The following is a 57,671-nucleotide window of genomic DNA, read 5'->3' as shown; positions in this document are numbered from 1 at the left end:
GAGGCACGCCATGTCTGACCCATGCTGCGGGCCCGCGGCCAATGGAGTCGACACCGAGCCCGGATCGGGACCGGACAAGTGGTGGGGAGTCCGCGAACTGCAGCTGGCGGCCCTGGCGGCGGCGTTGCTCCTCGGCGGCTGGGCGTTGCACCGAAGCGGTCTTTCCTCCATCGGCATGGGGCTTGAGCTCGCGGCGGTTGCCGCCGGGGCCGCAACGTTCGCGCCGGGAGCCGTTCGCAGTCTTCGACACGGCCGCGTCGGCGTTGGCACGCTGATGACGATCGCCGCGGTCGGCGCCGTGGCGCTTGGACAGGTCGAAGAAGCCGCGCTGCTCGGAATCCTGTTCTCCATCGCCGAAGGACTCGAGCACTACGCCGTCACCCGAACCCGCCGAAGCCTGCGCGCCCTGCTGTCGCTCGTGCCGCCATCGGCGACCGTGATCCGCGACGGCCACGAAATCCCTGTGCGCCCGGACGATTTGCTCATCGACGACGTGATGGTGTTACGGCCAGGAGACCGTGCCGCCACCGACGGCGTCATCACCTCCGGTCGCACCAGCTTGGACGTGTCGGCGATTACCGGAGAATCGGTTCCAGTCGAGGCAGGACCCGGCGGTGAGGTGCATGCCGGTGCGATCAACGGCGGCGGGGCGGTCGAAGTCGCCGTCACCGCCGTCGCCGCCGACAGCTCGCTCGCCCGCATCGTTCACATCGTCGAACAGGCTCAGGAGCGCAAGGGTGCGGGTCAGCGGTTGGCGGACCGGATCGCCCGCCCTCTCGTCCCAGCGATCATGGTTCTGGCCGCCGCTGTTGCGGCGTTTGGCGCGCTGGTGGGCGAGCCGATGCTGTGGCTCGAACGCGCGCTCGTGGTCCTCGTCGCCGCCTCACCCTGCGCTCTGGCCATCGCTGTGCCACTCACCGTTGTGGCCGCCATCGGCGCTGCCAGTCGACAAGGCGCCCTCGTCAAGGGAGGCGCCGCCGTCGAGGAACTCGGACGCATCGCCGTGATTGCCCTTGACAAGACGGGCACGCTGACCCGAAACAGCCCCCAAGTGATAGAGACGGTGACCGCCAGCGGCGTCAGCGAGGCCGAAGCCCTGCGCCTCGCCTGCGCAGTCGAGTCCCGTAGTGGGCACCCCCTGGCCCGGGCAATTACCGACGCTGCAGGCCGCGACATCGTCGCGGCTGAAGACGTGACCGCCGTTGTCGGCCATGGCATCAGTGGCCGCGTCGACGGTCGCAGGATCCGTCTGGGGAAGCCGGGCTGGGTCGCGGCCGGAGAATTCGCCGCCGACGTCGTGCGCCTCCAATCGGCCGGGGCGACAGTGGTCCTGCTCGAATGCGACACCGTGGTGGTGGCGGCGATCGCGGTCCGCGACGAGCTGCGCCCCGAAGCGCCGGAAGTGATACGGCAACTACACGAGCTGGGCATCACCACCGCGATGCTGACCGGCGACAACTCCCGCACGGCAACGGCCGTGGCCGAAGCCGCCGGCATCACTGTCGTGCACGCCGACCTGCTTCCCGAAGACAAAGCACGCCTGCTGTCCGAACTCTCCGGCGGCCGGCCCATCGCCATGGTCGGCGACGGGGTCAACGACGCCCCCGCACTGGCCACCGCCGACATCGGCATTGCTATGGGCGCGATGGGCACCGACGTCGCCATCGAAACCGCCGATGTCGCGCTGATGGGCGAGGATCTGCGTCACCTCCCCCAAGTCCTCGCTCACGCCCGCCGAGCCCGCAAAATCATGCTGCAGAACATCGGACTGTCGCTGGCGATCATCACCATCCTCATTCCCCTCGCCGCCTTCGGGGTTCTCGGGCTGGCCACCGTGGTATTGATCCACGAGGCGGCAGAAGTACTCGTCATCCTCAACGCGATCCGCGCCGCACGCACCCATCCCCTACCCGGCGTCGAACCGCAGCGGATAGCTGCAGCGGCGGCGCACCACGTCACCCTCCCCACCTCCCCGACACCCGTCGATGCCTGCTGCGCCCCGACGCCGGCGCCCGCACCGGTGGTCCTTGATCGTCGGGAAACCTGCAGCGGCGGATGCACCTGCTGCGCTGCGGAACCCACGAATCCCCGTGACGAGTCGACCCGTCGAAGTGAACACCACTGGTGATGGTGCGACCGCGAAATGCCTTCGCCGCGGCGATCGACCTACTGCCGAACCGGAATTGGTGTTGAGCAGCACCGCGCACACTCGTCGTCTGTGCCGGTCGGGCGCAGCGCCGTCGCGCCGCCCCCGGGAGGCGTATCGGCGGGAGATGGCCGCTGCAAAGCGCACACCATCCGCCAGGCAGCGGTGGCGGCATTGGGAACGGGCACACATCGTGTCGCAACCCGACCCTTGGCTACACACCTGCAATCACGCGGCGATGCTGGCCTTGGCGCTGCGCCACCGAGACCGTCGCGAAGCTTTCGGCCAGGTTGTTCGCCTGATTGTCGCTGCGCCGGGATCGCTGACCGTGCGCTATCCCGGGGGCAACACCGATCGGGTCGACGCGGGCCTCATGACCCCGATGGCCGCGCCCGCCGATCTTGCCGCACTCGTGGGCGGGCGAAGGGACTGAAGGACAATGGCGGTCACGACGTCGAACCAGAACACGCGGCCGTGGCCGGCCGTCGCCGCCGCAGTCGCGCTAACGACCGCGGCGTTGAGCGTGGGCTATTGGGCGCTCGGGCTGGCAACCATGCTCATCTTTACCGCCGGGTTCGTCGGGGGCTTGCTTCTGTGGCTGGTGTGGCCGAGTGGCGGCGGCTGGGCCGACATTCGCGCACCGTATTGGATCGCCCTGTTGTTGTTCCTGGCCCACCGCGTCGAAGAGAAGCAGATGGGGTTCTTCGCATTCCTAGCGGCGGTCACGGGTGTGCCGACCCCTGCGGTGAACTCGGTGCCCGTTGTGCTGCTCGTCGCCGTCTCCGCGGGCGCCTGGCTGTTGGTTCCCGTCCTCATGCGGCGCGGCCGCCCGATCGGCCGATACCTGGCATGGACGTTCTTCGCCTCTTTGGGCCTCACGGAGTTGGCGCACTTTGCGGTGTTCCCGTGGCTCGATCCCGGCGGGGCCGGCTACGTGCCCGGAATGTGGACCGTCGTCGCTCTCGCACCGGTCGCCTGGTGGGGAATGTGGCGTCTCACTCGACGGCCGTCCATCGAATCCGCGCCCCAGCGTCCGATCTAGCGCCAGCCGAAGGCATGACCGATCTACGGTCTTCCTCCGTATATAGTCGGACACGCGATGCTCAACCGCGGGCGCGGTTCGGGTCGGTGCTGCGGTACGGGGCTGCGCCGGCGCATCACAGACGTTCGGTGAAACTGATGAAGGACGCATTCCAATGGCACCTCTCACACGCATTCTGCTGACCGTCTTCGCGGTCATCACCATGATCATCGGGGTTGGCGTGTATCTCTCGGCCCAGGACAAGGACGCCCCGACCTCCGCGCAAGGCCAGGGTGAAGACGTCGGTCAGCTGGTCCGGGACAACAGTCGCCGCCTCACCACCGTGCCGAACAGCGATGTCGCCTTCGTCGAGTTCCTCGACTTCGAATGCGAAGCGTGTCGCGCGGCCTTCCCGATGGTCGAACAGCTGCGCGCCGAGTACGGGGACCGCGTCAACTTCGTCATCCGCTACTTCCCCATTCAGTCTCACTTCAACGCAGAGCGGGCGGCGCGCGCGGTCGAGGCGGCCGCCCAACAGGACAAGTTCGAACCGATGTACAAGAAGATGTACGAGACGCAGAGCGAGTGGGGCGAACAACAAACTCCTGCGGACTCCCGATTCCGCGGATTCGCAGCCGAACTCGGGCTCGACATGGCGGCGTTCGATGCCGCCTACAACGACCCCGCCACACTCGATCGTGTCAATGTCGATGTCGCTGACGGCAAGGCCCTCGGGGTCAAGGGCACACCGACCTTCTTCATCGACGGAACCGAAGTGGAATTCAGGAGCTACGACGACTTGAAGGCCGCAGTCGAACAGGCATTGAACGGATAGCCGCGGTGACTGCCGAAAGCTCTCGGCGCACCGGTTCCATACCTCGGGACGTGTGCGGGCGCGAACATGAAAGCAGCACCCCGCGTCGACGGCGATCTGAGGGGTCGACATCGACCGCAGTACACCGATCTCGCGTTGGGTGACAGGGAGATGCCTTCTGCGCGAAGTCGGTCCGTCGCGGTGATATCTCGCTTCGACCTCAGTACGCGCCATCTCGAATCGCCTCTGCGTGGTGGGCGACCATCAGTCCGAGATGCAAGCGGTTGGCCAGCTGCACTGGTTCGGATGATGATGATGATGATGCGGCGGCCGGGCCCCGCACCCCACGCCCCGCGTCATCTGATCGGCCGACTGCCGGATCCTGACGAACACGGCTCGAGGGTGCTGTGGTCGGCGCCCGAGCTCTCACCGCAGACGGGACAATCCGGCGGCCTGGGCATGGCCCGAAAGGGAGAAGGGCGTCCCTGTGAACGGGCGAGAACATTGCGCGATACCGGGTCGGGGCCGCGCACGCGCCTAGCCCGAGACCAATGTGCTGCAGCCGCTATGCCAACAATGCGGTCCTCGTCGTCATGAGCCCAGGCTCGGCGCAGCCGTCCTCTGCTCGATCGCAGTCGAGCGGCGGCGCCGCGCGATCAGTACCGCGAGCACCGCCAGCATTGCCACAACCCCGCCGGCGGCAATCACTTGACCTCCCAGCCGCTGGTCGCCCAGCAAGTTCGCATGCCAGCTCAGTTTCAAGGAGCGGTAGAAGGCGCCACCGAGAACCTCACGCATGTTCATCACCACGACCCCGGCAATGATGAACTGCGACAGCGCGAGAAACAGCATCGCGATCCGGCCCCGCTTGGGCATCGGCCGTGGCACCAGCGGCTCGACGCCGCCGACGGCGGTGAAGAACAGTGCACCGCTGAGCAGGAAGTACCCGATCATCAGCATGTGCGTGGCATGTTCGCTTACGGCAGCATCGAGAACCACTTCGAGGCAGAGCCCGTACAGGCCCACCACGAGAAGCGTCAGCGCCGTCCACGGATGAGCGATAAAACGCAGCAGTGACGAATTCAGCGCGCTGACCAGCCATTCGCGTGGCCCCGGCACCGCATTGGGTTCGGCTGCCCGCAAGGCCCTCAGCGCGAGGGTCACCGGTGCGCCCTGCACGAGCAACACCGGCACCACAATTGTGAGCACCAATTGAGCGACGGCGTGCATGCTGAACATCGCCGCCATGTACATGCCGAGTCCTGACGACGTGGCGAACAGCAAAACGACGCAGCCGATCAGCCACGATACGGTGCGCCGCGTCGACCACGGGGCACCGCGGCGAGCCAGCCGATACACCGCAGCAAGGTAGATGCCGGCCATGACGACCGCCGCCGTGCCGAAGATCAGGTCGAACCGCCATTCGACGAACACCCGCGCGATCGTCGGCGCCTCGGTGAGGTCGAAGCCGAGCGCAGCCTCGGCCGGAACGGGTTCGCGCGTCACGGGCGGCGGTGGCGTGCGACCGAGCCCGACCGCCAGGCCGACTGCGACGCCAAACAGGGCGGCTTCTGTGAGTGCGAGCCGCAGCAGCGGTCGGCGCGACGTCGGATCACGCTGCAGCGCAACGATCGACGACCGCCGCTGTCGCCAGCCGATCACACCGAGGCCGGCCAGCGCTGTCACCTTGCCCACGACGAGGAGCCCGTAGGTGCTGTCGAAGATGGTCGACACGTCGATCCGGACCGCCGCGTTGACGAATCCGCTCACGGCCATCGACGCGAAGCACCACAGCGCCAGACCCGAGAAACGCCGGGCGGCGATGTCGGTGTGGCTGCCGCCGCGCAGCGCGTGCCCGAGCAGCGCCAGCAATCCGCCGGCCCACAATGTCCCGGCAACCAGGTGAATGATCAGGCTGTTGGTCGCGATGTCGTGTGAGCCGCCCGACGAGGAGTGCCCTGTCACGGCCAGCGGCATCAACGTCGCCAGGCCGCCCGCCAGGAGGGCAGGCGTCCACGACCACCGCAGCACCGGCAGGCTCGCTACCGCGACCACCGCTGCCAGAATCGAGGTGGTGCGCCACGCCGCGGTGGTTTCGACGAGGTCGGCCGCCGACCATATGTCCAGCGGTGTGAGCTCGGTCAACGGCACCCCCGACACGTCGGAGATCGTCAGCGCCACCAACAGCGCAGCGCACATCGCCCAGATCGCGCAAGCGGCAGCGCCGATCCGAAGCGCCCGGTACCCGTCGACGCCGAGCACTCCACTTGCCTGCGGCGGAACGAGGAACGCCGCGAACAGGAAGTGTCCGATCGCCACCATCGCAGCGATCTCTCCGGCGGCGCGCAGGAAGGACAGCCCGTAGGTGGTGATCGGCCCGGGATCGCTCAGCCCGGTCACCGCCAGCGCCTCGGGCAGTGCCTGGGCGCCGATCGCGGCAGCGGTAACGCCCGCTAGCAGTGCAGCCCCGAGCAACACAGCCCGCACGACCCAGCGTCGGGGGGCAGCAGACGTGGCCATCACCGTCCCCATTCCGATCCCGCGGTCGATTCGCCATGACCGCCTCGGCGCTTGACGATCAGCACAGGTGTCCTCGGAAAGAGCGACGGCGCGGAGGGCTCGAAAGCGACTGCGTCATATCGGAAGTGTGGTGTTGCTGACGAACGCATCGCGCACCCATGACACCACCTCGTTCCACAGCCCGGTCAGCAGGGCGATGCCGACCGCGACGAGGAGCACGCCGCCGAAGACCTGAATTCGCCGAGCGTTTCGTCGCAGCCAGCCCAGTGCCCTCATTGCCCGTCCGGATGCCAGCGCGAACAGCACGAACGGAGCGCCCAGACCCACACAGTAGGCGACGACGAGCACGATGCCGCGCATGACGTTGGGCCCTTCGGTGGCAGATGCCACAGCGATGACACCCGTCAGCGTCGGGCCCAAACACGGGGTCCAGCCCAGCCCGAACACCGCCCCCAGGAGCGGCGCACCCCACAGCGTGGACAACGACGTGGGCGTAAACCGCGCGTCGCGTTGCAGCGCAGGGATGAAACCCATGAACACCAGACCCATCACGATCGTGACGACTCCGCCGATGCGCTGCAACAGCACCCCATTGGCGATAATCGTCGTCGTCAGTCCCAGAATCGCGACGGTTCCCATGAGGAACACCGCCGTGAACCCGACAACGAACAACCCCGCGGCCCCTGCCACCCGCAGACGTGCCCTGCCCGGCGGCTGGGCACGCGCCTGGTCATCATCCACGCCAACCACCGCGGCCAGGTAGGACAGATACCCGGGTACGAGAGGTACGACGCAGGGCGACGCGAACGACACCAACCCAGCTAACGCCGACACGAACACCGCGAGGAGCACGTGACCAGACGTAGCGATCGCGGTGACACCATCCACGAAGTCCGACACCCTCCGCATCCACCGTTTCCGAATTCACGCATCGACGACGCAGTTCCGCAGCCACACTGCGGCGCCCGAGACGCCACATCATCTACTATTAAACTACGTAGCAACAAATCGTCGTCAGCCGCCGCGAGCATCGGTGGGCGACCAGTGGAACGGAGAGGCCCGTATGCGGTGCTCGGCAGCCAGGCAAATCTTGGCCATGATGACGACCGCTCTAGCGGCTGTGACCGTGCTGACGGCGCCGTCGGCCTCCGCCGAGCCACAGATACCCGTGCCCGCACCCGGCGACCCCCTCACGGTCCCCGACTCGGCAGCGCCGAATCCCTTCCTCCCACCGCTATCCGGCACTTTTCCCGGCCCATCGCCGACGGCTACCGAAGACACACCCGCCGGCCAGAACCCGGCGCCCTACCTCGGCCCACCGGTCTTTGCTCCCCCCACGTTCAACCCGACGAACGGCTCGACGGTCGGCGTCGCCAAACCCATCATCATCAATTTCCAACGGCCCATCGCCGACCGCACGCTGGCTGAACAAGCCGTCCACATCTCCTCCACCCCCGCGGTTCCCGGGAAGTTCTACTGGATGAGCGCGACTCAACTCAGATGGCGGCCCATCGACTTCTGGCCCGCCAACACCACGGTCAGCATCGATGCCAGCGGCACGAAATCGAGCTTCCGCACCGGCGACTCGTTGGTGGCGACTATTGACAACGCCACCCTCCAAATGGAGGTCATGCGCAACGGCACACTGGAGAAGACCATGCCGGTGTCCTTGGGAAAGCCGGGATACGAAACACCCAACGGCACCTATTACGTGCTCGAGAAGTTCGCGGACATGGTGATGGACTCCTCCACCTACGGTGTGCCGATCGACGCAGCCGAGGGGTACAAGCTCAAGGTCAAAGACGCGGTGCGCATCAACAACGCCGGCATCTTCGTTCACGGCGCGCCCTGGTCAGTCGCCGATCAGGGCAAGCGCAACGTCAGCCACGGGTGCCCCAATTTGAGTCCAGCCAATGCGCAATGGTTCTACGACAACTTCGGCAGCGGGGACCCGGTCGTCGTCAAGAACTCCGTCGGCATCTACGACGAAAATGACGGAGCCCAGGACTGGCAGATCTGACGTCCAAGCCAGAAACGCCCAGCGGTCACACGCCGCACCCCGCTCGGCACCTTCGCAAGACCGCGCGCGCAAGACCAAGAGCGCGATCGTCACCCACATCACCAAACGCGCTCCCCACCGATCGTAACCCGGTACCCATAGAGGTCCTCGGCAGCGCCATCCCGCACAGACGATGCTGACGGCCCTGTCCTCGTCCAGGGCCGTCGGTGGTTTCATCGAACGCGGCAGCGCCAGTATGACGCGCGCTCACGCCACGACACACGATCCATGTCGGCGACTTATCGAGGAAACCACCGTCCCTCGGCGATGGGTGTCGATGAGCAGCGGGTCCGTTTCCCGCCACCGGGTGACCGGTCAGGTCCTGAAGCGAATAACGTTGTCGGCGAACACTATTCGTGACACGACGTCATCTTCCGCCCTCTACGAGGAGGTTGACGGAGGTGAGGTCGACTCGGCATTCCGCCCGCGCGGTGAGGACGCCAGCGCGCCGAAGTGCGCCGCAATTTCACCGACGAACGACTGCGTGGTCGGCGTCGGGTCCTCATCGCCAGAGGGCGGGCGCACTTCACCGACGCGACGCGCGAATTGGCGTAAACAGGCCGTCGAACAGAAGTAGAACCGGTAAGTGTCTTCCTCGTGCGCGATCGTCAACGGTTGGGCGTCTGTCGTAACGTGCATCCGACATATCGGATCGACGTGCTCCTGGTGGCGGGTTCCGACGTCGAGGGCGAACGCTTCCACCAGGGCACCGACGTTCCGCAACCGAAGCGGGCCCAACGACGTCATCGCCAGGAGGTCGGTTCCCCGTAGCGCGGCCGCGGCCGCGGCGTTGCCGACAATCTGGCCTGGCCGGGCGACGGCGGCCAGTCTGGCTGCAGTGTTGACCGTCGACCCGAAGACGTCTCCGCGGCGCTTCACCACCGGCCCAACACAGAGGCCGGCGCGCAACAATGGAAAGCCGTCGATGCGACTGGTCTCGTCGTGGAGTCGCCGGAGGAAGGCCAGCGCCGCGGTGGGGTCCGAACTGGTGATCATCACGGCATCGCCGAGGGTCTTGACCATGTCGTCGCCGGGCCCGAGGACCCTGGCAGCTGTGGTGGCGAACCGATCTGCCAGTTCGGCAGCGCGATGATCACCGTGGGTTTCGGTGAACGCAGTGAACCCAGCGATGTCCACGAAAATGACCACCGTGTTCACGTCGGCATGCTCGAATTCATCTGCGGCACCGGACGGGTCGATCGTCATGGCGTCTCTTCTGCACGCTCAACGCGCGGCGCTGCTGGGGTGACCGACTGCATAGGCATCCCGAGGAGGCGCAACGCATTGGCGACGACGATGAGCGTCGAGCCTTCGTGGATGAGCACGGCGGGACCGATGCCCAGGCCGAAGACCGTCGCCGGGATGAGGACCGCGACGATTCCGAGACTTGCCCACAGGTTCTGCTTGATGACGCGCGAGGAGCGGCGGCTCAGGCTCACCGCAAACGGCAACGCGCGCAGGTCGTCGGCCATCAGCGCAACGTCAGCGGTCTCCAACGCCACGTCGGAGCCCGCCGCCCCCATCGCGATACCCACGCTCGCGCCGGCCATTGCGGGCGCGTCGTTGACGCCGTCGCCGACCATCCCGACGCGGCCGTGGCGTTCCCGCAGGGCGGCGATCTGGGCCACCTTGTCCTCGGGCATCAGATCGCCGCGGGCGTAGGCGACACCGACTTCGGCGGCGACGGCATCGGCCACCCGCTGGTTGTCCCCCGACAGCATCACGGTGTTCTTCACGCCGAGTGCGGCAAGACGCGCGATGACCGCCGACGCCTCCGGCCGAGGAAGGTCCATCAATCCGATCGCGCCCAACCAGCGGTCGCCCGCGCGGACGAGCATCGTCGTGCGGCCCGCCTGTTCGAGACGATTCACCTCGGCCGCCAGCTCAGCCGGCGGGGGCTGAGCGGCGTCGGTGAACAACTCGGTCTTGCCGATGCAGACCTCGACCCCCTCGACGGACGCGACGATGCCGCGGCCGATCACGGCACGGACGTCGGTCGCGCGGGGTGTTACCGCCCCGGCGAGACGCTCGCGGCCGTCGCGGACGATAGCTCGGGCGAGCGGATGGTCGCTTTGCTCCTCAACGGCAACGGCGATCCGCAGCAGTTCGGCGTCGTCGCTGTCTGCGGTGGCGCAGACATCGGCGATCCGGGGCCGCCCCTCGGTGAGGGTGCCGGTCTTGTCGAAGGCCAGCACGCTGACCCGGCCAAGTTCCTCCAACGCGGCACCGCCCTTCATCAGGATGCCGGCCCGCGCCGCTCGCGCTACCGCCGACAACACCGCGCTGGGCGTGGCGATCGCCAGCGCACACGGGCTGGCCGCCACCAGAACGGCAAGCGCCCGGTACACCGTGTCAGTGAACGGCTCGTCGACCACGAACCCGGCGAAGAGCAGCAGCACCACACCCACCAGGATCACGGGCACGAAGATGCGCTGGAACCGGTCGGTGAAGCGCTGCGTGGAAGTGGTCTTGGTTTGCGCCTCGGCCACCAGACGCACCACTCGGGCCAGGGTGGAGTCACCGGCGAGCCGAGTCACCTGAACCTCGATGGCGCCGGCGCCGTTGATGGTGCCGGCGAACACCCGTGATGCCGCGTCGATGAGCTCGGGTGACGCCGCGGCTGCCGCCACGTCCGAAACCGGGATCTTGTCAACGGGGACGCTTTCCCCGGTCACCGGGGCTTGATCGATGCTGCTGCTGCCTGCCACGACGAAGCCGTCTGCGGCCAGACGCATGTTGGGGCGCACAACGACGATGTCCCCAATGCGCAGGTCCGCGACGGACACTTCAACGGTGTCGCCCGTGCCGCCGCGCCGCACCAGCGCCGTCTTGGGGGCGAGTTCGGCGAGCGCTTCGATCGCCCGGCGAGCCCGGCCCATCGCATAGCCCTCGAGTGCGTGTCCGACGCTGAAGAGGAACAGCAGGAGCGCGCCTTCGGCGACTTCGCCGAGCGCCGCCGCACCCGCAGCGGAGACGAGCATGAGGAAGTCGATCTCGAACCGGCCCTGCCGCACACTGGCAAAGGCTTCCTGCACCGTGAAGAACGCACCGAAGAAAAACGCCAGGCCGTAGACCACCACCTCGGCCGAACGCGGCGTATCGGCGAAGGCGGCCAATAACCAGCCCGTGAGTAGCAGGGCGCCCGCCAGTCCCGCAAAGACCAGTTCGGTGCGCTCGCCGAAGATCCCGCCGTGACCGTGCTGATGGTCGGCGCCGTCTCCGTCGTGCGCGACGGCGGCGTCGACGTCCGCGGCGCTCCCCGACGGCGCACCCTGCGCGGCGATCACGTCTACGAGTTCCTGGGCGGTCACCGTCGTCCGCTCGAACTCCAGCTCGACTGAATCTGGTGTCGCCGCTGCGGCGACGACGCCAGGAATCGAAGACAGCGTGTCGACGAGCGCAGTTCGCAGCGCCTCATCGTCATGAGTGCCCGTGGTCAACCACCGCAGGTGCCCATACGTCGATCTGATCGTGTCGGCCGCCCGCAGAGCCCGCTGCTGCACTTCTGCTGCGGTGGCAGCCTCGGCGTCGTAGTGCACGCACAGGCGGGGTTCCGACGTGTCGCCATCGATGACGTGGACCCGTTCGATAACTCCATCGTCCCCCAGGCCGCGCGTCAGCCGGTCAGTGCAGCGCTCGTCGCTACCGGGAAGCAGCGCTGCGAGGTCGAGTGCCAGAGTCTCATTAGCGCGCATGCCGTCGGCGCCGCGCCGGCTCACCGTCCCACCGTCGCGATCTGTCATGCATGCAATAATACGCATGTATGCATATGACTCGTCAACCCTTGCCTGCGCGCAACACTCCGATGGCCGGGCCTAGTGGTGAAAATCGACAATTCGGACTTGCAGATTCGCTCGGCCGTCACCGACAGCGAGCAGCGCTGCCAGCGCCCGCACGCAGCGGGGTAGCGACGCTCTTGTCTGCGTCGCGAGGCGATGCCGGCACATCTACGAATGATCGGAGCCCAAACGTCTACCAACGGTGACCGGGGCTCGTGGAAATCTTCGACGGCCAGTAGGCGACGTATTCACCCTGGGGGTTCACCCTGGGGGTCGTAGAAGTGACAGCACCCATCGGGACTGGTCCGCGCCGTCCACCCGCGCGCCACGGCCCACTCAACGAGGGCACTGACCATCTCGCCGTCAGCGGCGGCCCGTCGTGTTGATTCCGCACCGCCCCGGATCAGCTGCATATGCCGTGCCCTGGGCCTGCCAACGGCGAGGCCTCTCCCCCCTGTCTAGTGTCGGCCGCCGCAACGGAATCATGAGAACTGTTTCCGCGGCCGCATCACCTACGTAGCTACATAGTACTTGTTGGTGGCGTCGCGATGGTTCGAGTGTGCGGGGTGGGAAGCGTGAACCGCTCGGAAAGAACGCCGGCAGCGAGGGAGCCCTGACGGCCTCACTTGAGAACGACCCGTGGTGCGCTCACCTCGATGCTTGGCGCACCCGTCGGCGTCTCCGAGGTCAGGCTGTCCCGTAGCTGGGAGGCGCCGAAGTGCGCGCGTCAGGACTCAGCTAGGGCCACCATCCGGTCACAGCACCGATCCTGCGCCCGAGTTCTGGCGCCAAGGAGCGTACGTACGTGGCCGACAGGTGATGAGAATCTCGGTAGATCAGAATGTTTCCTTCGGCGGCTCGGCAGTAATCGTATCGACACAGCGCGCCGCTCATGTCGATCATGTTCATCTGCGGGAAACGTTTCGGGAGATTCGCAGCGGGATTGACGTCGTCGAGGACGAGTGCTCGTGGCGTGCCGCACGTCGTCGCGTCGCCGCCGTTGGCAAGGCAGTCGCTCGGAACGAAGGGGTCGCCGTTGCGGACCAGCCAAGGTGTGTCGCGCATGCCAAGCACCTTGAGCCCGTTGTCGGCGAACGCCTGCCAGATCGGCAGGTATGCCTCTGGCATGACGTCACCGGGCCGGGTGTCCCGTGGTCGTGTCACGGTGGTGAACACGTAATCTGGCCGATCGGCGACGATCTCGCGCATGGCGGCTTGGACCCAGTCGAAGCACTGCGGGTACGGCTCTCCCGACCCCGGAATGCGGGGCGCCCGCTCTGCTGATAGGGGGCAGCCCATCTTGAGGTAGGTCACGACCTTGAAGCCGTGGCGTCGGCCGAGCAGGTCCAGTGCGGTAATCCAGTGCTCGGCATGCGAGCCGCCGGCCATCGCGATGGTGCGGGTCGCGATCTCGGAACCGTACGTGCACTCGCGCAGACTCGGGTCGGCGAAGTCGCTGATGCAGTTGTCGGTGGTGCTCTGCGGCAGGTCGTCCTTGGCCTCGAGGACCGTGGGCCGCATCGGCAGCTTGGGGACCTTGGCGTTGTTGATCAGCGCTCGCGCGCCGGGATAGTCGCGAGACGACAGGCCGGACAGTTCCTTGCCGTTGGCGCGCTGGATCGTCATGTGCTCGCGCCACGTGAACGACGTCGCGGTCAGGGCCACGCCCAGCAGGGTGACGATCGAGCCGAGCACAATGGTGGGCCTGCGCAGCCGGGTGCGCAGCGGCACGGCGGACTTGGCCTTCTGCGCACTCGTGGCGCGCAGCCGCAGCGGGTCCTCGACGAAGCGGGTGGTCAACCAGGCCAGCACACCGGAGACCAGCAGGACACCCGCGCCCTCGGCCAGGTTGGCCTGGGTGTGTCCGCTGTAGGCGAGCCAGAAGATCAGCAGTGGCCAGTGCCACAGGTACAGCGAGTAGGCCATCGCGCCTAGGGAGACGAACGGTGCGGTGGCCAGGAGGCGGTTGGGCAGCGGCAACCGGCCGTCGCCGCTGGCGAAACGCGGATCGGCGGCGCGGTTGGCGGCGCTGAGGATGAACAGGATGGTCGCCCCGACCGGCACCAGCGCCCACGGTCCGGGGAACTCCGCGACGCCGTCGATGAACGCGCCACACGACAGGATCACTGCCAGCGCGATCACCGAGACGGTGGTCCGCAGCCACATCGGCCACCGGACGTGGCGCACCAGCGCCCCCGCCAGCGCACCGAGGAGCAGCTCCCAGGCCCGGGCGAAGCTGTTGTAGTAGGCGGTGGCCTGGTCGGCCTGATGCTCGATGATCGCGTAGACGAACGAGGCGATGGTGAGCGCCGACAACAGACCGACGAGGCAGATCCGCAGGTGCCTGCCAAGGAGGCGGCGCAACGGGAAGCCTAGGCCGAACACCAGCAGCAGGAATGCGATGTAGAACTGGCCCTGCACGGACATCGACCAGATGTGCTGCAGCGGACTGACCGCCTCGCCGGCGCGCAGGTAGTCCGACGCGGTACTCGCCAGCTCCCAATTCTGGTAGTAGCCGAGGCTCGCCAAGCTTTGATCGGCGAACGTCTCCCACCGGGTCTCGGGCTGGACGAGGATCGTCAGCACCGCAGACGCGGCGAGCACTACCACCAGCGCGGGGAGCAGGCGCCGGACCAGGCGGCGCATCTCGGGTACGGGTGCCAGGGATGCGGTCGGGGTGAGGGCGGCGCGCAGCAGCCTGCCGCCGAAGAAGAATCCGGACAGCGCGAGAAAGACGTCGACGCCACCGGAGACCCGACCGAACCACACGTGGAACACCGCGACCAGGGCGATGGCGATGCCGCGCAGGCCGTCGAGGTCATGACGGTAGAATCCGGACGCCCTGGTGCCCATCGAGGTAGGCGCCGGGGGCCCCGAACCGGTACGCGTGACCGTCCGAGGTGGGGCGAAGGTCAACATAGTCGTTGACACGACACCGCGGGAGTCGTCAGTTCAGCCGCGGTCATGACGTCGGCGACATGAGATGGGTCTGTTGGGTACGTGCGCACGCTGTGGCCCCGGTGTCAGCCCACCCCGGCGTACGAGTGCAACCCAGCAATCACCAAATTGATGAAGAACAAATTGAACACCATCGCCACGAAGCCGGCCACGTTGATCCATGCAGCCCTCCTGTCACGCCACCCCGCGGTGGACCTGGCATGCAAATACGCCGCGTACGCGACCCACGCGACGAACGACACCGTCTCCTTGGGGTCCCATCCCCAAAAGCGTCCCCACGTCTCCTCGGCCCAGATCGCGCCGAAGATGACGCCGAACCCGAAGACCGGGAACGCGAAAATGGTGGTGCGGTAGGCGATTCGGTCCAAGACCTGCGCATGGGGCAACCTGGACACGACGCCCGCAGATAGTCCTTCGCGCCCGGGGTCACCCAGCCGCGACGTCTTCACTAGGAAGAGAATGCTCGCCACACCGGCGACGAGAAACACCCCTGAGCCAAGGCTCACCACCGACACGTGAATGGGCAACCAATACGACTGCAGCGCAGGCATGACCGGCGCGGCGTCGGTATACAGCCACTTGCCCGACACCGCGAGCAGAATCAGCACCGGAACCAGGACGAACACCCACAGCGGCCGAAGATCACGACGCCGCAACACGATCAACGCCGCCACCAACCCACAAAAGCAGGTCAGGTTGATGAACTCGTACATGTTGCCCCACGGCGCGCGCGAGGTGGCCAGGCCACGCAGCACGATGCACACCAGCAGGAACCATGCACCCACGACGACGAGGGCAACTCCAGCACGCTCCGCACGTTCCACGACCGACCGCCTCGGGACGTCGGCGACGACACCCGGACGTGGGCTGTCGGGCGCTATTCCCACGGACGCCGTAGACCTCTCGAGTGCCTGACTCCGGCTGTTCGCAAACGTCGCCGCCAGCACCAACAACGCGAGAACCAGTCCGACCATCGCCGACGTGTACGCCCAGTCCGAATAAAGCGCCAGCGATACCCGTGTGCCAACTGCGTTCACGACGGGATTCTCATGTTGCCGTTGAAGGCTCTCGGCGTGACGTAGCTAAACCACAACCCCACTCGTCTGCCTCCGCTCTCACCTCCGTGCGATCGTGTCGGCGAGTCCGATGTCGCTTCACACCGTTCGATCCGGCCGGCGGTCGGCTGCCGCGACCCGCAAACGGTCACTGCGTGCCTGGCCCGGCGCATGGCGGAGGTTCGAGGTCCTCAAGGAGATATCCGAATCCATTGAGGCGCATGTCCGTTCGGAGCGATGGGCTCGGCCGGTTGGCCAAAAGCCATCTCTTCAACGCGTCGGCTTGCTGTTCCTGGGAGGCATCCGCCACACCAGCGTCGTCGAGAACGAAGTAGCACAGGGTCGCGTCGCCGTAACGTCCGTCGATCATGGCCACGTCGGCAGTCGCCTTCACGTCGGCCGCCATGACGCGCAGTTCGAGAAGGGACCACTCGGCGTGCGACGCTGCACCTAGATGCTGACGCAACCAGTCGTGGAACTCCACGTGCAGGTCGGACGGCAGGGCGTGGCCGCTGCGGGACAAGGCGGTGACCACCACCAATATGGCCAGGCTCGGCTCGCCGGCGTGTGGCGCCGTGAGTGCCGCCAAACGCTGCGCCGCCGAAAGGCAGGGTTCGGCGGCCTCCCACATCACCTCGGCCATCTCGAAGTCTCCCCGGATCATGTAATCCGCCAGCGCGTTCCACCAGCCGGCCCAGGCCTGACCGGCGGTCGAATCTGCGTCTGCCTGCAAGCGTCTCGTCGGTTGCCGCCCATCAGGCATAGATAGCGCGCGCTCTTCACCATCATTCGCGAAGCCGGGTTAGGTGCGCACTTGCGCGTCGTCGAGGCGCGTCACGTCACCGTCGTCGGGGCCGTGGGCCTTGCCAACGTGGGCCTCAACGCGCATCCGCTCGACCATGTGCGGATAGTGCAGCTCGAACGCCGGGCGCTCCGAACGGATCCGGGGCAGCTCGGTGAAGTTGTGCCGCGGCGGCGGGCAGCTGGTGGCCCACTCCAGGGAGTTCCCGTAACCCCACGGGTCGTCGACGGTGACCGGCTCGCCGTAGCGCCAGCTCTTGAACACGTTCCACACGAACGGCAGCGCCGACAGACCCAGGATAAACGCGCCAATCGTGGACACGATGTTCAGCGTGGTGAAGTCGTCGGCAGGGAGGTAGTCGGCGTAGCGGCGCGGCATGCCCTCGTTACCGAGCCAGTGCTGCACCAGGAAGGTGGTGTGGAAGCCGATGAACGTCAGCCAGAAGTGCAGCTTGCCCAGGCGCTCGTCGAGCAGACGTCCGGTCATCTTCGGGAACCAGAAGTAGATGCCGGCATACGTCGCGAACACGATGGTGCCGAACAGCACGTAGTGGAAGTGCGCGATGACGAAATAGGTATCGGTGACCTGGAAGTCGATCGGAGGGCTGGCCAGCAGCACACCCGACAGACCGCCGAGCAGGAACGTCAGCAGGAAGCCCACCGAGAAGAGCATCGGTGTCTCGAACGTCAACTGGCCTTTCCACATGGTGCCGATCCAGTTGAAGAACTTGATCCCGGTGGGCACCGCGATGAGGAACGTCATGAAGGAGAAGAACGGCAGCAGCACCGCGCCGGTGGCGTACATGTGGTGCGCCCACACCGCCACCGACAGCGCGGCGATCGCGATGGTCGCGTAGATCAGCGTGGTGTATCCGAAGATCGGTTTGCGGCTGAACACCGGGAAGATCTCGCTGACGATCCCGAAGAACGGCAGCGCGATGATGTACACCTCGGGGTGGCCGAAGAACCAGAACAGGTGCTGCCACAGCAGCACACCGCCGTTGGCCGGGTCGTAGATGTGCGCACCCAGGTGGCGGTCGGCAGCTAGCGCGAACAGGGCGGCGGTCAGCAGCGGGAAGGCCAGCAGCACCAGGATCGACGTCACCAGGATGTTCCAGGTGAAGATCGGCATCCGGAACATCGTCATACCCGGGGCCCGCATGCAGACCACCGTGGTGATCATGTTGACTGCGCCCAGGATCGTTCCCAGCCCGCCGACGATCAGGCCGAGGATCCACAGGTCGGCGCCGGCTCCCGGACTGTTGATGGCATTCGACAGCGGCGTATAGGCCGTCCAACCGAAGTCCGCCGCGCCACCGGGGGTGATGAAGCCACCCAACGCGATCAGCGCGCCGAACAGGAACAGCCAGAACGAGAGCGCGTTGAGGCGCGGGAACGCCACGTCCGGGGCGCCGATCTGCAGCGGCAGCACCAGGTTGGCGAACCCGAACACGATCGGGGTCGCGTAGAACAGCAGCATCACCGTGCCGTGCATGGTGAACAGCTGGTTGTACTGCTCGTTGGACAGGAACTGCAGACCCGGCACCGCGAGTTCAGTCCTGATGAACAGCGCCATGAGACCGCCGGCGAAGAAGAACACGAAGCAGGTGACGACGTACATCATGCCGATCAACTTGTGATCGGTCGTGGTCACCAACTTGTAGATCAGGTTGCCCCTGGGACCCACCCGGGCAGGAAAGGGGCGGCGTGCCTCCAGTTCCCCGGCCGGTGGCGCATTGGCAACCATAAAGTCCTCCCACGATCTAGAACCGCGCCTGCAATCTACTGACTAAATACGTACTTTAACCTACTGAGCTAGGTAGTACTAGCCTGCGTAGTCGAAACTGCCGACCCCGTCGGTGAGCCACATCGCACGGCGACGGCTGTCCCGCCGGAGCGCGTGCCGCGCGCTCGCACCCGCGTTCAATTCTTGTTCTACTACGTACGTACGAGGTCAATACGATGTTCGCGTTCTTCCGTAGGTTTCGATCAAACCGCTTGCGCCCCAACCCATCGACGCCAGTGGCGATGTGGGCTGGAGCGTAGGACGGCGGCTGGTGGCTTGCCCATTCGCGGGTGTTCGGTTAGCGTCTCGCCAACCAGATAACGAACCGGTAACGGCAAAGGATCGTCTCGAAGTGGTGCATCACCGGCGGAGCGCGCGATCAGACGCGCCGGCCAACCGTGGGGCCTCCGACGTCACCGAGATCATTGCCTTTGGAGAGTTCGGCGCGTTGCCAGATATGGCCAGCCGTCCCGGCGATCCGTTCGCCATCGACTTCGAGGTGTTGAGCGCACCCGAACTCGACGACCTCAACGACTTGGCTGATGAGTCGCCACGTTTGTTGCTCCCACCGCCGGGCGCGTCGAGTAGAACCCAGTCGACCACACCGATCTCCGTACGCCGGGCTCGTGCAAAGAAAGGCGCACGGCCGGCTCGCCGGACACCGTCGGGCGCCACCGTCCGCGCTTCTGCCGGGTCGCACCGACGGACCCCCGAGTCCACCGGTGCGACGCACAGCAGGCTGGTGATCACGGCCATCGCCGCTGGCGCGGTGGCCGCCGCCGCGAACGCAGCCGTCGACGCCACCGAGGCGCCGCAGCCAGTCTTGGTCGCCGACACTGCGGCGTCCCCAGCTGCACTCCCTGATCCCGATGCCTCGGGGATGCAGATCGTCCCTGTGGCGAATGGTTTCGATGCCGGAATCCATCGACAGGAACTGGCCAATGGCACGGCTTTCGCCCAAGAGCGGGCACAGCGGGAGGCGCGACTTCGGCGGCCACAGGTCGCCTTTCCCACCCGCGGCATCCTGACATCGGGCTTCGGAGCTCGGTGGGGTACCCTGCACGCCGGACTCGACATCGCCAACGCCGTCGGCACTCCGATCTACGCCGCATCCGACGGCGAGGTGATCGCCTCCGGCCCGACACCCGGTTTCGGCATGTGGGTCAAGATTCGTGCCACGGACGGCACGGTCACGCTCTACGGTCACATCGACACCACCATGGTGCAAACGGGCGAGCGAGTGATGGCTGGCGACCAGATCGCCACCATGGGCAACAAAGGCAATTCGACCGGGCCGCACCTGCACTTCGAGGTTCACCGCAGCGGGTCGGAAAAGACCGACCCGATGGCCTGGTTGCGGCAGCGGGGTGTGGCCAACGGCTAGGCCGTCGCCCGACCTGCTCGCGACGAGCACCGTCATGTCGTAATAGCTTTCGGGGGGAGGTCGGGCGGTGAGGGGTCGACGGCCCGGCGTCGGAACCCAGCAGCATCGCGACACCTGTCCGAAGCTGAGAATTATCAGCTCAGCTCCTGACTTGACACCAGTCGCATCATCGCTGCGCCTGGCTCGCCGCCGTGTTCGAGTCGACACCATGGGTCCAGTTCAGCGCCCTACTCGCCGATCGACCCCGTAAACTACCTACTGACCAATTCAGGAGGTTCGATCATGGCGCGGGTGCGTGGCTTCGGAGAACTCGAGGCGTCGATCATGGATCGCCTTTGGAATCGTGACCCCGGAACTCACACCACGGTCAGAGAGATCTTCGACGAGTTGAGCGCCGAACGGCACATCGCCTACACCACGGTGATGTCGACGATGGACAACTTGCACAGCAAGGGGTGGCTGTCGCGTGAACGTGACGGGAAGGCATACCGCTACCGGCCAACCTTGACGCGCGAGGAGCACAGTGCGCGACTCATGCTCGAGGCACTGAGCGGCGGGGGTCGATCTGAGGCGGTCCTGAGCCATTTCGTGGCGCAGATCGACGCGGAGGAATCCGCTGACTTGCGCGCTGCGCTGCGCCGGCTCGCCCGCCAGTCAGGTGGTCGCCGATGACCGTCGCGGCGGCTTTGCTTCTGTACGTCGTAGGCGTCCTGGCCATCGGACCGAAGCTGTTGACGCACATCACCGCCGATGCTGGCGCTCCACGCCTTGCAATAGCCGCTTGGACCACCGCCGTTCTGACGGTAATCGCCTGCTCGATCGCCGCCATCGCAATGCTTCTCATCGAGGCCGCTGGACATTGGGACAGCCCCGACGCGCTGCTCGTCTCATGCCTGGAGCGGCTCCGCGCCATTCTCGTCGGCCACGCCGGATGGCCGGCCCGAATCGTTGCAACCGTCGCACTCGCCATCGCCGCGGGGAGTCTCGTCGCCGTCGCCATGCGACTCGGCCGAGCTTTGAGATCCATGCGCACCCACACCTTCGCACACGCCGACGCCGTGCGACTGGTCGGCAGGTCGTACGGGAACGACGTCGTGGTCATCGACGCTTCCGAGGCTGCGGCCTATTGCGTGGCGGGCCGCCCACCGGCGATCGTGGTGACCACCGCAGCTCTGGCCGCACTCGATCAAACCCAACTGGCGGCCGTCGTTGCCCACGAGCGTGCGCACCTCGACGGACGACACGCCTACGTAGTCGCCGCGGCGCGCGGCCTGACCGCCGCGCTACCCAGATGCGGACTCGTCGCGAGCGCAGCTAGCCAAATAAGCTCTCTGCTGGAGATGTGCGCCGACGATGCGGCCGCTCGTCGCCACGGGCGTCAGCCGCTGCTCGCGGGCTTGTTGACCCTCTCAGGCGCCGCCACCCCGGCGCACGGTATGGCCGCCGCCAATATCGCCGTGCTCGCCCGCGCCGAGCGGTTATCGGACCCACCGCGACGGTTCGCCCGGATTCAGAGCCAAATCACCCTCAGTGGTGCAGTAGCGGCGATGGCTGCCACTCCGTTAGCGATCGTCACGCTGTCACTTTCAGGCGTGCTGATCTGCATCGCCTGAGCGGCTCACCGCGCCGAACCGCTTCCCGACAGTGTTGGCGCACTCGAGGCCATGCCGCACGACATCATCGCGCTAGAATCGTTGTCACAACTCAGTGTTTCCCGCCGCCAGCTAGACGTCTGCGATGCCCGGGAGGTGAGCGGCGGCTGGGTCGGCCACCACCAAGGCCAACGCCGCCAAGCCCAGCGCCAGCAGCAGCGCCGCCGCAATCCATCGGCGGGCCAGTCGACCCGTCGGCGGCGCTTCATGCTGCTGGCTCCACCTCGACCGTGGTCCCTGGCAGGACACGGCCACTGCACTCTTCACTCCATCAATCTACTATGTCACTACGTATGTGACCATCGCTTCACGTCACCCGGTGCCAGGCGCGGCTCTGGTCACCAACCCCGTGGAGGCGGCCTCCTGACCGAAGCACCTACGGCAAACGATCGTCGCCATCATAGAAAGCCGACGGCGCTGAAAAGGGACTGTGTGCGCGACGATCCGACAACGGCCTCCGGCCACCCGGTCCGCGCGGCATGAGTGGCATGCTGCGACGACGCTCGTCGTTGCGGGATGTGCCGACGCGAACCGTGTTCCGCCCCCGGATCCCCCGAGCGCCGCGGGCACCATCGCCGTTCAACCGCACACTCAGTTCGACGTGCTGTTCGCACGCGACATCATCGACCACAGCGCTTAAGCTGCCGCACTGAGCATCCAGATGACCGGCAAGCTCGGCATCGCACCCGAGGTCAGCGACATCGCCAGACGAATCAACACGAGCAGCACCACCTATGTCAATGAGCTGCAGTCACTTCTCGCGGATTGGGGATCCGCCCCCAAGAACGTCGAGCCCCGGTCCTGCGGCGGAGGCGCCCAGCGTTGCGGTTGCGTCGGGTGAACATCCGCTCGCCGCCGATTCCGACGTCCGTCGCGTGACCGGGGCGAACGGGGCGGGGGCGGCGGGCCCGTATCTCGACGTGATGATCAAGCAGCACCGTTTCACGATCTCGGCCGCACGTGACCACCTGCAAGCAGGCTCAAATCCTCGGGCGATGGCGAACGCACGGTCGCTCATCAAGGGTCAGCAGTTCGAGATGTCCCTCATGACGCCGCTGCAGCGCTGACGAGTGTCGCTGCGGCGACCCGGTTCGGCTCCGGATCAGCTGCCGGCGCGTTGTCGTCGTGGCGTCAGTCGTCGTTGGCGGTGCTCGGCACGTCGGTAGGTGGTCGCCGCTGACGATGCAGACCGCGCAGAAACGCGTTGTAGGCAGCTAGTTCCGCCTCGTCGCGTTCGACGTCGGCCTCCCTCCTCGCCGACTCCGACTCCTCATCTCGGCGCCATCGGATGGCGAAGATTAAAGTCGTCAGCAGTGCGACGGGCTCGCCGTAGGACCACGCCAAGGCGCCGGCGACCCCCTGGTCGGCGACCGGGTCGACGTTCCAGTTCGGCGGAGGTTGGGCGAAGGTCTCGGTGAGCGTCCGCGGTGCCATCATCAGGATGACGCCGATGAAGACGTGCAGCGGCATTTCGACGAAGATGTCGAAGAAGCGGCCCAGGTTGCTCTGCCGGACCGGCAGGGGACCGGTCGACAGGATCGGCAGGATGAACAATAGGCCGCTGGCGAGAAAGAACACCTGCAGTGTGACGTGTCCGGCCACGCTGGCCGCCGCCGCGTCGAAGAGGTCGGAAAGGTACAAGCCGTAGTAGCTCAACAGGAACACCGGAATGGTGAAGCCGGGGTGCAGCACGATCCTGCTCGCCCGGCAGCGCAGTCCGCCCAGCGCGGAGATCACGACGTAGCGTCCGAGTCCACGATGGGGCGTGGACCTGAGTAGCAGCCGGCCGGGCGCACCCAGCACGAGCAGCGGCGGAACGAGGATTGACAGCGTCAGGTGCTGGAACATGAAGGCACTGAACAGCCGGTAGCCGTAGCCGTCGATGGCCAGACCCGTCACCGCCGCCAAGGCGATGCAGCCGGCCAGGAAGCTCGCGGTGCGCGACCACGCCCACCGGCGGCCACGAGATCTGACGACTCGAACGGCGAGCAGGTACCACACCGCCAAAACAATTGCCAATACCGGCAGTATCGGAACCGGTGGCGGTAACCAACCGAGCATCGCCCATATCGACGGCGGTGAGGTGGGGAGCACCACCTGACCGATCACGGGGCCGCCCACCATCGCGTCGCAGCGTTGCGCCCGAGTGTCGGCCGGGCCCCCCGGCGACGTGCAGCCAGGGCGGGGTCGCCGTTCATCGCGGGGACCCTGAGCCGCTCGCGGTCTCGGCGGCGAGGCGACGGACCACCGGTTCGAGATCCTCGCCGAGCAGCGTTCGCAGGAACACCGCGGCGACGCGATGCGACCGGTCCAAGACGATGGTGGACGGGATGACGGTGGTGGGATATCTCGCGCCCAAGGCGATCATCGTGCGCATCGGTGGGTCGTAGATCGACGGGAAGGTGACCTTGCGATCGACGATGAAGTCAACCGCAGCTTGGCGATTGTTATCGCGGACGTCGATGCCCAGGAAGGCGACTCCCTCGTTCCGGGTCGCGTCGTACACCCTTTGCAATTCCGGCATCTCGGTGCGACAGGGGCCGCACCACTGACCCCACACGTTGATCACCACCACCTGCTCGGCAAAGTCATCAAGTGACAACGTGCGGTTGGGGTCCATCAGGTCGGGTCCGCGTATCGGCCCCGGGCGACCACGACTCTGCGGCGGATCGTAGAAGATGTCGACCTGCCCACCCGGCGACACGAACTCGAACGTGCCACCCTGCGCGACGGCGTCGTCTCCGCTGGAGCATCCCGAAACTGCGACACAGAGTAGTACCGCGCTCAAACCCGCGGCGATGCCACGCCGTATCACCGGTAACCGGTGTGTCGAGGGTCGCCTCCGTCCCCGACGCGCAACGCCCGTGTCCATGTCCAGCCTCGACGGCGACGTTCGGGGCGCATCGGTGAGTCGATGAGTCATTTCAAGTGCCACTCACGGGGGGCTTTCTCCGATACGGGACGCCGACTCGAAGCCGCGCGGTGTCGTGCGTGACCTGTGGCAAGGACACGACGACCTCCCTGACTGGACGTTCGGCGCCGGCGGCCGCTCGGGCGAGCACCGGCGACGGCCCTGCGGCCGGGGCCGGTCCGCACGGCACGATCTACGTAGAGACTACGTAAAATGGTAACGCAATGGCTTCACGGCGAATGACGGGATGACATCGAAGAGGCGTATCGACCATGCGGGCGATCTATCGGCGCAGGAGCGTCTGGTGGATGACGCTAACGCTGTTGGCAATCGTCGGCATGGCGGCGATCGGCGGAGCGTGCGACGGTCTACCAACGCTGCGGCAGGCGCACCGATCCGAAGCAGTCGCCGATAAGGGCATCCCCCCAACGACGATCTGCTCGTTCCGGACTTGCAGACGTCGGTCACCGAGGGCGACGTCGGGCTAGGTGGAGTCGCCGGTCACGGTCAGCGCTGCGGCCGGCGTGCTGGCGTGACGAGGTGGTCGCGGCCGCCGACGACCTCACCGAGACGATGACCGTGGGCTTAACTGGCAACGCGTAAAGACGATGCCGATCTCCATGGGCAGGACAAGGCGCCGACCGAAAAGGGGCACCTAATCTGTCTTGTTTGGTGGCTGATCATCCACTCGCCGTTCAGACCACGGGCCCCGGGTGAGGTGATGGCGTACGGGTTCGCCCGATCTCAGCATGATGACGGCGATGGCCATCACTCCGGCGACGGCGCCGGCCAGGATCCACAGCGCCGGGCTCGCGCCTTCGGGTTGTTGGCCGGGGTGCGTGTCGTCCTAGGAGTGTTTGGTGGGTGTTGAGACAGCGGGGCGTGTGGGGTGATCGAGGAGGTCTGCGCCGACGACGGCTCCGCGGCGACGGACGGCGCGCCGGTCGAGGCGAGTCCGACGAGGGTGGCGGCGACGCGACGATGAGCGCCGCCTGCGCGGGCCACCTCCCGGCCCGCGGGGGCCGTCTACACCACCAGCGCGGCGTGCCCCTGTTCATCTCACGAAGTAGATAGTGGCAAAGAGCGCGATCCACACGATGTCGACGAAGTGCCAGTAGTAGGACACCACGATGGCAGCCGTCGCTTGGGCGGGGGTGAACTTGCTCATGCGCGTGCGCATGAGCAGCAGGATGAAGGCGACGAGACCGCCGATCACGTGCAACCCGTGGAAACCCGTGGTGATGTAGAAGACCGACCCGTACGCGCTGCCGGCGATCGTGGTTCCCTCACGCACCAGGCTGATGTATTCGTATGCCTGGCCGAGCACGAAGAACAATCCCATGAGCAAGGTGACGACGTACCACCGGCGCAGGCCGAACACGTCGCCGCGTTCGGCGGCGAATACGCCCATCTGACAGGTGAACGACGACGCGATGAGGATCAGGGTCACCGGCACCGCGAGCGCGAGGTTCAGCTCGGTGGGCGGCGGCGGCCACTCCTCGGCCTGGGCACGAGCGGTGAAGTACATCGCGAACAGACCGGCGAAGAACATCAACTCACTGGACAACCACACGATCGTCCCCACGGCGACCATGTTGGGCCGATTCAGGGAATGAACCCGTGCCGTGATGGCGGTGCCACTTGTCATGTCGTCCCTCGTCAAGCCACGTCCGCAGACGGTCTACTGAGTCGCTACCTACTATTGCACACAGTAAATGTGCGATTGTTGCGGCGTTGGGCGCCGTGGTGCGATTCGACCGGAACATTCAGCGGGAGTGCGCCTTTGAGTCGCGCCTGGTGCGACGGAGCACGCGCGATGGAGTCGTAGGGCCGATGCGCATCGCCGTCGGCGTGGACATTGAACGCGGTTACTCGTAATCTTTCCGTGACCTACGTAGCTAGACCATAGATGGCCCTGCGGTGTGAGGACTGTGTTTTGAGGATGAACCGCCCTGCCGCGGTATGCCGATCCGCGGGAGCTCTCGTCGTGGCGATCGTGCTGGCACTGACTCTCGGCGACTCGGCGGGCACTGGGTGGGCCGACCCGGCTGCCGACGCCCTGGCTCGAGTGACGGAGCTCTCTCGAGAAGCCGAGCGGACCACGGAAGCGGTGTATTCGGCCGAACTGGACCTCCAAGCGAAATTCGCGGCGCAGCGGAGGGCCGAGGATCGGCAACGCGCCGAACTCGAGGCGATGACGGCGGCGCGAGCCGACCTCGGTGAGTATCAGGCCGCCGTGAACCAGGTGGCGGCCGCGTCGTACATGGGTGGTTCGACCAGCACGATCAGCGCGGCGCTGACCGCGGAGTCTCCGCAACGGCTACTCGACGAACTCTCGTCGAGCAAGGTAATGGCCACTCAAATGTCGGACCGCATCAGGGCCTTTCGCGCCGCATCGACCCGTGCCGACGAAGCCGCGCTCGCGGCGCAGTCATCAGCGCTGGCAGCTCGTACTGCCGCAGAGGAGGCGTCCGCCGTCCGCGCGGGCCTGCAATTGAAGCAGAGCCGGCTGCGAACACAGATCGCCGAGGTAGAGGGGCTATATCGCGCACTGACTCCCGATCAACGTGCAGCGCTTGCCGACCCTGGGCCGGTGCCGCCCGCGCCGCCGGTCCCACCAGCGGCCAACCCGGCCATCATGGCGATGCCCGAGGCGATACCACCGGTGGGGCCGGGTCCGTCGAGCTCACCCGGCGGGGCCGCGGTCGTGCAGGCGGCGTTGACCCGTGTGGGTGCGCCCTATTCATGGGGTGCGACAGGACCAGATGCCTTCGACTGCTCCGGGCTCATCAAGTGGGCGTTTCTGCAGAACGGCAAGTCGCTCCCGCGGTCGAGTCAGGCGCTCGCGGCGGGCGGACAACCCGTGGCGGAGACCGAGGTACAGCCCGGCGACATAGTCACCTTCTACTCGGACGCCTCACACGCGGGCATCTACATCGGCGATGGGAACATGGTGCACGCCTCGACTTACGGCACTCCGGTGAAGGTGGCGCCGATCTCGTCGGCGCCGATCTACAACGTGCGCCGCTACTAAGTCAGCTACGTGGTGTTGCCCGCTTACTACTAGTTCGCACGGAACATTCCAGTCGCCGAGTCCGTCGGTACCGTAGAGGGTGGGTCCTACCGTTTTGACGATTCGACGACATCGGGGGGTTTGGTCTTGCGGTCTAAGCGCTGCCGTCCAGCGGGTGCTGGCGTTGAGGCATGCGTGAATGACGCCGGCGTTGCCAGAGGGAACTTACACTCATGTACTCGGTCCGCGTGTTGGCACGACGGACGCAAAGCTCGAGGAGGACCGTGAACCTGGCCACGCGCACCGTCATGACCACACTGGTGGCGCTAGCCTTCTTGCTGTCCGGAGTAGGGGTCGCTGCCGCGCACACCTCACTCGTGGGTTCCGACCCGGCCAAGGACGCGAGCGTAGCGTCCCCATTGACCGCCGTCGTGCTGAACTTCTCCGAGGAGGTCAATCCATCGTTCGCTGACGTCGCCGTCACCAGCGCCGATGGTCGCAACTGGGTGTCGGGCTCGGCAAACGTCGAAGGGCCGCGCCTCACGGTCGCCGTCGGGCCCGACCGACTCAAAAACAGCCTGTACACCGTCAGCTACCGCGTGGTCTCAGCAGATGGCCACCCCGTCTCCGGCTCGTACACCTTCACCATCGCCGGCGTCCCCGAAGAGCCGTCACCCACCACCGCGCCAGCCCGTGCAGCACCCAGCACCGCTGAGCCCTCCCCCCCGGCGATCGCAGGTTCGGACACCAAGGCGTCTGTACTCACAGCGGCCGGCGCCGGTCTGGCGCTTGGAGGTGTGATTGCGTTCTGGCAACGTAGGCGACACCGCCGGAAGAACGCAGCAGAACACCCTGGAGATGAACCCGGGCCCTGACTTGGAAAGGCAAGACACATCACCTTCTTCCGATCGGGTAACCGCAATCAAGAAGTGGGGCGCCCCAGGCGATCCGGACGCTGACGGCTGCCCTTCTCGACGGGTTGTGCAAGAAGCAGGTGTGGACCCGGCAGGCTACCGTGGCTTCAGTGACTGCCCCCGACGCCTTAACGGACGACCAGCGGCGGCCGCTGCGGATCGAGATCGTCGTTGTGTTGATGGTGACGTTCGCTCTGAGCGCCTATACCGCGATCCTGGATCTGATCGAGGCGGTGCTGCTCGGCCTGGCGGGGCAGACCGTAGCGCTCAACCCGCGCCGCTCCTCGTTCGACCTCATCGATCTCGGCCTCAATCTGGCGACCGTGTTCCAATTGGTCGCTTGGGGCTTTCTCGCGGTATACCTATTGTGGAGCAGTGGTTTTGGCCCGGCAGCAATCGGGTTGGGCCGACCACGGTGCCGGCTCGACCTGCTCGGTGGCATCGGGCTCGCGGCCGTTATCGGCCTGCCCGGCCTGGCGCTGTACCTTTCGGCCCGCGCATTGGGTCTCAGCGCATCGGTAGTGCCCTCGGAGCTGAACGACACGTGGTGGCGCATCCCCGTCCTTATTTTGGTGTCGTTCGCCAACGCCTGGGCCGAAGAGATCATCGTTGTGGGTTTTCTGCTCACCCGGCTGCACCAACTGCGGGTCCGCCCGGCCACCGCGCTGGTGCTGTCAAGCCTTTTACGCGGCACCTACCACCTGTATCAAGGCTTCAGCGCCGGGCTGGGCAATGTCGTGATGGGTCTGGTATTCGGCTACACGTGGCGACGCACCGGTCGGCTGTGGCCACTGATCATCGCCCACGGGGTTATCAACACGGTGGCCTACGTCGGCTATGCAGTGGTCGCGGATCGACTGGACTGGCTGTCCTAAGTTCACCTGCAACACCACCCTTGATGCTCCTATTCGTGTCAAGCGGCTTGAGCCAGTTTCTGTCTCAGGTCCGAGTCGCACCCAAGGGGACCAGCGGAATAGGCGTCGCACGTCGCGTGACTCATCGAATACTGATCAGGGGCGCAACGCGCTGCCACCCACCCATTCGTCCCAGGGCACAGACCAATCTCCGTTCTGCCACTGTTCCAGCGGTGCGCCGCCGGTATTCCGGATCTCGACAACATCGCCTGGATTGGCAAACTTGTAGTACCACTCGGCGTTCTCCGCGCTCAGATTCAAACAGCCCGCCGAAACGTTGGTGTTTCCCTGCGCCCACACGGTCGCTTCGCGCTCATGGAGGTAGATGCCGTCGGGACTGATCCGCACCGCGTGTGGGACGCTGATCTTGTACCCCGATGCCGAATCGACGGGCAATCCGTAGGTCGACGAGTCCATCAAGACGGGATTTTGTTTCTCCATCACCGTATAAACGCCAGGTTGCGTCCAGAACGCAATTGTCTTGCCGCCGACAGTCTGCGTCCCTCCTCGGCCCATCGATGTCGGCATCGTGCGGATCAAAGCGCCGTTCTCGTAAACACTGACCTGTTTGGTCGTGTCATCGGCGATGGTGACACGAGACGGCCCAATCCGGAAACTGACCTGCCTGTCCTGTTCTCCGAACAGTCCACCACCCAGATCAGTACCGTAGAGATCGGCTTTGACCGTGACCTCAGTGCCGGAAGGAAAATACTCACGCGGCCGCCAGTGCGCCTTGCGATCGTTGACCCACATCCAGGAGCCCGCCAACTGCGGCGACGTTATGACCTGGAGGCGAGATTCGGCCGCCGCCCGGTCCACGATGTCCGCGTCGAAGGTTGCCACGATCACGGTTCCGACACCGTACACACCACCCTCCGACAGCGACGCTCCGTTGGTCATGCCCAGCCGAACTCCGACCTGGGATTGCGGCGCGACAGTAGAGAACTCGGAGACAGACGTAACAGTGCGGGCGTCAGCCCCCCGGCCGGTCGCGCTGAGCGTATAGGACCGCCCGTATCCGAGCGGCTCGGCGGGCTCCCAGGCACGTCCGCCCCCCACCATTCGACCCGCGACGACCCGGCCCTGTTCGTTCTGCATCCGCACATCAGTCAGGGTGCCAACTGTCGCGGTCACCTTCACTGCGCCGACGGGGACCACATCGCTGGCGCCTGTGCGGGGAAGAATCTCGATCACGGGAGGCTCGGGCGCCGCCTGCGGCGTCTGCTCAACCTCCAGGGCACCGGGCGCAACCACCGTATTCGACAGCCGAGACTTGAGAGCACTTGTCTGCGATGCGCTCACGAGCACCGCGACAGCCGAGAACACACTCAGCGCAACTACCTTTCGGCGTCCAGCCAACACTTTCATCACAACTATCCGTCGGGTCCCACTCCTGCTATTACGTATCCACATAGTAATTGGTGGCGCGACCAGGTGCCGGTTCGGCGCGGCGAGCCAGTAAAAAGGCCGCCGCGAGCTCAGCAGCGGCTTACGTTGTACATCGGTGCCGTCGCGATCGGAGCGACTCGACGGGCGTTCCGTCGGTGGACGGGTGCACCATCATGCCGTCGCCGATGCAGATACAGCATGGGAAGCATCGCTGCAAAAGCCAGGCGCCTACTTATCGGCTCGCCGCCGCCGTCCAAAGCTTGACGGGAGCGTTGGACGGCGCTTCGCCAGCTCGGTTCGCCACACTGTGGCGGAATCCCCCGACAGAATTCCCGCCGCAGCAGTTCGTCGGGATCGGTCCCACCTCACCTGACGGCCTCCACAATCTACTATGCACCTCAGTAGGACGTATAGAAATTCCGAAAGAGGTGGTTATCAGCCTCCGAACAGAAGGTAGAGACCGGTGAACGTGTAGCCGACCATCGTCAGCATCATCGCCACTTGACCGGTGATCTGATGCTGTTGCGGCAGCATCCGCAGAGCGCGATCGTGCGCGGAGACGACCGCCACCATGTGCCCCACGACCACGCACACGACCTTGATCGTCCAGAGCACTGACGGGTGTTGAGACAGGATGTAACTGACATCATTCGGTGCCAATCCGAACAGTTGCCAACCCAGGCCAAACGGGTCAGCCAAGCGCACGACAGTTTCCTGTCCGCGTTCGACGAGGTAAGACAAGTAGTGGGCGAAAATGTAACCGACAACGATGGGAACCAACGAATGCGCCAACTGGCCGGGAAGTTCTTGGCGCTTCTGGGGATCGATGCCGCCGGTGGCTCGCGCGGCACCCCAGAAGGTCACACCAACAATGGCGACGAACACGATCAATGCCGTTGTCCTCAGCACTGTCGCACCGCCGACTTCTTCGAAGAGCGGAACCCTTTTAGCGGTGCGATCGACGAAGTTTCGGAATGCTGGAGCTTGGGAGAAACTGTCGAACGCGGTAGAGCCCAGCAGCACCGCCAGAACTGCGACGATTCCGGGACGCACTGGCAACGTCGGCAGATGATCGAGGGGATTGACGAGTTCCACTCGTCCCGATGCCGGCGAACGCCGAAAGGGTGATAGCCGCGAGACCGCCATGCTGTAGACCTCGAACGGGTCTGCCCGTGCGAACCACCGAGCACCAAAGACCCACGCACCGACCCCAATCGCCCCCGCGTAGATCAGTAACCATGTTTTGATCGCAGTCAGGGAACCTGGGTCAGGGCTTGCCAATTCAAGCCAGACGAAGGCGAAAAGCCCCAAAGCGGCCGGCCAATAACCCCATCGTTGCGGATAGGAGCGGCCCGAAGCATCGGCTCCCTTCCGTCGAGCGAGACCGCAAATGCGGTAGATGGTGCGCATCGGCGACAGCAGTCGCCAGACCGGACCAACGCAGACCGAAACGGCAACCAGCCCGACCCAGAGTAGGACGTAGAACGCGCCGGGCAGAGCGTTGTCGCTTCCGTCGGGGCCCCATATGGCGGCCGCCAGAACCCAAAGCGCGAACAACAGTGCCATAAGCGCGATGATCCAGCGTGACGTCGGAGAGTCGACGGCACGGGTGACCCAGGCAGGTAGTTCGCGGCCCGGCTTCGCCGGGTCGAAGCGCGGGCGCCTCCACGCGAGAGCAACGATCGCGAAAGTCGCAGTCAGCGCCCATGCCGCACCGATGAGGGCGAACGACAGCGGTACAGGAAGGTCAGTGGAACCGCCCACGCCGTGCGCGAGGATGCCGGCGCGCGGGGTCACGGCCGAACTTGGATGGTGACGACATTGCGGTTGAGGTCGTGGAGCTCGACATCGACTTGGCCGGGCACGTCCACAGTGAACTCGAAGGCCTGATCTGGACGCGGTTCAATGTCGAACGTGTGCTCAGGTACGGAGTGAACGTGCAGTTGGTCGGCGACGTCGCTGGTCACCTGCAGCACAATCGGCTTTCCGACGGTGGCCTGCGCTTGGCCGTTCGTCGGCGTGACCGTGCCCCCGGCGATCGAGACCTCGACAACGGTGCCGTCAGCAGCCGGTGGCGCCTGTTCGGTACGAGGCGGCTGCGTGGAGATCGTCGTGGCTGCCGTCGACGCCGCCTGGCTGGTCGACGACGTCGAATCCGTCGTCGTGGATCCGCAACCCAATAGGGCAGACAACGTCGCTGCAGCGGCGATGACGACGCCGCACCGGGCTGTCCGAGCGCTCACGGGTTCTCGTTCCTGTCGACGGCGGGACTCTGCGTGGGACCTGCGTCGCCTCCAGGCTCGCGACGTCTGTTGCGACGGGCAATGTAGAAAGCGACACCGACGATGACTAGCGCGGGCGCGAAAGCCGGAAGCGACATCCACAGCCCAACGTCAGTAGCGAGGTAGGAGCTACTCGGCAGATCGGCATCGCGACCCGCTTCACTCACCGGGACGTCGATCAACACAGTTCGGTACCGACCGTCATGACCATCAGCGACACCCCCATCGACGCCAGCCCATCCGACAGCACGCGCGTGATCCGCAGCCGCGATTCTCCGGCAATTACGCACTGTCTCCGTAATTCGTGTGGATGAACATACCGGAACCGCCGGTACCGAGTTTTCTCAGGTGAGTCGTACACCTCGCCGGGCATCGATAGGTGCCAGCCCAAACATCTCATGGAAGACGCGGTTGGCGTGTGCGCTGTCGCTGAATCCGGCAGCGTGCGCAGCGTCGGTGATAGTCCCGCCATCCCGCACCACCTCCATCGCGCGGATGAGGCGGCACCACCGCACGTACGCCGGGAACGACATTCCAACCTCGTGCGCGAAAAGCCGCCCAAGACGGTCAGCAGAGAGGTGCACTGTGCGTGCGACATCAGAGAGCTTCACCGGACCTTCGATGATTCCGGGCAGCAAGTCCACGGCAGCCTCCACACCCGGATGCAAGGCACATCGAGGTTGGCCCTCGACTCCGACCAGGTAAGCGATGACCTCGTTTGCCGCGGACGAAAGATGCTGCTGCTTACCAACATTGATATTGACGAGCTTATTTCCGAGCCGCACCCACTCTCGGACATCGTTGCGATTCGTGCTGCCGAAAAGGGCCGTGACTGCACTACCGATGACCTTGTGGGCTCCAGGTACAGCATCATTCCCTGACAGGCCTGAGCCTCGATGGAATGCTCCGCACCTGCGGGGATGATTGCGGCGGGCGCCGACAGGCCTCGCCCATCGGCGTCGACGAGGAGGGCAGCGCCATCGTCGATGGTCACGATCTGCAAGGCGGCGTGCCCGTGCGCGTGGGCAGAACCCAGCTGTCCACGGAAGATGAGCCTCCCGGGCTCGATCAGCGCATTGCCCAGCCACGTCACGAAGTATGGCGAGTGCACAATCGCCACGGGCGTGTTTCACGCCTGCCGACCCGATTCGACCGGGTTACCGCACGACCTCCTCTGAAACGGCTGTTTCGCCGCCATCGGTCTCCTTGCCGGATTGGCATCTACCGCTTGCACGGAAGGGTTCAGCCAGCTGGGCGAGGTACCGCGTCGGATAGTGAGGTTTGGCGGCCATGCCGAGGTCGTCCGAACGAAACCGGCGTTCGGAATCGAAGGAGAATGTCCGGAGGGCGTGATCCATTCCCAGGGTAAAAAGTCCGAAGTTGACGTCACCAATCCCAGCCCACTTGAGATGGTGGAAGCGGTGACCTTCGTTGAGCGCGAGTACTTTACGTAGCGGTCCGACGCGGTAGTCAGCATTGGAGTGCTGCAACAGCAATTGAACGGCAATCGCCACCGTGAGAACCTCCGCGATCGCTTTCGGCAAGCCGAGGATGAGCAGCGGCAAAATGCCGGCAGCGAGTTCCAGCGCCCCGTGCAGTGGATGCTTCATTAGACCGTTGAAGCCGTAGAAGCGTTTCACGCTGTGGTGGACAGCGTGAAGACGCCACAGCCAGCCCACCCTGTGACGGGTCTGCTGCACGATCAGGTGACAGTTTCGGTCATGCGGCCTGACTGGCGCGTGTGGTCATAATCGCTTCGAATTCGATCGGGGTCAACCGCCCGAGTCCGGCTTGGCGCCGACGGCGATGATAGGTCCGTTCGATCCAGGTCACGATCGCGATCCGCAGCTCTTCTCGTGTGCTCCAGCGGCGGCGATCGAGCACATTCTTCTGGAGCAGGGCGAAGAAGCTCTCCATGGCCGCATTGTCGCCGGCTGCACCGACGCGACCCATCGATCCGACCATCCCGTAACGGCCGAGTGCGTGCACGAATCTCCTTGACCTGAACTGAGATCCGCGATCCGAATGCAAGATGCACCCGGCTACATCACCACGGCGAGCCACCGCACTACTGAGCGCTGTGGTGGCCAGCCGGGACTTCATCCGGGAGTCGATCGAGTACCCGACGATGCGGTTGGAGAACACGTCCTTGATCGCACAGAGATAGAGCTTGCCCTCATCGGTGCGATGCTCGGTGATATCGCTGAGCCACAGCTGATTTGGACCACCAGCGGTGAAGTCGCGCTCGACAAGATCATCGTGCACCGGCGGGCTCACTTTGCCGTTCTTGCCGCGCTTCTTGCCGAACACGCTCCACAACCGATGCTGCGAGCAGATCCGCCAGCCGGTGCGCTCGGCCATCGACTCGCCGGCCTCGCGGGCCTCCTCGACCAGATAGCGGTAGCCGAACTCGGGGTCGTCCTTGTGAGCGTCGAAAAGGGCATTGGCGCGATACGCCTCGATGACCTCGGCGTCGGTAATGGGATTGGCCCGCCAGCGGTAGTACGGCTGGCGAGCGAGCTTGAGAACCCGGCACGTCACCGCGACGGGGATCCCATCGGCGGCGAGCTCACTTACGAGCGGGTAGATCCTTTTCCCGGCAGATTGGCCTGTGACAGATAGGCCGTGGCCCGGCGCAGGACCTCATTCTCCTGCTCCAACAACTTGATCCGGCGCCGCGCCTCACGCAGCTCAGCAGACTCACCAGTGCTCTTGCCGGGCTTGGTGCCCTCATCAACATCGGCTTGGCGCATCCACTTGTGCAAGGTCATCGGGTGCACACCGAAATCAGTGGCGATCTGCTCGATCGTCACACCGTCATCGCGGTTGCGAGCGACCCGCACGACATCGTCGCGGAACTCGCGGGGGTAAGGCCTGGGCACAAGGACATCCTTCCAGCTCGCCCCTGTGGGCAAGCCAACTCAGATGTCACCTATTCCTGCAGCAGACCCGACTGGCCACATGTACCGCCGTCACACCGACATCGGTTACAACTATTGCGATAAGAACCTGAAGCACGAACGGCAGCGAGTAGGGCCACAACGAGCCAAAGGAATTAAGCATCGCCAGCAAAGGCACGACGAGAACTGTCAATAGCAGCGAGGTCTCATTGATGAACGCGTGGGCGAAGTCACGGCCTCCGTCGCCGATCGGTTCGTTCCACTCTGCGCTATAGGGCAACGTCCGCTCCGCAGCGAAGGATAAGCCTACCGCGATCAGTATGAGGGCCGCCATCCAGACCTCCGCCCACGGCGCGTGCGCCAGAGCAATCGCCGCACCGTTGACACCGAACAACATCACCGGCACATAGCCGTACCGGACGAACGAAGTAACCATGCCCCCAGCGTGGGACATATTCCGGGTCTGGCGCTTGAACAGATCCGGCGACTTCACGAGGCGGGAAACGTGACGTCCGGTTGCCCCCCACTGCATTGCTTTCGCCCGCGTGACAATCCAGACGTGGTCACGCCGACCCCCGGTAGCTACGGCCAACTGGAGGCGAGTTCTTGAAACAACGGTCGCACAAGAGCAAGAGCCTCGGCGGGCGAATTGACACTGTGAGCAGCGTCCTCTTTACCGTTGTCGGGCCGGCGCCAAGGATAGCGTCGCCCGACGGATGAGCATCACATGCTTCGGCGTTGACGAATGCCTACAGCGCTCGAGGCGAGGTGTCTTGCCACCATGGACCCGCCACACACCCGGCGTACCGCTCATGGCCTCTGTGCTGATATCGCGCAGCGCGCTCGGAGTCTTCAAATCGTTGCAACACGGCCGATTGCGAACCACTGCCTACGACCGGCATCTCGCAGCCACACTGTGTCGTCAGAGCCCTGGGCCTACAACTCTGGTGGAGTGTGGACTATGTACCCAACGCCTCGATGGAGCGCGGTGCAGAGTCTTATCGGCAAGACTTCGTCGAGGTAAAACTCAGGCGCGCGGCCCAGGAGGACGCGTGCGGCGGTTCGGGCTTCTTCGCGGGAGATTACGAACACCAGCCCCCCTGCTCCCCCGCCTTCAGCGTCGCCGCGACGTCGGCCACAAGCGGACCCGCAGTACCAAAGCGCGGCCAGCCGAACCCATAGCGGGGATCGACAACGACCTTCGCGGGTGCCCATTGCCTCAGTTCAAGCTGCGTTCGAAGCGAGCGAGCCACGATCCGCCGGTCCGAGCGCTGCGTCGTCCCTGGCTCATGTCAACCCGTCACTTGTGCAGGTCGCGGGACCCGTTGAACCGCCCCGGCATATCCACATCACTCCGGACTCACCGGGGCGGTTCACGTGACTGAAAACATCGCCGGTGTGTCAATGGCCAAGTGGAAGTCTCCGCTGGTGGCCAGATAGAAGTCCCCACCCCGTGCGGTGATTTCTAGGTTGGTGGGGCGGTCTCCTTCCGGTGTTGGGCGTCCTTCATCCGGTAGGACTGGCCGTCGGTGATGACGACGGTGGCGTGATGCAGGAGCCGGTCGAGGATGCTGACCGCGGTGGTCTGCTCGGGCAGGAATCGGCCCCATTCTTGGAACGGCCAGTGCGATCCGATGGCCAGGGAGCGGCGTTCGTAGGCGCCAGCGACGAGCCGGAACAACAGCTGGGTGCCGGTGTCGTCCAGTGGGGCGAAGCCCAGTTCGTCGAGGATGATCAGATCGACCCGCAGCAGGGATTCGATGATCTTGCCGACGGTGTTGTCGGCCAGGCCGCGGTAGAGGGTTTCCACTAGGTCCGCGGCGGTGAAGTAGCGGACCTTATGTCCGGCATGGATGGCAGCGACTCCGAGGCCGATGAGGGTGTGGGACTTGCCGGTCCCGGCGGGTCCGATGATGGCCAGGTTCTGTTGTGTACGAATCCATTCCAGGCTGCAGAGGTAGTCGAACACCTTCGGCTGAATCGAGGAGGCAGCCACGTCGAACGATTCGAGTGTCTTGGCGACCGGGAAGCCGGCCGCCTTGAGCCGGTTGACCACGTTGGAGGCATCCCGCGCCGCCAACTCGGTCTCCACCAGAGTCCGCAACACCTCCTCAGGGGTCCATCGCTGGGTCTTCGCGGTGATCAGGACTTCGGGTGCGGTGCGGCGGATCGCAGCCAGTTTGAGTCGCCGCAGACCGGCGTCGAGGTCAGCGGCAAGCGGCGGAACCGATTGCGGTGCAACGGGGTTGACTGGCTTCGCTGATGTGGTGGTCATGACGTAACCCCACCGTCTACGGCCGAGGTGACGGTGTAGGCGTCCAACGATCGGGTCGGGGCGACCGGGAGGTCCAGGATCAACGCATCCCCGGCAGGGCGGGGCTGCGGGGTTCCCGCGCCGGCGGCCAGGATGGAACGCACGTCGGCGGCACGGAACCGGCGGAAGGCCACCGCACGGCGCAACGCCGCGGTGAGTGCGTCGGTGCCGTGGGCAGCGCCCAAGCCGAGTAGGACCTCCAACTCCGAGCCCAGTCGGGTGTTGCCGATCGCCGCAGCGCCAATGAGGAACGCCTCGGCCTCGGCACCCAGGGCGCAGAACTGCTGCTCGGTCGTCGTTCGGGGTCGAGGGCCCCGATGCGGTGCTGGCCGTGGCCCGTCGTAGTGCGCGTCGCGGATCGACGCGGTGCCTGGTGCGGTGAGCTCGTGCTCGGCCACGATCATCCCGGTAGCTGGCTCGAGGAGGCAGACCGCACCGTGATCGACCACGACGGCCACACTGGATCCGATCAGCCGGGTGGGCACCGAATAGCGGGCCGAGCCGTACCGAACACACGACAAGCGGTCGACCTTGCGGAGCACCGACGGCGCCCCGATCTGCAACCGCAGCGACGGTAGTGGTTGCAGCAGTTCACGTTCGACGAGCAGACGTTCCTCGGGTACGGCCTGGATCTCTGAATGCACCGCAGCGTTGACTTCGGCGCACCACGCCCTGGCCGCGGCGTTGGCCGCCCGCAGATCGACACCGCGCCCCGCGATGGCAGCCTCGGTGAGCAGCGGGACGGCCAGGTCACGTTGGGCGTAGCCGCACAAGTTCTCCACGACACCCTTGGATTCGGGATCCGAAGCGTGGCAGAAGTCCGGCGCGAAGCCGTAATGGGCGGCCAGCCGGACGTATTCGGCAGTCGGGATCACCACGTTGGCGACCACGCCACCCTTGAGGCAGGCCATCCGGTCGGCCAGCACCCGGGCCGGAACCCCACCGATCGCGGTAAAGGTTTCGGCGATCAACGCCAACGTCGTCGATGCCTTCTGGTCGGTGGCGAACGCCACGAAGCGCCACCGGGAAAAAGCCAACACCGCGCAGAACAGGAACAACCCCGGTGCCGCTTGGGCCCAGTCGATCACCAAGTATTCACCCGGTGACCACACTGCGGGGCGACGGCCGCGGTGATGCTCGTTGCGCCACAACGTCTTCGCCTCGGCTACCAGGCGGCGGAAGTTACGGGCCGACCCCTCATAACCGGCGGCCCTCGCGATCGGCAGCATCCGCTTGGCCGACATCCGACCCTGGGACTTCTCGACACGCTCGGTGACCAGATCAGTCACCGCGTCGTAGTTGTGGGCCCGTTGCGCTCGCGGCGGTGCGTTATCGCCGGCTTCGAACTTCTCCACGACGCGTTTGACGGTCTTGGGCGTAGTGCCGCAGAGGTCGGCGGCACCCCGATACGACCCGACTTGTTGATAGGCAGAAATGATGTCCATGCGGTCCTTCGCAGACTTCAATGGAACTCCCCGGTGGTGATGGTGTGTGGTTGGCACCTTCACCGTCACCATCGGGGCCCACAGTTCCTGATCGACACGACGAACACGGGGTGGGGACTTTTATCTGGCCACCAGCGGGGACCTCTACTTGGCCACCAGGGAGGACTTTGTCATGGCCACGGACACGGTGGTGAGATCCGCCCCAGCGCACCTCACAGGCCCCTGCCACGGCCCACCGACAGCCACACGCCTCCTGCCTGCAGGCGACAACTAGAGGGTAGACAGAACTTTGTCGTGGATAACGACTGCTATCCATGTTTTCGCCGACTGCACTCGGGCGCAGCGTCAACGAAGCCCCACTCCCCTATGACCGTCCATGAGGTCGTTCGCCAAGTGAAGCGATGCCACAGCCAGCCGTGCGGCGTCGGCGTCGCGGCGGGGGCAAGCGGGTGTCCGACACTCTCAGGTCTTTTCGAACTCTGTCCGGCACTCTTGTGTTTCTGTGGACAGATCGGGAGAAAGTCGTCCAGAATCGCTTGAGAGCTCCGAGGTCGGCGACATGTCCCACTCTCCAGATGATCTGGATCGGACAACAGTAATCCGGGAAGAGAGGAGAGCTGCGTGTGCCCGCGACCTTCCTGAGCTAGCCGAACATCGAGTCGCTCCTGGTGGCCGCACGTTACCAGTGGGGCTGCCCGCGACTCCGGGATGACTCGACAGGGCCGGACCCTCGTCCGGAGAGACCTGACCGTGCCGGACTCCCGTCCAGAAGAACCTGACGGTACCGGACCAGAGGGGGGCTACCCGGCCGGAATTTCGTCACAGTGACGTTCCACAGGGTGCCAGTGGGTCGCCACGTGTCTGATCATTTGAAATCAATGGATCGGCAGCGCAGAAGGATACGAGAGGATAGGTAGATGGGAGGGAAAAGTATGAACGAGCCGCACGGCGATCTGGCCGACGACGACACAGCACCGTTGCCACCGATCAGCGACGAGCCGTGGGGGCCGACGGGTGGCGAGCCGCTTCAGCCCTTCACCGACTTCTCATCCAGTTTCGCTGCACCTCCGAGTCGCGATCGGAGTCCAGCCGGCACGTCGCATCGCCGTGCGATCCGGCGTGTGATCGGCGGCGCGGCCGCGGCGATCGTGGCGGTCGGGATTGTCGGCGCCGTATGGATGCTGCGGCCGGACCCGGCCGGCAGTGAGGTCGAGGTGCCAGCCGAAGCGGCCGACAATGGCGATAGCGCAGACCTTGAGCGCCTGCGGGCGTTACTTCCTACCGGTTTCGCCGATGGGGCCTGCCGGCCGGACGCGCCGGGGCCGGACACCGCGGCCCAGATGGTCTGCGGTGCTAACACCGATGCCGGGGGGCCGGCCACAGCGCGATTCTTGCTCGCCGAGCGGGGCGTCGACCTCCAGGTGCTGTTGCGGTCCTCGCTCGCTGGGGTCGACGTGGTGACCTGCCCGGGCCGGATCCAGTCCCCCGGACCCTGGCGGCGCAACGCCACCCCCAACCAGGTCGCTGGAACGCTGATCTGCGCTACGCGCGGCGACCTAGCGACCGTCGCCTGGACAACGGACGAGAAGAACCGCGTCAACGTTGCCACCGGCGGAAAGACTGGACCCACGCTGGCGCAGCTCTACACATGGTGGTCGAGTCACTCATGAGAGCCGTGGATGTACGCACCTTTCTTCGTGACCGCGGCGCGCACCTCGCGGGCGATCAAGGTGGTGAGGCTGCCATCGAGTTCGCCACTCCCCGTGTGCATTACGAAAGCCAGGACACTTGGTCGGGCACGGTGATGTGCTGCCTGGACTGGCGCGCTGAAATCCGCCTAACGGCCCTTGACGCTTCCGGCCAGGCCCCTGACGTCGTGGCAGGTTTCGTCGACTTTCTCGTTCTGCAGCTCGGCAATCAACCGGTGGCCGATGCGCTCGAACTCTACGGCCCGGACGCCGCGGCGTTCGCGGAACTGTTCGAGGATGCATGGATGGCGTCCGATATCGACGAGCGGACGACTTCGCTGCCGGGATGCCCATCAGTGCGGTCCTGCTGGTGCTGCACGCCGGACTAGATCCCGCCCTCGCCCACCATGAGCAACTGAGGCCGTGGGCTGTCTCTCAGGTCGTCAGCACCATGCTGCCGACGACCTCGGGAGTGGTGGCGATGAGGGCCTTCCCCTCCCCTGCGGTGCGGGCGGATACCCGCCACCTGGTCGACGCGGAGCATCTCGACGCCGATTGGCCCCGGGTCGGCTGCGTCTCGATCCCAGGCCACCCGGCCTTCTTCGGCCGCGCGACCGCTTACACCTTCCTCGACGACGCCCGCGCCACGCTCGACGCTGTCCGCGAACAGACCTTCTACATCTCAGTTCCCTAGCGAACCCTGGGTAACGCTTATGGGGTGACGAAGCCCCGACACCTATCGACGGTGATGCCGAGCGCGGTGGTGTACTCAAACGGTGCCCCGCCCGGACTTCGCCACCACCACTCCCCTACCCGCTGAGCGCCTGATGAAGCCAGCTCACGTATGCCCCGATAGCCACCGCTGCTAGGCCGCCGGCAGTGCCCGAACCGATGCTCGCAACACTCGGCGTGCCGCCGACCGGCGCCCAGTGGGCAACCGAATTCAAGTGGGACGGCTTTAGGTCCATATTCCGCGCCGCAGGACCCACGACCACAGTTTTCACGCGCAACGGTGCCGACATCACTTCTCTAGGGGTCATTCTGTCCTCAACGCGGTTGTCGCTAGTCAGTGCGTTCTCTTTGCCTATAAATCAAGCGCCACACGTGTTGTGCACGGGGAGCTGCCGAGGCCGTCCACAGAAGGACTCTGGTGCCCAGGGCGCAGTTCATCCGTTGTTCGTTTGCGCCTTGTGATTCGATGACTGTCAATAACGATGTATGTCGAATCCAGAGGGTTCGGCGGTGGATGCCTGCTGCGTCACGCCGCCACTGCTGCGCGAGCCGCTCACCGAGTCGGCGGCCGTCGGGATGGCGAAGAAGTTGAAGGCGCTCGCCGATCCGGTGCGGTTGCGGCTGTTCAGTGCGATTGCCAGCCATTCCGGTGGTGAGGCGTACGTGTGCGACGTCTCTGGCGGCGTCGACGTGTCTCAGCCTACGGTGTCGCATCACCTCAAGGTGCTGCGCGACGCCGGTCTGTTGACCTCTGAGCCGGGCGTCGTGGGTGTACTACGCCGCGATTTGGAAGCGCTGCATGACATTTCAGCCCTACTCGACCTCAACATCGCGGCCTTGGCGGGGGTGACGGCATGACCGAGACGGTGCGACCTCACCGAACCACTCGGCCTGAGCCAACCCACGGTGTCCCATCACATGAAGCTGCTCGTCGACAGCGGCCTCGTCAGCCGAGACCAACGCGGCGAATGGGCCTACTACCGCGTGAATGCCGAAGCCCTGGACCGCATCGCTGCCGCAGTGTCGACCCATCCGGCGTAACGGGCCGGACCGAATAAGTGCTCGTCATTAGGCGGCAATCGAATCGTGGATCGGGGAGGACCGAGAAGGGCCAGTCGATAGGGGCCCGGTGATGCGGCGTTTCATCTGGTGGTGAGGGCCACGGCGAGGTCTTCTGGAATCGGCATGGGGGTCATCAGCCCGGCCGCAACGCGGCCGGTGTTGCCGACCGGATACCGACCGGTCATCGAGCCGGGAGCGGCGACAATCAGGCTCAGCACCTGTCCCACTGCTTCCCGGCGGTCGTGCTGGCGCAGCGCCAACACCAGCATGGCGGCGTGATTGCAGGTATGCAGCCACGGATCTGGTTGCGACACAATATGAGCCCGCTCCAGATGTCGCCACCGGGTCAACGGATCTGCGGCGGTTTTGGCGGCTGCCATCTCGCTGCGATACACCTGTCGAGCATGCGCATTGATTGAGGACATCGACGTCGCTCCTTCCCTCACGTTCCGTAAATGTGGGTTAAAGAAGGTTCGTCCGCGGCCGGGTGAGCGCGGTCGCGTCGTTGACGTCAGAATGCGTCTCGGCGGGGGCGCAGCAGTCACACCCGTGCTCGTCTTGGGCGCGACGGGTGCTGCCACTGGAAAGCTGAGCCCGGTCGCTGGCCGTAGCGCGGACGGGGTGGGCGGGGTGGGCGGCCCCAAACACGGATCAGACAGCGCCGGTGCCGGTCCGATGTTGATGGCGTGACCGGTGGAGCGCAGAGACGTCGTGGTCACGCCGGGGAGGGTGCCGATGCAGGCGGCCCGGATGACGTTGAGGAGTAGGCGGCCTCGTTGTCTTGTTTCCAAAGAATCGGGAGTAATCAAATCCTGTCTCTCTTCGATGTGGCAGCGCGACGGTCGGTGCGGAGGCGTCCCAGTCCGGGTAGGAAGCGGCCGACCTTGGCGGCGTAGTGGGCATAGGGTTCGCCGTGAAGGCGGTGTAGGTGGGGCTCTTCGATGCGACGTACTTGCGTTTCGATGCCGGCTAGGGCAAGGGCCCAACCGATGAGCGCGACGAGGTTGGGGACCATCAGGGCCAACCCGAATAACGCGACGAGTACGGCGGTGAAGATCGGGTTGCGCACCCACCGGAACGGGCCGCTGGTGACCAGTGCGGTGCGTTCACTCACGTCGACCCCGATCCGCCAGGATGCGCCCAACGCCATCTGCGCACCGAAGGCGGCCAGGATGCCTATCACCGCAAGGACCACGCCGAGCACGTGAACGGGAAAGTGCTGCAGCACGCTCAGGGGCGGTAGGCCCAGCCAGTGCGCCAGCGGGCCCCCGACACCCACGATGAGGTAGCCGATGTCGGTGGCGGTCAGTGCCGACCAGCCCAGGGAGCCGCGCGGTGACAGCGTGCGCCGGTTACCACTGTCACCGGTGCGGTGACGCTGGATGAGGGTGCGCAGCGCCCCGGCGAGCAGCATCATGACCACGAACAGGGCCAGCGCGGCGGCGGCCATCATCGCCCACCCCCCGCAGCGAGTGGCTTGGCGGCGACGCCGAGCAGGTAATCGCCCTGGATGCGGGTCCCTGACCCGAGAATGGCCAAGCCGTGCCGGCCCAACTCGTCGAGGAACTGTTCGGCGGTGAACCGGTCGTCGGTGGGGTGGTCGAACAATCTGCGGTAGGTGAGGCGGTTGAGGGCGTGTGCGGTGACCTCTTCGAAGTAGAACCGTCCACCGGGGGTGAGCACCCTGGCGGCTTCGGCCACCGCGGCGCGCCAATCCGGGATGTGATGAATGATCCCGAAGTCGAACACCGCGTCGTAGCTGTCGTCATCGGCGTTCAGCGCAGCCCGAAGGTCAGTGGCGCTGCCCTGGACCAGGGTTACCCGGTCATCGTAGGAGGCGAGCCGGGCGCGGGCCCGGTCGATCATCGCCGGGTCGAGGTCGATCGCGTCGATCCGTGTGGCGCCGAACCGCTGCAACACCAGCTGCGAGCCGTAGCCCGACCCGCAGCCGATTTCGAGGGCTCTGCTGCCCGGCAGGAGCCGACCGCCGAAGCGCAGCAGTACCGGCACCTCGTAGAACCGTTGCAGCCAGCGCCGAGGCGGCGAGTCGATCAGAGCTGTCTCCGCCCGATTCATCAACACTGCAGACCCCTTTGCACTCAGCGGACGATGGCCCCAGCTGCAGATCCATCGGGTTCCATAGGTGGCATCGCTACTCAACGATCAATGATAACGCTATCATCGTTTTGTGGCGATGAATAGGCCCGGCGCTGATCTCCGCGTTGAACCGCGCTGGGGCGGTGCGGCGCTACTGCGGCCGGGAGTGTTGGCTTTCACCGGGTCGATCGGCACCACCGATACCCACGCTCACCACGCCGTGCAGGTCATCACCGCAACAACGCCTTTCACCGTGCTCGACGAACACGGCGTGCGACACCGCGCCACGAAGGTGGTCGTGCCCGCCGACGCGGCACACCGGGTCGAGGTCGGCGCCCAAGAGGGCACGGTGGTGTTCCTGGAGCCGGAATCCGCACCGGGACGGGCCGCGCAGCTGCGTGCTGTCCAGTCGGGGTGGACTGTTGCCCCAGTGCTGACCAACACCCGTCGGCGAGCGCTGGCCGCGGTGGTCGACGAGCTGATCGCACACCTGACGCCCGCCACTGCCGAATACGGCCCGGCGGCGCGGCATCCCGCCGTCGTTGACGCGCTGCGGCTGCTGCCCGACCTGGTGGCGGCGGGCCCGGTCAGCGGCACGGAACTGGCTGCACGGGTAGGGATCTCGGCAAGCCGGTTGACGCACCTGTTCACCGAGCAGGTCGGCATTCCGCTGCGCCGCTACGTGCTGTGGTCGCGGCTGCGGATCGCGATCACCCGCGTCCAGGCCGGGGATGACCTGACCGGGGCGGCGCACGGTGCGGGGTTCGCCGACAGCGCCCACCTGACTCGCACGACCCGCGAGATGTTCGGTTTGGCGCCCTCGGTGCTGAGCCGGCACGTGTCCTGGGATCTCGACAGCACCGGTTAGCCGAATCGTTCAAGCCCTGCCGCGGCGGTGGCCGCGACGATCAAGGGTATGAGTACGACTTCCACGACATCGATGGCCACCAGCGCGGTTCGGGTGGCGGCCCGCTACGGCTACGTGCCGTTCATGCTGATCGGCCTCAACGGCGTCGCCATTGCACTAACCGCAGCCGGCGCGCCGAAGTATTGGCTGTTGCTCATTCTGGCGGTCGCGATCGCCACGGCGTTCCTGGTGGAGCGGATCATCCCGTATGACCCGAGGTGGAACCATGACCGCGCTGATGGCACCCGCGACCGCATCCACGTCGCGGTCAACGAAACCCTCATCCTGGCCAGCGTCGCAGCCATCCCGCTGCTGGCCGCGATCGTCCCCGCACCCCAGTTGTGGCCGCACAGCTGGCCATTCGTCGCCCAGGTCCTTGCCGCAATCCTGGTTGCGGACTTCGGTATCACCGTGGTGCACCTGGCCAGCCACAAGATCGGCGTGCTGTGGCGCTTCCACGCGGTGCACCACAGCATCACCCGCTTCTACGGCCTCAACGGCCTGATGAAACACCCCCTGCACCAGACCGTCGAAATGGCCGCCGGGGTCGCACCCCTGATCCTGATCGGCCTCCCGGTCGACGTCGCCTCCGCGCTGGCCCTGGCCGTCGCGATCCAGCTGCTGCTGCAGCACTCCAACGCCGACTACCGCATCGGCCCCGCCAAGTACGTCCTGGCCCTCAACGAAGGCCACCGCTTCCACCACCTCAAATGGGCCGGCATCGGCGACGTCAACTTCGGCCTGTTCACCCTGGTATGGGATCACCTGCTGCGCACCCACTCCTATGACCCCGCCCGACAATTCGACTCCAGCCAGCTCGGCATGGCCGCCAAACCCGACTACCCCACCAGCTACCTGCGCCAAATGACTTACCCGTTCACCCGTGGCGGCGGCTGCACCCTCACACCATCCCCGGCTTATGAAGGCGCAGGCGCCGGGATTCCAACCCTGGGCCCAAGTACCGCCGCTAACTAACCTTCATCGCACGAAACGATGCCGAGTTGGATGCGCGATAACCTGCGGCGGCAGGTGTTGAGCCCCTTGTCGGGCGGTGATGATGTCTGGAATGGAACCGTTCATTGCGGTGGGAACGCGAAGTGTCGCCCCACGTAGGCCGCTGTGCGTATCATATCGGCAGCGTCGTGTTGGTGACGAAGGCGTCGCGCACCCAGGAGACCAGGTCGCTCCACAAGCCGGTCACCAACGCGAACCCCACCGCGACTAGCAGGACGCCGCCGAAGATCTGAATTGTCCTGGTATTTCGGCGAAGCCACCCCATCGCGTGGACCGCCCGTGCGGACCCCAACGCCAAGAGAATGAAGGGGATGCCAAGCCCTAGACAGTACGCGGTGACGAGCACCGCGCCGCGGACGATGCTCGCGCCTTCGGTGGCGGAGGCCACCGCGATCACCCCGGTCAGTGTAGGACCTAGACACGGTGTCCACCCCAGCCCGAAGACCGCGCCGAGCAGCGGGGCCCCTGCCATCGTCGTCAGCAACCGTGGCGTGAACCTGGCCTGGCGCTGCAACCCGGGGATGAACCCCATGAACACCAAGCCCATGACGATCGTGATCACCCCGCCGACCCTCTGCAGCAAGGTTTGATTGCCGATGACCGTGGTAGTCAAGCCAAGGATTGCCACGGTCCCCATCAAGAACACGGCAGTGAAACCGGCGATGAACAACGCCGCCGCGCCGGCCACCCGCAGCCGAGCACCTCGACCCGACGCGTCGGCACCTTCCTCGTCGACCCCGACGACAGCGGCCAGGTAGGAAAGGTAACCCGGTACGAGTGGCACCACGCACGGCGACGCAAACGACACAAGCCCAGCCAGCATCGAGACGAGCAGCGCCAGCACGACATGACCCGACATTGCGATCTCGGTAAAACTGCTCATGGGTGGGCCTGCCCGTCACTCACTCACGCGCGCTACGCCGGGACACGCCAACCGCATCCCAAAGACTTGGTACTACGCATAGTAGTAGTACGGTTTTGGGAGTTCCCAAGGCCACAACGCTCGGGGGAACGGGAGCAGGACACGCTCGATTCGAGGCCGCCGTGCGCACTCTAACGTCGATGAACCCCGCGGTTCCCGTAGTTCAGCTGCGTACGTGGTGACGCGTGGCTCCCGCGCCGCCGGGCGGATGCGTCCTGTCATGTGTGGCGCCAGAGTGTCGCGGCGAATCGTTGCGCGCAGTTGAGCGAACAAAACCACCAGTCGCGGTCGTCATGACGGAGGTGGCTCGCCGCAGATCGCGGGTCCACGGCAGCTCGGCACACCGGGTCGGTGGGGTTTTGGGCGGCCGTCAGTGCCAGGGCGTACACCTGCACCGGTGTGGTGATGTTTCGTAAAAGCCTGCGGCCCAGCGGGACCGGCGATAACCCGAGCCGTGCGCAGCTATCTCGGACGGGTTCGGTCACGACCGCCTGTCCCGCACCAGCCAGCGCGGTGATGCGTGCCGTGATATTCACGTCGTGACCGAAATAGTCGCTGTCGCGGTGCACCGCGCTGCCGTGGTGGATGCCGCCGCGTAGGGCGAGGAAGCCCTCCTCGTTGGCGACGCGGTCGGCCAGTGTCAGGATGGTTGCCACCATGTGCTGCGGCTCTGCCGCGCCGAGCATGACCGCATCGCCAATCGTCTTGACAAGGGTGACACCGGGTTTCAGCGAATTCGAGGCGAGGTCGGCCAGACGGCCCGCGAGACTGGCCGCCTGTTGGTCTCCGCACATCTCGGTCAAAACGCTGAACCCGGACAGGTCGACGAACGCGAACGTCGCTTCGACGCTCGGGCCGCTCATCTGTTGGCGCCTAGGTCACGACCGGAAGGTTGGAGCCACCGCCGCGGCGCAGAATTGATCAGCGCGGTCTCCGCCATGTTCATCAACACGATCGATCCTCTCCAGAGGTGGTGGCATCGGGGGCAGCCGGTGGACTGGTTGCAGTCAGCTCGATTCAGCTGCGACGGGCCTCGGGCCGGGTATTGCGTGCCGCAAGTGACCACGGCACTGAACAAGGGCATGGTCCCGGTGGCCGGGCAGCGTCGGGGTCATGCCATGCAGGTGGTGGTTGACGGTTGAGCCGACCCGCCACCAATCAACGGACTCCTGCCGTCACCGCCGTTTGGCGATTACGGCGACCTTTACGCTATCATCGTCGTATGGCGATGACAACTACGGGTTGCGACTCGGCGCGACCGTCCCAGAATCTGTCTCCGGCGGCGGCGCTGTTTCACGGTTTGGCGGATCCGACTCGGCTGGCGATCCTGCAGCGGTTGGCTGACGGTGAAGCCCGGGTGGTGGATTTGACGGGGCTGCTTAGGATGGCGCAGTCCACCGTGTCGGCGCATTTGGCGTGCCTGCGTGACTGCGGGCTCGTCGTCGGGCGGCCCGAAGGTCGGCAGATGTTCTACTCCCTGACCCGCCCGGAACTCATCGACCTGCTCGCCTCGGCGGAGACGCTGCTGGCCGCCACCGGCAACACGGTGGCACTGTGCCCCAACTACGGCACCGGCTCCCGCACAGGCACGGCGAGCGCCACCAGGAAGGCCCGCCGATGAGCGAGGCATGCGGCTGTGGCAACGACGAACCCCGCGGGGGCGACGAGGAGGACCGTGAGCCCGAGCGGCTGTGGCAGATCAAGGAGCTGCAGTTCGCCGCCATTTCGGGGGTGTTCCTGCTGGCAGCCCTCATCGCCGGATTCCTCGACGTCGCCGAGCCGGTCGTCCGCACGCTGGAAGCGGTGGCGCTGCTGGCCGGCGCCTACACCTTCGTGCCGTCCACCCTCAAACGGCTGGCCAAGGGCAAGATCGGGGTGGGCACGCTGATGACCATCGCCGCCGTGGGTGCGGTGATCCTCGGCGAGGTGGGTGAGGCCGCCATGCTGGCCTTCCTGTTCTCGATCAGCGAGGGACTGGAGGAGTACTCGCTGGCGCGCACGCGCCGCGGCCTGCGCGCGCTGTTGTCGCTGGTGCCCGACAAGGCGACCGTCCTGCGCGACGGCACTGAAATCGTCGTCGCCCCAACTGAGTTGCGGATCGGCGACCGGATGCTGGTCAAGCCGGGTGAGCGTGTGGCGACCGACGGCATCATCGGCCACGGCCGCACCGCCCTTGATGTCTCGGCCATCACCGGCGAGTCGGTTCCGGTCGAAGCCGGCCCAGGCGATGAGGTGTTCGCCGGGTCGATTAACGGCACCGGGGTGCTCGAGGTGGAGGTCACCACCACGGCCGAGGACAACTCGTTGGCCCGCATCGTGCGCATCGTGGAGGCCGAGCAGTCCCGTAAGGGCGCCTCCCAACGGCTGGCCGACCGCATCGCCAAACCCCTGGTGCCTGCGGTCATGATCGCCGCGGCGCTGATCGCGCTGGTAGGTAGCCTGCTCGGGGACCCGGCGACGTGGATCGAGCGTGCCCTGGTGGTGCTGGTCGCCGCCTCACCGTGCGCGCTGGCGATCTCCGTGCCTGTCACGGTGGTGGCGGCCATCGGCGCCGCCAGCAAGCTCGGCGCTCTGGTCAAGGGCGGCGCGGCACTGGAAGGGCTGGGCCGGATACGCGGCGTCGCCCTGGACAAGACCGGCACGCTCACCGCGAACCGGCCCGCCGTCATCGACGTGGCAACCACCGGTGGCGCCACCCGCGAGCAGGTGCTCGCTGTGGCGGCGGCCCTGGAGGCGCGCAGCGAGCACCCGCTGGCCGCGGCGATCCTGGCCGCCGTCGATGACGTCATCGCTGCCACCGGCGTAGAGGCGGTGACCGGTGCCGGGCTCACCGGGCGCCGCGAGGGGCGGACCATCCGCTTGGGTCGCCCCGGCTGGCTCGATGCCGGCCCGCTCGCCGATGAGGTAGCGCGGATGCAGCAGGCGGGCGCCACCGCGGTCCTCGTCGAAGACGACGGCCAGGTGATCGGTGCGATCGCGGTGCGCGACGAACTGCGCCCCGAGGCCGCCGAGGTGGTCGCCCAACTGCGCCGCGACGGCTATCACGTGGCGATGCTCACCGGCGACAACCACGCCACCGCCGCCGCGTTGGCCCGCGATGTCGGGATCGAGGACGTGCACGCCGAGCTGCGCCCCGAAGACAAGGCGCGACTGATCGAGCAGCTGCGGGCCCAGCGCCCCACCGCGATGGTCGGCGATGGCGTCAACGACGCTCCCGCGCTGGCCACCGCCGACCTCGGCATCGCGATGGGCGCGATGGGCACCGACGTGGCCATCGAAACCGCCGACGTGGCGTTGATGGGCGAGGACCTGCGCCACCTGCCCCAGGCGTTCAGCCATGCGCGCCGGGCGCGGCGGATCATGCTGCAAAACGTCGGCCTGTCCCTGGGTCTGATCATCGCGTTGATGCCGCTGGCCTTGTTCGGCGTGCTGGGCCTGGCCGCCGTCGTGCTGGTCCACGAACTCGCCGAAATCGTGGTCATCGCCAACGGTGTGCGCGCCGGGCGCGCCACACCGTTGGTCACCGCGCCGGTGGCACGGCCAGCCAATCAAACTCGCGCGGCGGCGGTGCCGTCGTGACCGCCGGCCGCACCGATGCCGGGGCCAGGGTGATTCGGGCGCGGATCACCCTGACCGCCTCGGCGGTCATCGTCGCGGGACTCGATCTGGGACTGAAGGCGTGGGCTGCCGACGCGTTGAACGACGGCAGCTCAACAGATCTCGGTCTGCTCAACCTGCGGCTGGCGTTCAACCCCGGGGTGGCATTCAGTCTCGGCGACACCCTGCCCCCCGCGGTCCTGCTCAGCGTCACCGGCGTGATCGTGGTCGCACTCGCGGTGTTCGCCTTCCGCGTCACGCGCACCGCCGCGCTGCCCGTCGTGCTCGCACTGGCCGCGATGCTGGGTGGCGCGGTGGCCAACCTGGGTGACCGCGCCGCTGACGGGCTGGTCACCGACTACCTGCACACGGGCTGGTTTCCCACCTTCAACCTCGCTGACGTCTTCGTCGTCACAGGCGCCGCCGTCCTCGTTCTGGCTAGTTGGCGCGCCAGCGACACCGCAGACACCGGGGCCAGCGCATGATCCAGTCGTCGATTCTGCCCGCGATCGGCCTGTTCATCGTCACCAACATCGACGACATCATCGTGCTGTCGCTGTTCTTCGCCCGCGGTGCAGGGCAACGCGGGACGACGGCCCGGATCACCGCAGGCCAATACCTGGGGTTTGCGGGGATCCTGGGCGCGGCCGTGCTCGTGACGTTGGGCGCGGGAGCATTTCTTCCCCCGCAGATCATTCCGTACTTCGGGCTCATACCCCTGGCCCTGGGACTGTGGGCGGCATGGGAAGCCTGGCGTGGAAACAACGACGACGATGATGACGACGACGACGCACGAGTCGCAGGTAAGAACGTCGGCGTCTGGACCGTCGCGGCAGTCACCTTTGCCAACGGCGGGGACAACATCGGCGTCTACGTCCCCGTCTTCCTTAGCGTGGGGCCCGCGGCCGTGGTGGCCTACTGCGTCGTCTTCCTCGTGCTCGTCGCGGTCCTCGTCGTCGCCGCCAAATTCGTCGCCACCCGCCGGCCGATCGCCGAGGTCCTCGAACGCTGGGAACACGTGCTGTTCCCGATCGTCCTGATCGCCCTCGGCGTCTTCATCCTGGTCAGCGGCCTCGCCTTCTAGCAGCTGGCCAGCGACCCCCGCCCGCACACCAGCTGAACGCCAAACTACTTGTAATGAAGGAGGTTTCATGCGTAGCGCGAAGCAATCTCTCGCCGTCGTGGCAGCCCTTGTCATCGCGGCAGCCCAGGTCACCGGCTGCACCACGGGCGAGGATGCCGTCGCGCAAGGCGGTACGTTCGACTTCGTCTCCCCCGGCGGCAAGACCGCGATCTTCTACGACCCTCCCTCGACACGGGGCACGATCGGCGATCTCAGCGGCCCCGACTTGTTCACCGACGAACCGATCCGGCTGTCGGATTTCACCGGGAAGGTGGTCCTGATCAACGTGTGGGGCTCTTGGTGTGCGCCATGCCGCACCGAGACCCCGGAGCTGGAGACGGTCTACGCCGAATACCGCGACCGCGGTGTGCAGTTCCTCGGTATCGACGTCCGCGACAACAGAGATACTGCACGCGATTTCGTCACCGACCGCAACGTGCAATATCCCTCCATCTTCGACCCAGCGATGCGCAGCCTCATCACCCTGGGACGCACCTATCCGACCAGCGTGGTGCCCACCACGATGGTCCTCGACCGCCGCCACAGAGTGGCCGCGGTGTACCTCATGGCACTCCTAGCCGAGGACCTGCGGCCACTACTAGATCGGCTGACCACCGAGCGCTAACAACTCGCAGGACGGCAGCCCTGTGGCACAGGCTTATCCACGTTCCGTATATACCCCTTCCGGTATACCCGTCGAGGGCAATGTTTTCTTGTTGTTTCGGGCTTGGCTCGGTCTCCGCGATGGCCACTTATATACCCCCTAGGGTATAGTGAAGGGCTGACGAAAGGAGTCGGCGATGGTCGGCGATGAGGAAAGTATTGCGGTGGTGCTCAACCGGCTGCGACGCGCGCACGGGCAGCTGGCGGGGGTCATCTCGATGATCGAGCAGAGCCGCGATTGCAAGGACGTGGTCATCCAGCTGGCGGCGGTGTCGCGCGCGTTGGACAAGGCCGGATTCAAGATCGTGGCGACGGGTCTGCGCCAATGCCTCACCGAACAGGAACGTGGTGCGGCCCCGCTGATGACCGAGGCCGAACTCGAGAAGCTGTTCTTGGCGTTGGCCTGACGATTGCGATGCGCACCGTCGATGAGTTCACGTTCGCCCAATCCGGCGGCCTGTCGCCGGCAACTGTCGTTGAGGCGCTTAACTGGCCGATTCCGCGGGCGGGGTTCGGGTGAGCGTTCTCATCGCTCTGGCGCTGGGCGTGGTGATCGGGGCGCTTCTTGGCGTGCTCGGCGGTGGCGGATCCATCCTGGCTGTTCCCGCGTTGGTCTATGGGCTTGGACTAGGGATCGAGCAGGCCATTCCGATGTCGCTGATCGTGATCGCGGTGGCCGCAGCTGTCGGGGCGCTGCCCAAGGTGCGCGCCGGGCGGGTGCAGTGGCGGCTGGCTGGCATCGTCGCCGCGGCCGGCATCCCCGCCACGCTGATCGGCAGCGCGATCGGTGAACACTTGCCACAGCCGGTGCTCATGATTGGCTTTGCGGTGCTGATGGTCGTCGCCGGAGCGCGGATGCTGGCCGATTCGGCGAGCACCGGGACCGCTTGCACCGTGGGTGATTCGGGCATCAACTGGCGGCGCTGCGCATCGCTGTCGATCCCCGTCGGCTTTCTGGTCGGTTTGCTCACCGGGTTGTTCGGCGTCGGTGGCGGCTTCGTCATCATCCCCGCCCTGGTGCTGCTTCTCGGTGTGCAGATGCCGATCGCGATCGGCACCTCGCTGCTGATCATCGTCGCCAACTCTGCGGCCGGAGTGCTGTCTCATCTCGATGGGGCCGACATCGATTGGTCGATCACTGGCGCCTTCGTGGCCACGGCGATCGGCGCATCGCTCATCGCTGGGCACTACGGCACCAGAATGAACACTGCCCGGCTGACGCGCTGGTTCGCCGTCCTCGTGTTCGCCGTCGCGACCTACGTCCTACTGGACACCATCGTGATTCGTTGACGCCGGGCATCCGTGTCGTCGACTTCCCGAGCCGTCGTCCCAGCGCGATTACCCAAATACCCTCCCCAGGGTATCCCGGATATCAACACACATGTGTAAGGAGAGAAATCTATGGAAGACAACGACACCGTGGACGTCGACGTCATCGACACCTCGAGCCTCGGGGACCGAAGTTACCTGATCAGCGCCGGCGACACGGCGGTGGTGATCGATCCGCAACGAGACATCGACCGCATGCTCGATGCCGCAAGGTGTCGCGGCGTGCACATCACCCACGTGCTGGAAACCCACATCCACAACGATTACGTGACCGGCGGCCTTGAATTGTCGCGCAGTGTGGGGGCGGAGTACGTGGTGCCCGCCGGCGACGACGTCGACTATGAGCGCCGGCCCGCTCGCGACGGGGACCTGATCAACGCGGGCCGCATGCAGCTGGAGGTGATGCACACGCCCGGCCATACACATCACCACGTCAGCTATGTGCTGCGCGACGCCACCGGCGGTGTCGTGGGAGTGTTCACCGGAGGGTCGATGCTGCATGGCACCACCGGACGCACCGATCTACTCGGCCCCCAACACACCCAAGAGCTAACCCACGCGCAATACCGTTCGGTGCGTCGTCTGGCCGAGACGCTGCCCGACTCCACGCGGGTCTATCCCACCCACGGTTTCGGCAGTTTCTGCTCAGCCACTCCCGCCACCGGTGATGCGTCCACGATCGCCGAGCAGCGCACCACCAATCCGGCGCTGACTCACGACGAACAGGCCTACGTCACGGAACTTCTCGAAGGGCTCTCGGCTTATCCTGCCTACTACGCCCACATGGGAGTGATCAATCAGGCCGGGCCCGCCCCAGTTGATCTATCGCTACCCGAACCGGTCGATCCGACCGAGCTGCGGCGGCGCATCGACGCCGGGCACTGGGTGGTCGACCTGCGCCACCGCACCGCGTTCGCCGCCGGGCACCTCGATGGAACACTCGGATTCGAACTCTCCGGCACCTTCGTCACCTACCTGGGCTGGCTCTACCAATGGGGTGAACCACTGACGCTGATCGGCGACACCGTCGAGCAGATCGCCGACGCACGACGTGAACTGGTTCGCATCGGCATCGACGACCTCCACGGCGCAGCCACCGGCAATGTCGCCGATCTGCGCGCCGCCACCGAATTGCGCCGCTACCGGGTCGCCGACTTCACCGACCTCGCTGACATTCTCGGCAACCACGACGAGGTGGTCGTGCTCGACGTGCGGCAACGCCAAGAATTCGCAGCCAGCCGCATCCCCGGCGCGGTCAACATCCCGCTGCACGAACTGCCCGACCGCATCGACGAGCTGCCCGACGGGCAAGTCTGGGTGCACTGCGCCTCGGGCTACCGGTCCTCGATCGCTGCCTCGCTCCTGGACCGGGCCAGTCGCAGCGTCGTGCTCATCGACGACGACTACAGCACTGCAGACCGACTCCACCTCACCACCACGTGAACCACCCATCACCGACCCCGCGGGGTCCCCGCAAAGGTGACCGGGGTCGGGACGATCAGCTCGCCTTTCACGCCGCACGTTGCTCGACCCCGCCACGATATGAGAGGAGCTACCTGCCATGACCTCGACCAGCGTCACGCCCCTGCCCGGATCGCTATTGTGGTGACATCACCCTGGCCGGCGACACGAATGGAGCCTTCCATGACTCTGACAATCGGGCACACCGCTCCCGATTTTCATGCCCAGACCACCGACGGCCCGATCAACTTCCACGAGTGGATCGGCAACAGCTGGGCAGTGCTGTTTTCACACCCCCGCGATTTCACCCCGGTGTGCACGACGGAACTGGGCTACATGGCACGGATCAAACCCGAGTTCGACCGCCGCAACGTCAAGATCGTCGGCCTGTCGGTCGACCCGTTGGACAACCACACCGCATGGGCGGGCGACATCGCCGAGACCCAAGGAACCGCTCCCAACTTCCCGATGATCTCAGACAACGACTACACCATCTCTAAGGCCTACGGGATGCTCCCTGCCGGAATCACCGGGGATCCGACCAAGCACAGCCCCGCCGAGATGGCGACCTTGCGCAACGTCTTCGTCATCGGACCGGACAAGAAGATCAAACTCGTTCTGGTCTACCCGATGACCACCGGACGCAATTTCGACGAGATCCTGCGTGTGATCGACTCGCTGCAGCTCACCGCCGAGCACAAGGTGGCCACCCCTGCCCAGTGGCGCCCAGGCGAGGACGTCATCATCGCCGGATCCGTCACTGACGACGAGGCCCGACACATCTACCCGGACGGATGGAAGGCCCCACGGCCCTACCTGCGAATCGTGCCCAACCCGATAACACGCTGACGTCGCGCCTTTAGCCCCGCGCATATGCGAACCGGGCCCACAGTGCACTCGGTATCGCCGCCAGCGCCAGCAGGAAAAGCAGCATCAACGCCGCCCTGGCATCAGGCCAAGAGGCCGCTTCACAGGCAGGATACGGGCGGTGCGATCATCAGCCCGGCCGTGAGGGCAGG

52 protein-coding genes and 5 pseudogenes (2 of these 57 running past the window's edge) are annotated in these 57,671 nt (G+C 65.7%); 30 read left to right on the top strand and 27 right to left on the bottom strand.

What is annotated here, in order from left to right; genetic code table 11:
* From G6N07_RS09325 to G6N07_RS09305, 5 genes are all read left to right on the top strand, one after another.
* On the top strand, positions 1 to 18 hold the 3' end of the coding sequence (locus tag G6N07_RS09325; RefSeq protein ID WP_064872630.1) for an ArsR/SmtB family transcription factor. Its footprint begins 369 nt before the window's first position; 18 of the gene's 387 nt are visible here — the last part of the coding sequence; its start codon lies beyond the left edge, outside the window; it ends in the stop codon at positions 16 to 18.
* Positions 11 to 2,128, top strand: a complete 2,118-nt coding sequence (locus G6N07_RS09320) for a heavy metal translocating P-type ATPase (RefSeq protein ID WP_064872627.1) — start codon at positions 11 to 13, stop codon at positions 2,126 to 2,128. Before G6N07_RS09325 ends, G6N07_RS09320 begins: the two co-directional genes overlap by 8 nt.
* Before the next feature lie 88 nt (positions 2,129 to 2,216).
* A complete protein-coding gene (locus G6N07_RS09315; RefSeq protein WP_263858058.1) occupies positions 2,217 to 2,579 on the top strand; it encodes a DUF3703 domain-containing protein in 363 nt (120 codons plus the stop codon).
* A gap of 6 nt (positions 2,580 to 2,585) precedes the next feature.
* Entirely contained in the window at positions 2,586 to 3,188 is a 603-nt protein-coding gene (locus G6N07_RS09310) for a hypothetical protein (protein WP_179959969.1), read from the top strand.
* A gap of 154 nt (positions 3,189 to 3,342) precedes the next feature.
* Entirely contained in the window at positions 3,343 to 4,002 is a 660-nt protein-coding gene (locus G6N07_RS09305; RefSeq protein WP_064872623.1) for a DsbA family protein, read from the top strand.
* Between the two features lie 570 nt (positions 4,003 to 4,572).
* On the opposite strand, the gene G6N07_RS09300 is transcribed toward G6N07_RS09305, so the two are convergent.
* Entirely contained in the window at positions 4,573 to 6,501 is a 1,929-nt protein-coding gene (locus tag G6N07_RS09300) for a bifunctional copper resistance protein CopD/cytochrome c oxidase assembly protein (RefSeq protein ID WP_064872674.1), read from the bottom strand.
* A 114-nt stretch (positions 6,502 to 6,615) separates the two neighbouring features.
* Positions 6,616 to 7,389 (bottom strand): cytochrome c biogenesis CcdA family protein, encoded by a 774-nt coding sequence (locus tag G6N07_RS09295; RefSeq protein WP_179959968.1) that lies wholly within the window; start codon positions 7,387 to 7,389, stop codon positions 6,616 to 6,618.
* Between the two features lie 175 nt (positions 7,390 to 7,564).
* Between G6N07_RS09295 and G6N07_RS09290 the strand changes: the two genes are divergently transcribed.
* The gene (locus G6N07_RS09290; RefSeq protein ID WP_064872618.1) at positions 7,565 to 8,521 is read left to right on the top strand and encodes a L,D-transpeptidase; all 957 of its coding nucleotides are present in this window, start codon (positions 7,565 to 7,567) and stop codon (positions 8,519 to 8,521) included.
* A 420-nt stretch (positions 8,522 to 8,941) separates the two neighbouring features.
* Here the strand turns inward: G6N07_RS09290 and G6N07_RS09285 are convergent, their stop codons facing one another.
* The 6 genes from G6N07_RS09285 to ctaD all read right to left on the bottom strand — a co-directional run bounded on the left by G6N07_RS09285 (position 8,942) and on the right by ctaD (position 18,900).
* On the bottom strand, positions 8,942 to 9,766 hold the full coding sequence (locus tag G6N07_RS09285) for an adenylate/guanylate cyclase domain-containing protein (RefSeq protein WP_064872615.1): 825 nt from the start codon (positions 9,764 to 9,766) through the stop codon (positions 8,942 to 8,944).
* A complete protein-coding gene (locus G6N07_RS09280; protein ID WP_064872613.1) occupies positions 9,763 to 12,321 on the bottom strand; it encodes a heavy metal translocating P-type ATPase in 2,559 nt (852 codons plus the stop codon). Before G6N07_RS09280 ends, G6N07_RS09285 begins: the two co-directional genes overlap by 4 nt.
* A 756-nt stretch (positions 12,322 to 13,077) precedes the next feature.
* Positions 13,078 to 15,258, bottom strand: coding sequence for an acetyltransferase SucT (locus G6N07_RS09275; protein WP_064872610.1), 2,181 nt, complete (start codon positions 15,256 to 15,258; stop codon positions 13,078 to 13,080).
* Between the two features lie 104 nt (positions 15,259 to 15,362).
* Entirely contained in the window at positions 15,363 to 16,334 is a 972-nt protein-coding gene (gene ccsB / locus G6N07_RS09270; protein WP_064872607.1) for a c-type cytochrome biogenesis protein CcsB, read from the bottom strand.
* 166 nt (positions 16,335 to 16,500) lie between these two features.
* On the bottom strand, positions 16,501 to 17,085 hold the full coding sequence (locus G6N07_RS09265) for a hypothetical protein (protein ID WP_225892154.1): 585 nt from the start codon (positions 17,083 to 17,085) through the stop codon (positions 16,501 to 16,503).
* 69 nt (positions 17,086 to 17,154) lie between these two features.
* On the bottom strand, positions 17,155 to 18,900 hold the full coding sequence (gene ctaD / locus G6N07_RS09260) for an aa3-type cytochrome oxidase subunit I (protein WP_064872605.1): 1,746 nt from the start codon (positions 18,898 to 18,900) through the stop codon (positions 17,155 to 17,157).
* Positions 18,901 to 19,291: 391 nt separating this feature from the next.
* Here ctaD and G6N07_RS09255 point away from each other — a divergent pair, with 391 nt between their 5' ends.
* From G6N07_RS09255 to G6N07_RS09245, 3 genes are all read left to right on the top strand, one after another.
* Entirely contained in the window at positions 19,292 to 20,323 is a 1,032-nt protein-coding gene (locus G6N07_RS09255) for a M23 family metallopeptidase (protein WP_064872602.1), read from the top strand.
* Positions 20,324 to 20,605: 282 nt separating this feature from the next.
* Positions 20,606 to 20,995 (top strand): BlaI/MecI/CopY family transcriptional regulator, encoded by a 390-nt coding sequence (locus G6N07_RS09250; RefSeq protein ID WP_064872600.1) that lies wholly within the window; start codon positions 20,606 to 20,608, stop codon positions 20,993 to 20,995.
* Positions 20,992 to 21,936, top strand: a complete 945-nt coding sequence (locus G6N07_RS09245) for a M56 family metallopeptidase (RefSeq protein WP_064872598.1) — start codon at positions 20,992 to 20,994, stop codon at positions 21,934 to 21,936. Before G6N07_RS09250 ends, G6N07_RS09245 begins: the two co-directional genes overlap by 4 nt.
* 111 nt (positions 21,937 to 22,047) lie before the next feature.
* On the opposite strand, the gene G6N07_RS09240 is transcribed toward G6N07_RS09245, so the two are convergent.
* Positions 22,048 to 22,242 (bottom strand): hypothetical protein, encoded by a 195-nt coding sequence (locus tag G6N07_RS09240; protein WP_131810920.1) that lies wholly within the window; start codon positions 22,240 to 22,242, stop codon positions 22,048 to 22,050.
* 394 nt (positions 22,243 to 22,636) lie between these two features.
* Between G6N07_RS09240 and G6N07_RS20280 the strand changes: the two genes are divergently transcribed.
* Together G6N07_RS20280 and G6N07_RS20960 are read left to right on the top strand one after the other, a co-directional pair.
* Complete coding sequence (locus G6N07_RS20280; RefSeq protein ID WP_225892159.1) at positions 22,637 to 22,816, top strand: DUF305 domain-containing protein; 180 nt, start codon at positions 22,637 to 22,639, stop codon at positions 22,814 to 22,816.
* A 34-nt stretch (positions 22,817 to 22,850) separates the two neighbouring features.
* Positions 22,851 to 23,042 (top strand): DUF305 domain-containing protein, encoded by a 192-nt coding sequence (locus G6N07_RS20960; RefSeq protein WP_372507582.1) that lies wholly within the window; start codon positions 22,851 to 22,853, stop codon positions 23,040 to 23,042.
* A gap of 64 nt (positions 23,043 to 23,106) precedes the next feature.
* On the opposite strand, the gene G6N07_RS09230 is transcribed toward G6N07_RS20960, so the two are convergent.
* The 3 genes from G6N07_RS09230 to ctaE all read right to left on the bottom strand — a co-directional run bounded on the left by G6N07_RS09230 (position 23,107) and on the right by ctaE (position 26,534).
* The gene (locus G6N07_RS09230; RefSeq protein ID WP_064872592.1) at positions 23,107 to 24,099 is read right to left on the bottom strand and encodes a cytochrome c oxidase assembly protein; all 993 of its coding nucleotides are present in this window, start codon (positions 24,097 to 24,099) and stop codon (positions 23,107 to 23,109) included.
* 70 nt (positions 24,100 to 24,169) lie between these two features.
* A complete protein-coding gene (locus G6N07_RS09225; protein WP_372507581.1) occupies positions 24,170 to 24,898 on the bottom strand; it encodes a TlpA disulfide reductase family protein in 729 nt (242 codons plus the stop codon).
* A gap of 1,042 nt (positions 24,899 to 25,940) precedes the next feature.
* Positions 25,941 to 26,534 carry an aa3-type cytochrome oxidase subunit III gene (gene ctaE / locus G6N07_RS09220; RefSeq protein WP_064872589.1) on the bottom strand — a complete coding sequence of 198 codons (594 nt, stop codon included), beginning with the start codon at positions 26,532 to 26,534 and terminating at the stop codon, positions 25,941 to 25,943.
* 294 nt (positions 26,535 to 26,828) lie between these two features.
* Between ctaE and ripC the strand changes: the two genes are divergently transcribed.
* From ripC to G6N07_RS09205, 3 genes are all read left to right on the top strand, one after another.
* Positions 26,829 to 27,920 carry a peptidoglycan hydrolase RipC gene (gene ripC / locus G6N07_RS09215; RefSeq protein ID WP_207545932.1) on the top strand — a complete coding sequence of 364 codons (1,092 nt, stop codon included), beginning with the start codon at positions 26,829 to 26,831 and terminating at the stop codon, positions 27,918 to 27,920.
* A 263-nt stretch (positions 27,921 to 28,183) separates the two neighbouring features.
* Positions 28,184 to 28,774 carry a copper resistance CopC family protein gene (locus G6N07_RS09210; RefSeq protein WP_234786800.1) on the top strand — a complete coding sequence of 197 codons (591 nt, stop codon included), beginning with the start codon at positions 28,184 to 28,186 and terminating at the stop codon, positions 28,772 to 28,774.
* 140 nt (positions 28,775 to 28,914) lie between these two features.
* Positions 28,915 to 29,688 carry a CPBP family intramembrane glutamic endopeptidase gene (locus G6N07_RS09205; RefSeq protein WP_234786799.1) on the top strand — a complete coding sequence of 258 codons (774 nt, stop codon included), beginning with the start codon at positions 28,915 to 28,917 and terminating at the stop codon, positions 29,686 to 29,688.
* A 135-nt stretch (positions 29,689 to 29,823) separates the two neighbouring features.
* Here G6N07_RS09205 and G6N07_RS09200 read toward each other — a convergent pair whose 3' ends face one another.
* The 9 genes and pseudogenes from G6N07_RS09200 to istA form a co-directional block, all read right to left on the bottom strand.
* Positions 29,824 to 31,140, bottom strand: a complete 1,317-nt coding sequence (locus G6N07_RS09200) for a L,D-transpeptidase (protein WP_064872582.1) — start codon at positions 31,138 to 31,140, stop codon at positions 29,824 to 29,826.
* 411 nt (positions 31,141 to 31,551) lie between these two features.
* Positions 31,552 to 32,913 (bottom strand): hypothetical protein, encoded by a 1,362-nt coding sequence (locus G6N07_RS09195; protein ID WP_064872580.1) that lies wholly within the window; start codon positions 32,911 to 32,913, stop codon positions 31,552 to 31,554.
* Complete coding sequence (locus tag G6N07_RS09190) at positions 32,910 to 33,359, bottom strand: hypothetical protein (RefSeq protein ID WP_064872578.1); 450 nt, start codon at positions 33,357 to 33,359, stop codon at positions 32,910 to 32,912. Before G6N07_RS09190 ends, G6N07_RS09195 begins: the two co-directional genes overlap by 4 nt.
* Positions 33,360 to 33,742: 383 nt before the next feature.
* Positions 33,743 to 34,491 (bottom strand): annotated as a pseudogene (locus G6N07_RS09185) (helix-turn-helix transcriptional regulator).
* Between the two features lie 64 nt (positions 34,492 to 34,555).
* Positions 34,556 to 35,077 (bottom strand): annotated as a pseudogene (locus tag G6N07_RS09180) (sterol desaturase family protein); the annotation flags it as partial.
* A 40-nt stretch (positions 35,078 to 35,117) separates the two neighbouring features.
* A protein-coding gene (locus tag G6N07_RS09175; protein WP_099050153.1) for an IS3 family transposase occupies positions 35,118 to 36,280 on the bottom strand; the annotation gives its coding sequence in 2 pieces (ribosomal slippage) (positions 35,118 to 35,993 and positions 35,996 to 36,280; 1,161 coding nt in all).
* A gap of 70 nt (positions 36,281 to 36,350) precedes the next feature.
* A pseudogene (locus tag G6N07_RS09170) lies at positions 36,351 to 36,734 on the bottom strand (sterol desaturase family protein); the annotation flags it as partial.
* 1,029 nt (positions 36,735 to 37,763) lie between these two features.
* Positions 37,764 to 38,573 carry an IS21-like element helper ATPase IstB gene (gene istB, locus G6N07_RS09165; RefSeq protein WP_064873573.1) on the bottom strand — a complete coding sequence of 270 codons (810 nt, stop codon included), beginning with the start codon at positions 38,571 to 38,573 and terminating at the stop codon, positions 37,764 to 37,766.
* Positions 38,570 to 40,078: an IS21 family transposase gene (istA, locus tag G6N07_RS09160; RefSeq protein ID WP_082947906.1), complete on the bottom strand. Its 1,509-nt coding sequence runs from the start codon at positions 40,076 to 40,078 to the stop codon at positions 38,570 to 38,572. Before istA ends, istB begins: the two co-directional genes overlap by 4 nt.
* A gap of 1,100 nt (positions 40,079 to 41,178) precedes the next feature.
* Between istA and G6N07_RS09155 the strand changes: the two genes are divergently transcribed.
* From G6N07_RS09155 to G6N07_RS09135, 5 genes and pseudogenes are all read left to right on the top strand, one after another.
* Positions 41,179 to 41,727, top strand: a complete 549-nt coding sequence (locus G6N07_RS09155) for a hypothetical protein (RefSeq protein WP_082947868.1) — start codon at positions 41,179 to 41,181, stop codon at positions 41,725 to 41,727.
* A complete protein-coding gene (locus tag G6N07_RS09150; protein WP_064872480.1) occupies positions 41,724 to 42,134 on the top strand; it encodes a hypothetical protein in 411 nt (136 codons plus the stop codon). Before G6N07_RS09155 ends, G6N07_RS09150 begins: the two co-directional genes overlap by 4 nt.
* A complete protein-coding gene (locus tag G6N07_RS09145; protein WP_064872482.1) occupies positions 42,092 to 42,439 on the top strand; it encodes a hypothetical protein in 348 nt (115 codons plus the stop codon). The genes G6N07_RS09150 and G6N07_RS09145 overlap by 43 nt, the downstream gene beginning before the upstream one ends.
* Before the next feature lie 524 nt (positions 42,440 to 42,963).
* Positions 42,964 to 43,335: pseudogene (locus G6N07_RS09140) on the top strand (ArsR/SmtB family transcription factor).
* Positions 43,336 to 43,344: 9 nt separating this feature from the next.
* Positions 43,345 to 43,518, top strand: a pseudogene (locus G6N07_RS09135) (ArsR/SmtB family transcription factor); the annotation flags it as partial.
* 101 nt (positions 43,519 to 43,619) lie between these two features.
* Here the strand turns inward: G6N07_RS09135 and G6N07_RS09130 are convergent.
* From G6N07_RS09130 to G6N07_RS09120, 3 genes are all read right to left on the bottom strand, one after another.
* Complete coding sequence (locus G6N07_RS09130; RefSeq protein ID WP_064872485.1) at positions 43,620 to 43,964, bottom strand: DUF3703 domain-containing protein; 345 nt, start codon at positions 43,962 to 43,964, stop codon at positions 43,620 to 43,622.
* 380 nt (positions 43,965 to 44,344) lie between these two features.
* Positions 44,345 to 44,992 (bottom strand): methyltransferase family protein, encoded by a 648-nt coding sequence (locus G6N07_RS09125; RefSeq protein ID WP_179959967.1) that lies wholly within the window; start codon positions 44,990 to 44,992, stop codon positions 44,345 to 44,347.
* Positions 44,989 to 45,615, bottom strand: a complete 627-nt coding sequence (locus G6N07_RS09120) for a class I SAM-dependent methyltransferase (protein WP_064872487.1) — start codon at positions 45,613 to 45,615, stop codon at positions 44,989 to 44,991. The genes G6N07_RS09125 and G6N07_RS09120 overlap by 4 nt, the downstream gene beginning before the upstream one ends.
* A gap of 118 nt (positions 45,616 to 45,733) precedes the next feature.
* Here G6N07_RS09120 and G6N07_RS09115 point away from each other — a divergent pair, with 118 nt between their 5' ends.
* Both G6N07_RS09115 and G6N07_RS09110 read left to right on the top strand, forming a co-directional pair.
* A complete protein-coding gene (locus G6N07_RS09115; protein ID WP_064872489.1) occupies positions 45,734 to 46,504 on the top strand; it encodes a helix-turn-helix domain-containing protein in 771 nt (256 codons plus the stop codon).
* Between the two features lie 48 nt (positions 46,505 to 46,552).
* Positions 46,553 to 47,518, top strand: coding sequence for a sterol desaturase family protein (locus tag G6N07_RS09110; protein WP_064872508.1), 966 nt, complete (start codon positions 46,553 to 46,555; stop codon positions 47,516 to 47,518).
* Between the two features lie 151 nt (positions 47,519 to 47,669).
* On the opposite strand, the gene G6N07_RS09105 is transcribed toward G6N07_RS09110, so the two are convergent.
* Together G6N07_RS09105 and G6N07_RS09100 are read right to left on the bottom strand one after the other, a co-directional pair.
* Positions 47,670 to 48,440, bottom strand: coding sequence for a cytochrome c biogenesis CcdA family protein (locus G6N07_RS09105; protein ID WP_064872491.1), 771 nt, complete (start codon positions 48,438 to 48,440; stop codon positions 47,670 to 47,672).
* A gap of 257 nt (positions 48,441 to 48,697) precedes the next feature.
* Complete coding sequence (locus G6N07_RS09100; protein WP_064872493.1) at positions 48,698 to 49,342, bottom strand: adenylate/guanylate cyclase domain-containing protein; 645 nt, start codon at positions 49,340 to 49,342, stop codon at positions 48,698 to 48,700.
* A 359-nt stretch (positions 49,343 to 49,701) separates the two neighbouring features.
* Here G6N07_RS09100 and G6N07_RS09095 point away from each other — a divergent pair, with 359 nt between their 5' ends.
* The 9 genes from G6N07_RS09095 to G6N07_RS09055 all read left to right on the top strand — a co-directional run bounded on the left by G6N07_RS09095 (position 49,702) and on the right by G6N07_RS09055 (position 57,501).
* Complete coding sequence (locus G6N07_RS09095; protein WP_064872497.1) at positions 49,702 to 50,100, top strand: ArsR/SmtB family transcription factor; 399 nt, start codon at positions 49,702 to 49,704, stop codon at positions 50,098 to 50,100.
* Positions 50,097 to 52,058 carry a heavy metal translocating P-type ATPase gene (locus tag G6N07_RS09090; RefSeq protein ID WP_064872499.1) on the top strand — a complete coding sequence of 654 codons (1,962 nt, stop codon included), beginning with the start codon at positions 50,097 to 50,099 and terminating at the stop codon, positions 52,056 to 52,058. Before G6N07_RS09095 ends, G6N07_RS09090 begins: the two co-directional genes overlap by 4 nt.
* The gene (gene lspA, locus G6N07_RS09085) at positions 52,055 to 52,561 is read left to right on the top strand and encodes a signal peptidase II (protein ID WP_163784162.1); all 507 of its coding nucleotides are present in this window, start codon (positions 52,055 to 52,057) and stop codon (positions 52,559 to 52,561) included. The genes G6N07_RS09090 and lspA overlap by 4 nt, the downstream gene beginning before the upstream one ends.
* The gene (locus G6N07_RS09080; RefSeq protein ID WP_163784160.1) at positions 52,558 to 53,160 is read left to right on the top strand and encodes a cadmium resistance transporter; all 603 of its coding nucleotides are present in this window, start codon (positions 52,558 to 52,560) and stop codon (positions 53,158 to 53,160) included. Before lspA ends, G6N07_RS09080 begins: the two co-directional genes overlap by 4 nt.
* A gap of 67 nt (positions 53,161 to 53,227) precedes the next feature.
* Positions 53,228 to 53,824: a TlpA family protein disulfide reductase gene (locus tag G6N07_RS09075; RefSeq protein ID WP_064871834.1), complete on the top strand. Its 597-nt coding sequence runs from the start codon at positions 53,228 to 53,230 to the stop codon at positions 53,822 to 53,824.
* Positions 53,825 to 53,999: 175 nt separating this feature from the next.
* On the top strand, positions 54,000 to 54,269 hold the full coding sequence (locus G6N07_RS09070) for a metal-sensitive transcriptional regulator (RefSeq protein WP_064871837.1): 270 nt from the start codon (positions 54,000 to 54,002) through the stop codon (positions 54,267 to 54,269).
* Positions 54,270 to 54,378: 109 nt separating this feature from the next.
* Positions 54,379 to 55,152 (top strand): sulfite exporter TauE/SafE family protein, encoded by a 774-nt coding sequence (locus G6N07_RS09065; RefSeq protein ID WP_064871839.1) that lies wholly within the window; start codon positions 54,379 to 54,381, stop codon positions 55,150 to 55,152.
* 129 nt (positions 55,153 to 55,281) lie between these two features.
* Positions 55,282 to 56,634 (top strand): MBL fold metallo-hydrolase, encoded by a 1,353-nt coding sequence (locus G6N07_RS09060; protein WP_064871849.1) that lies wholly within the window; start codon positions 55,282 to 55,284, stop codon positions 56,632 to 56,634.
* A gap of 201 nt (positions 56,635 to 56,835) precedes the next feature.
* Positions 56,836 to 57,501 (top strand): peroxiredoxin, encoded by a 666-nt coding sequence (locus G6N07_RS09055; RefSeq protein ID WP_064871841.1) that lies wholly within the window; start codon positions 56,836 to 56,838, stop codon positions 57,499 to 57,501.
* Between the two features lie 119 nt (positions 57,502 to 57,620).
* Here the strand turns inward: G6N07_RS09055 and G6N07_RS09050 are convergent, their stop codons facing one another.
* Positions 57,621 to 57,671 carry the end of a M56 family metallopeptidase gene (locus G6N07_RS09050; protein WP_235849785.1) on the bottom strand. 798 nt of this gene lie beyond the right edge of the window, so only the last 51 of its 849 coding nucleotides appear in the window; the start codon falls outside the window, past its right edge; its stop codon occupies positions 57,621 to 57,623.

The sequence above is a fragment of the Mycolicibacterium doricum genome (assembly GCF_010728155.1).
GTDB lineage: Bacteria > Actinomycetota > Actinomycetes > Mycobacteriales > Mycobacteriaceae > Mycobacterium > Mycobacterium doricum.
The sequence above is the reverse complement of the archived record's forward strand: the minus strand, read 5'-3'. Positions and strand labels throughout refer to the sequence as shown.

Coding starts and splice junctions, on each gene's coding strand:
- G6N07_RS09320 (WP_064872627.1), top strand. CDS start 11: ATGTCTGACCCATGCTGCGGGCCCGCGGCCAATGGAGTCGACACCGAG.
- G6N07_RS09310 (WP_179959969.1), top strand. CDS start 2,586: ATGGCGGTCACGACGTCGAACCAGAACACGCGGCCGTGGCCGGCCGTC.
- G6N07_RS09305 (WP_064872623.1), top strand. CDS start 3,343: ATGGCACCTCTCACACGCATTCTGCTGACCGTCTTCGCGGTCATCACC.
- G6N07_RS09300 (WP_064872674.1), bottom strand. CDS start 6,501: ATGGCCACGTCTGCTGCCCCCCGACGCTGGGTCGTGCGGGCTGTGTTG.
- G6N07_RS09290 (WP_064872618.1), top strand. CDS start 7,565: ATGCGGTGCTCGGCAGCCAGGCAAATCTTGGCCATGATGACGACCGCT.
- G6N07_RS09285 (WP_064872615.1), bottom strand. CDS start 9,766: ATGACGATCGACCCGTCCGGTGCCGCAGATGAATTCGAGCATGCCGAC.
- G6N07_RS09280 (WP_064872613.1), bottom strand. CDS start 12,321: ATGCGTATTATTGCATGCATGACAGATCGCGACGGTGGGACGGTGAGC.
- G6N07_RS09275 (WP_064872610.1), bottom strand. CDS start 15,258: ATGTTGACCTTCGCCCCACCTCGGACGGTCACGCGTACCGGTTCGGGG.
- ctaD (WP_064872605.1), bottom strand. CDS start 18,900: ATGGTTGCCAATGCGCCACCGGCCGGGGAACTGGAGGCACGCCGCCCC.
- G6N07_RS09250 (WP_064872600.1), top strand. CDS start 20,606: ATGGCGCGGGTGCGTGGCTTCGGAGAACTCGAGGCGTCGATCATGGAT.
- G6N07_RS09245 (WP_064872598.1), top strand. CDS start 20,992: ATGACCGTCGCGGCGGCTTTGCTTCTGTACGTCGTAGGCGTCCTGGCC.
- G6N07_RS20280 (WP_225892159.1), top strand. CDS start 22,637: ATGACCGGCAAGCTCGGCATCGCACCCGAGGTCAGCGACATCGCCAGA.
- G6N07_RS09230 (WP_064872592.1), bottom strand. CDS start 24,099: ATGGTGGGCGGCCCCGTGATCGGTCAGGTGGTGCTCCCCACCTCACCG.
- G6N07_RS09225 (WP_372507581.1), bottom strand. CDS start 24,898: ATGACTCATCGACTCACCGATGCGCCCCGAACGTCGCCGTCGAGGCTG.
- ctaE (WP_064872589.1), bottom strand. CDS start 26,534: ATGACAAGTGGCACCGCCATCACGGCACGGGTTCATTCCCTGAATCGG.
- ripC (WP_207545932.1), top strand. CDS start 26,829: ATGAACCGCCCTGCCGCGGTATGCCGATCCGCGGGAGCTCTCGTCGTG.
- G6N07_RS09200 (WP_064872582.1), bottom strand. CDS start 31,140: ATGTGGATACGTAATAGCAGGAGTGGGACCCGACGGATAGTTGTGATG.
- istB (WP_064873573.1), bottom strand. CDS start 38,573: ATGACCACCACATCAGCGAAGCCAGTCAACCCCGTTGCACCGCAATCG.
- G6N07_RS09150 (WP_064872480.1), top strand. CDS start 41,724: ATGAGAGCCGTGGATGTACGCACCTTTCTTCGTGACCGCGGCGCGCAC.
- G6N07_RS09145 (WP_064872482.1), top strand. CDS start 42,092: ATGCCCATCAGTGCGGTCCTGCTGGTGCTGCACGCCGGACTAGATCCC.
- G6N07_RS09130 (WP_064872485.1), bottom strand. CDS start 43,964: ATGTCCTCAATCAATGCGCATGCTCGACAGGTGTATCGCAGCGAGATG.
- G6N07_RS09125 (WP_179959967.1), bottom strand. CDS start 44,992: ATGATGGCCGCCGCCGCGCTGGCCCTGTTCGTGGTCATGATGCTGCTC.
- G6N07_RS09120 (WP_064872487.1), bottom strand. CDS start 45,615: ATGAATCGGGCGGAGACAGCTCTGATCGACTCGCCGCCTCGGCGCTGG.
- G6N07_RS09115 (WP_064872489.1), top strand. CDS start 45,734: ATGAATAGGCCCGGCGCTGATCTCCGCGTTGAACCGCGCTGGGGCGGT.
- G6N07_RS09110 (WP_064872508.1), top strand. CDS start 46,553: ATGAGTACGACTTCCACGACATCGATGGCCACCAGCGCGGTTCGGGTG.
- G6N07_RS09105 (WP_064872491.1), bottom strand. CDS start 48,440: ATGAGCAGTTTTACCGAGATCGCAATGTCGGGTCATGTCGTGCTGGCG.
- G6N07_RS09100 (WP_064872493.1), bottom strand. CDS start 49,342: ATGAGCGGCCCGAGCGTCGAAGCGACGTTCGCGTTCGTCGACCTGTCC.
- G6N07_RS09095 (WP_064872497.1), top strand. CDS start 49,702: ATGGCGATGACAACTACGGGTTGCGACTCGGCGCGACCGTCCCAGAAT.
- G6N07_RS09090 (WP_064872499.1), top strand. CDS start 50,097: ATGAGCGAGGCATGCGGCTGTGGCAACGACGAACCCCGCGGGGGCGAC.
- G6N07_RS09080 (WP_163784160.1), top strand. CDS start 52,558: ATGATCCAGTCGTCGATTCTGCCCGCGATCGGCCTGTTCATCGTCACC.
- G6N07_RS09075 (WP_064871834.1), top strand. CDS start 53,228: ATGCGTAGCGCGAAGCAATCTCTCGCCGTCGTGGCAGCCCTTGTCATC.
- G6N07_RS09070 (WP_064871837.1), top strand. CDS start 54,000: ATGGTCGGCGATGAGGAAAGTATTGCGGTGGTGCTCAACCGGCTGCGA.
- G6N07_RS09055 (WP_064871841.1), top strand. CDS start 56,836: ATGACTCTGACAATCGGGCACACCGCTCCCGATTTTCATGCCCAGACC.